Below are 52,459 nucleotides of genomic sequence, written 5' to 3' on the forward strand. Positions count from 1 at the left end.
ATGCGACGCTATGCCGCCCATGACTGGCGCTCCGATGCAACGAACCTGCTGATCATTTCGCCCACCGGAGGCGGGAAAACCTATCTCGCCTGCGCCCTGGCTATCGGCGCCTGCGAGAGCGAGCATTCGGTGCTCTACTTCCGGATGGACGACCTCGCCCGAAAGCTCGTCATTGCTCGCGGCGACGCCATCGCCCACCAGAAACTGTTGAACGAGCTGTCGAACGTCGACCTGCTCATCATCGATGACTTCCTCACCGTCGGCATCGACAGCGACGCTGGCAACGATTTGTTCGCGATCCTCGCCAACAGGGAGCACCGGCTCCCGACGATGATCGCCTCGCAGACCGGACCCGCGCACTGGGTCGCCGAGCTGCCGGACCGAGTTGCAGCGGACTCGATCGTGAACCGCCTGGCCAACAACGCCCGCATCATCAAACTCGGCCAGATCGACATGCGCCAGCAGCGCAACGACCAAGCCCGCGCCCAGAANAGCGCAACGACCAAGCCCGCGCCCAGAAGGACTACTGGGAATAACACCACGGCGGCCCGGGCACCAAGCCCGGGCCGCTACCACCTCGTCAGAACTTTGCTACCAACTGCGTGGACTGGCGCTACCATCAAGCGCTACTCGCCATCCAGAGCGATACGCGAACTTTGAGCCGGTTGCGGAGGCGATTCTGGTCGCTCTGACTCGCGTTTCGAGCGTTTCCGAATCGTCGCGGATCGTGTTCCCGCTTGCTGCCGGTACGTACACGAACACCGGCAGCTTCGGGTGGCGCATAGATCCGTTCACGGGCGAGCGGCGTTTTCACTCGGGCAGTGATCTCGCGGCCCCACTGGGCACGCCGATCCTCGCGGTCGCAGACGGCGTCGTGAGCTTCGCCGGGCAGCGCGGAACCTACGGCGGGCTGATCACCATCGATCACACTGTTGGTGGCGAGCGGGTCACCTCCTATAACGCGCACATGTACGACCAGGGCATGCACGTCGCGGTCGGCGACAGCGTCGTCGCCGGTCAGCACATCGGTGACGTCGGTTCCGCGGGCAAGTCAACCGGCCCGCACCTGCATCTCGAGATCCACCCTGCCGGGTCAACCCAACCGGCGATCAATGCCGTGGACTGGCTGGCGGCCCACGGTGCCACCGACATGACTTCAGCCACAAGCGGATGCCCGGTGGTGTGAAATGGATGTCTTTCCAGATTTCGGTGCCGTCGGCGGCGCTTCAGAGTTGAAAAGCATCGTCGGCGCCCTGCTGACGTTCGTGCTCATCATCGCGGTGCTCATGATGATCATCAGCGGGGTGACTTGGGCGCTCGCCTCGGCGTACGGCAACGTTCAAACAGCCACTCGGGCACGGATGGGTGTCTGGGTAGCCTGTGTCGCGGCGGCACTTGGTGGTGCTGGCCTGGCTTGGGTCAACTTTCTGTTGGATGTAGGCTCGACACTTTGAAAGGCATTTTCTGCGCCCTCCGCGAGTTGCGCGAGTCCGCACAATTTCACAATCTCGGGACTTCCATCACCAACGGTGAGCACGACCATTCGAGAAAAGCCGCCTGTGACGTAATTGTGAGCAGGGCTGCGTCGGCTTGAGGCATTCTTGTATCCGTCCAGTGGAGTGCGGGATCGTCGCCCGCCAGCGTGTAACGACTCAGCCTTTCAGACCAGAACCAATCATGTCGTCGGACAACTCGATGCCGACAAGTCTCAGCCGTCCCATGACCACTCGACGCTCACGCAGCTGTATTCTCATCGTCTCCGTGTATCTACATATTGAAGGCAGTTACAGCTGTCAGCTATGGGATTTGCTGTTCAATCAAGATAGCGAACGTTCGTTTGTTTCGATCGGTCTGATTCTGGAGGGTCCAAAGCAACAGATGCGTGCTCCGGATCTTCCGTCGGCAGCCTTCCTCTGGCGGTATTTGACGTGGCAACATGCTGCGCTTCCCACATTTTTGAGTAGAGCCCCCCCGCCAGCAGCAAGCTGTCGTGAGTCCCTTGCTCGACGATACGGCCCTGGTCGAGCACATAGATAAGGTCGCACTCCGTGACGGTGGCGAGTCTGTGAGCGATAAAGATTACAGTTGACTGCCGAAGATTCTCGAAAATCTCATCGACGATCACGTTTTCAGTGAGCGCATCGAGGTCGCTCGTCACCTCATCGAAAATGTAAACGTCGACCTCTTTGAGGAGGACACGGGCCAACCCGAGTCTCTTGCGCTCTCCCCCAGATAAGCCGGCTCCTGCTTCTTCAAGAACTGTTTCCATCTGATGGGGAAGTTGGCCAACAAAAGTGTCTGCGCTAGCCCGCCTGAGCGCTGCGCGCACGCTCGAATCACTCGCATCTGGCATGGACATACGCACGTTGTCTGCCACCGTTCTCGAATATAGAGCGATAGATTGAGGGACATATCCGACGGACCGGCGAACTTCTTGAGAGCCAATCTCGCGGAGATCGATTCCTCCGATTGCAATTTCTCCGCGCTCGGGCTTGTGCATCTTCAAAATCAACTTGGCGATCGTCGATTTCCCGCCACCGCTTGGTCCGACAAATGCAACTTTGGCACCGCGTTCTACATCGAACGTGACTTCATCGAGCGCAAGCTCGCGCATGCTGTAGCGGAACGAGACATTGTCAAAAGAAACGCGGCCCGCGTCTGGCGAGTCGCGGATCCTTTCCGGTCGCTCATCCGATTCACTCTGTAGGTCAAAAATTTCACCGACCCTGCGAAGTGCAAGGTTTGCCTCTTGCCATTGAAGCTGGAGTCCGATCAAACGGGTGACTGGGTCGATGAAGAACGCTGACAGCGCTACGAAGGCTGTCAGCGTACCCAATGTAAGGTCGCCGCCCATTATTCGAGAAGCGCCATAAAACAACAGAATGAGACTCACAAGCGCCTGAATCAGTGAGGTCAAAGTCGATTGTGCATTGCCAAGCATCCCCTCTCGGAATGAGTAGCGGAGGCTCCGGACGTATTCACGCTCCAGACCCTCCATCTCGCGATCTTCGTTCGCTTCGAGTTTGATCCCCTCCACCCCACGGAGCCCTTCGATGATCCGCCCGTTCAGAACGGACACCTGTTCCATCTGGCGTTGGTTGACTTTGCGAAATGGCCGACGGAAAGCGAATACCAGAACTGTTGAAACCAGCACGAAAAGGGCGATCACGATGAAGAGATCCGGTTCCATAATGTAGAGCACCACACCGGTAATGGCCGCCATCACGACATCCATGACGACAGTTAGCGCGGCGCTCGTAAGCACGTTCTTAATTGTCACAGCGTCGCCGAAACGGGTGAGGACGTCACCCACAGAGCGTGATGCGAAGAACGAGATCGGAAGACTGTACACATGCCGGAAATACCCGAGAATCAGAGGAATATCTATTCGTTGAGACAGGTGCAGCACGATCGATTGCCTGATAAAGAAAAGGGAATGCTGGACAAGATTAATGACGAGAAAGAATATAAACACCGGAACAAGCAGTTGCTCGAGGTTGAAGGGAAGTATCTCGTCGAACAGGACCTTCGTTACCATCGACCCCGAAATCCCAAGAACCGTTAGCACTAAAGAGCTGACAAGTGCCCACGCGAAGAGCCCCCGCTGAGGCGTCAAAAGCCGGACAAACCTCGTAAGGTTTGACGACGGCTTTCCCCGATCCTTGACAAATTTGGAAGCTGGGCCGAACAAGACGAGTACGCCCGTGAAGCGGTCAAGGAAATCGTCTGCTGCGACACGAGCAATACGCTCTTCGCCGGGGTCCCCGATTACAAGTTTGCCCCGGCGGGATCCATGAATCACAACGAAGTGGGAGTCACCAGCGGCATTCGTGACCTGAGCGATGGCCGGCACGCTGTAGTCCGAAAGTAGACCTTCCCTATCGACTCTCACCGCGGTCGACTCCAGGCCAAGTTCCTCGGCTGCTCGGAGCAACCCTCGAAGACTTGCGCCACGAACCCCCACACCCATCGCGTCGCGAAGTCCAGTGATTGTCACTCGCCTTCCGTGGGCAGCCGCCACTGAAGCGAGGCAGGCAGCGGCGCAGTCGGATTGGTCGTGCTGCTGGATGTGAACCTTGTGCATGCGTTCTCCTGTTGAGAAGTGGGTGCTTGATTGTGGCTGCGACGATTCTTGCTTCGGAAGGGCGCGTAGATAGAGGCCAGTTACAGTCGAGAAGTCACCCGAGTCCGAGCATCTCCCTGAAGTACTGCAAATATGTGACTTCGCTGTAAACCAGCTCTGCCTGGATTGCGGTGCCGTTCCCGAGCTCATGTTGCGCGCCATCACGATCGGCGGTGAAGAACTGTTCAAGTTTCAGCTCGACGACAAAGAAGCTCTGGTCGCCTGATGGCACCCCGCTGGTACCACCCGGCAGCAGCGTGATGTCGTTGTCGATTCCTGACACCACGCCGTCGATCTTGTCGTAGAGAAGCGACGGCAAACCAAGTACCGAGACTTTCACCCGGTCACCGACCCCAACAAACTGACGGTCGGGAACGGCGATCATTACACGAGTTGTCAGATCCCCATTGGCGGAGGCGATCGTTCCTAGAGTCTCTCCGGCTGCAATCACCGTTCCCGGTTTCACGCCGGGGTCGAGAAAAACCTCGCCAGATGCTGCAGCGAGAACAGAGTATGACGCGCCGCCTGTATCTATTGCAGATAGGCGAATCTGAACCTCTTCCATCTGCCGCCGTATTTCTGCTGCTTTTTCCAGCGATTCGCTCATGGCTGAGGTACTAAGCTCGTCGGCACTGAGTTGATTGGATTTAATGGCGTTCTGAATTTCTGTTTCCGAGTAGCCGATTTCTCGCATGCTGGCAGGATCAACACGAAGTTTGGCAATCTGCGTATTCAAAGTCTCATATTGGTAGTAGTACAAGGATTCAGAAGGGTTTTCCGGGTCAAATCCGTTGGCCCGCTCGTCGAGGGCGTTCGCGTAGCGATCCTGAAATGCGAGCGATGCTCTGAGCATGTCGGATTGGGCAACGAGGCTCTGCTTCTCAACAGACAGATCTGGACTGTCTAGTCGGATCATGGTTGCGCTCTGCTCGACAATAGAGCCATTTGGCGTCAATACCTCAAGCACTGATCCCGTGACAGTACTCATTACCTCCGTGCGATTTGCGCTCTGCACTACACCGCTACCCTGGACGACGCTCGGCTTTATCGTCGTCGCGGACCAGTAGAGACCAGCGACGAGGACGATCAGCGTCAACGCAATAATGAAAAATCCGAAGGCAGGCGGTCGTTTTTCGTAAAGAATCCGGCTGTCGGTCAATTCATCGAGTCGTATTGTTCGCAAGGCCAATCCTGCCTATTCCGTGACCGCGAACACATCTACTGAGATGACCGGTCCCTCATCTGCGACATGGACGACGTAGAAGGTTCCACTGAGATTCACGTCGTTTTCGTATGAATAGACGGCGAGTTTGCTATAGACGATAGACATATCTGCAGCTCGCCCGTGGAAACTGGCCATGACGCAAGACGAAACTTCTACGTGAGTTCGAAATTTGAAGACACCAGCGGTTTGAAGGGGTTCGCTCGACTGCCGAAGTAATTCACCGCGCATCGCCCCGCGGCCATCAGCAAGGCGCGGACCGGACTTCTGCACTAATGGGCCCCGCGCGCGAGCACCATTCGAACGAAGGAACCGAGCAAGGCTCGTGGCTGCGTTTCGGATACTTTCTTCATCAGCTGCGTTTATCTGGACCGAGACGACATTTTCGAGTATTAGGGAGCGTGGATATCGGATCTCAATTGGCGCGTTCATGTATTTCCTTGGCCGATGGGTATTGACGCACTCCGAGAGAACGAATGAGTCTCTTCTATCAAGAAGACTCGCGAGTTCGACGCCGAATAGGCACCGAACTCGCGAGCAACTCGAGATCTAGATCATCGAGTAGAACTTGTTCTCGAATCCGCTCATGAGAATTCCACCTGCAATGAGTCCCACCATTCCGATCACGCTGCCGCGAACGCCCCACTTCACCTGCTGATACTCGCTATTTCGCAAGCCTGCATAATATGCCCGCTCGCCCGCTACCTGTCCGATGGCGTAAATGCCACCGCCGACTGCGATAGCTCCAGCGATAATCGCCAAGACTGGTACGGCCCCGCCATCGATCTCATCGAACTCGTCCTCGAGAATTGTGTTGTATCGCACGGGCATGTCAAGTAGAGCTGTCATTTTTTCCTCCGCGTACCGAGCGAGGCGTTCCTCGCTTCGGCATCAGAGTATCGACAAACGTTACAGATGTCTATGTAATTACAACATTTGGAGTTACGACGTTTGCGTTTGCCTTTCGCCGATAAGTTCATTGCGTTTGGGAGTGAGCGGACAACTCCAGCAGTGCACCAAGGTGGCCATCGAATGCCCGCCTTCCGGAGCTAGTCAGCCACACAGTCGTCGTACGCCGGGAATCGGCCCGTTCAGGCGAGGTTTGCTTTGAGGTCGAGATGTACCCAATCTCCGCCAAACTACGGATCGTCTTGGAGAGATTGGCCTCACTCACTTGCAGCATTTCTGTCAACGCGCTGAATTCGACGGCCTGGATTGGGCGGAGCATCGCACACAGCCGCAGCCTGGTCGGCGCGTGGATCGCGTCGTCAAAATTGGACTCAGTGCCCACGTTCGATTTCCCGTCCCACAGTCCGATGCAAGAGCCAGAGCCCAAGCGGGAGCAAAATAGCCGCTCCGGCAGAGGTAACCAATATCAGTTCACTCAGACCGAAATTTACGAGCGCGACAGACGCAACAAAGAGCCCAAGGAAGACCGCACCGAGAGCGATCGAGATCGCCAGGCTCCGGGGTCCCACGGGCCGCGCTATCGTCAGCCCCGTTTGCCGACGAAGAACGTTCTCGAGGCCAGTGAGCGAAATAGTTCCCAAAGCCGCTATCATCGTTACGGCCAAGACACTAGCGGTTATTGGCGAAGCCACGATCACCACTCCCAGGAGGGTCGATACCGGGATGAACCACCACGGCGAGCCCACTGCACGCTGAGCGAGCCGTCGGCGGTCTTCAGCGATGGTCTCAAGTTGCGTGCTGGCGTCGCCTGGCTGGCTACTATTGGGGAAGTTACTTTCCATACAGTTGAACATAAGACTTTCCTTCGAGTTAAGCAATAGTTCGCGAGGGACGGCGCTCATAAACGGTTCAACGAAGCGTGAGATGGCAAGGGACTTTAGGCTTCGGAATTAGGCCTGAGCAGCAATGGATTCAGCGAACAGGACCCAACCCAAGGGACTGACCGACGTCCCACCTCCGCGAGCGGCCAAGCAATTCCGCTCCGACTATTATGCGACCCGCGCTAGAGGTATCGCGACGGCTCGGTTGGTCGCGCTTTGCTCTTCGGTGTGCGCACACGGACCGCGTGCACCGTTCACCGATCGGGCCCGCTTCAAGAATCGAGATCCACGCGGGTTGATTTGACCCTCCGATCAGGTCGATACGCGGCGTCGTCGACCGGCAGCAGAAATATGCGCGATCACTGACTCCGTAGTGCTTTGGGCAAGCCGATCATCTAATGGCGATCCCGCCGGGAGCACCGCGCGAGCCATGACGGGTCCAAGCAACATGTCACAGATGAAGTCGACGTCGATGTCGCCAACGACGATCTCACCCCGAGCGACGGCAGATTCAAGGACCCGTGCAACATTGGAGCGGCGAGGAATTATGAACAATGAGAGAAAAGTTGCAAGCATCGCAGGTTCAGACCGCGCTGCTTCGAGAAACCCTGGAAGGCTGTTGCGGAAGACCGGTGATGCGAACATCTCGACCTCTTTTCTCTGAAGCGCCAAGAGGTCCTCGTAGAGAGACCCGGTGTCGACACCAGCGCCTGTACCGAACCGAAGCCTGATCACTTCGAATGCGATGTGCGCGACGCTGGGAAAGCGACGATAGAAAGTCGGCCTTGTGGTTCCCGCCTCCTCGACTAGCCGGTCCACCGTCAGCCCGGTGAACCCTTCACTCACCATGGCCTTTTCGGCCGCTGCCAACAACGCTTGCGTGATGCCGGCGACGTGGGGTCGGCCGCTTCGGTTGCTCTCCATTTTCCAACAATACCAGCCGCCTTAATTCCAATGTAGAGTCGAAAAGATACAATTGGTTATGTAACGTCGTCACATGCGAGCGGGGGCCCGGCAATGGGCGAACAAGGCAAGAAACTTATCAAGTTGGACGAGATGCTCGGCTCCGCGGATGGTAGATACTTTGGGTCCGGGTACCGCGATGTGAGGTATGCCCTAGCAGCCTCAAATCTTGAAGTTGGTGCAAGAACAACCATCCACAACGTTGGTTCCGTCCGTTATCCCGACCGCTGGTCTGTGAGTGCGGGCGGAACAGGACGCGTGCCGCACCTGAGCTCTGTGGACGCAATTGTCTTTCCCATTATGGCGTTGGAGGCGCTTTCCCACGCTGCGGACCGTGAGGAGCTGTCCTCCCTGTTCGTCGAGTCCATAGAGCTTCGCGCTGGACGGATGGCGTGGTTAGACTTGGAGACGGTGCCAATCTCGATGGAGATCGACGACAGCGAGGAGCGCCGAACCCTCACGAGCACGGTCGGCAATATCCGCGCTCGCGTGACGCTAAAGCGTGCCTCTGTTGACGATCGCGGGCAATTAGGATCGTCCCGCACCGAGCCAGCCACGGTGTACGGAGGTCTCTTCCAATCCGCTTTTTCTCGCTCCACTTCGACTCAACTTGCGCTGTCCGGCCTCGTTCTGAACGCAAGACACGAGAATACCGTTGGCTCTAAACTTCGGTCTGCGCCCGGGGTGGAAGCCGCCTATTGGCCCGCTATGACAGTGATCGATTATTTGGTCACTATGGGTCAGCTCACACAGGGAATCGTCTATGCCGCGGGCGCTACCGATCGCGCGCACGTCGGAACGCTTTGGATGCGAACGATGAAAATGTCTGTCAAAGGGCCACCCGCGTCGGTGCCCGGCGCATTTGGTACCAGGACGCACCTGCTCCGAGACTGCGCCATCGAACACGGCAGTCGACGCATTCACGATGTACTCGTCGAGTCATCGTCGACTACGGGCGTTCAAGCCCGCTCATCACTCGCCTACACAGAGAATTCGGAAGAATGAGCCACACTCTATCCCACCGGATTCGTCCCGAAATACTATTCAATCGCTCAGTGAGCGGTCTCGAGCAACACCTCGCTGATGAGAATGCGGCCTGGATTCTTGGCATTGCGGCTCAACGTCTAGTTTTGGTTCCGTTCGCGGCCGTAACGCTCGACCAGATCTCCTCTGACGCTGGATTAGCGGCCGGAAGGGTCGAGCTGTCATTCCCGACAATGCGCTCGATTGGCTCCGGCATACTCGATCACGAACGAGAGAGCATGAGGATAGTGCGTGAGAACGCCTTCGCAGCCTCAAGCACTCCTCTGGCCAGATTGGTCCACGTTTTCCGGTCCGTGGGAGAGAATCTGGCCAACGATATCGTCGTCCGCGCCGGGGTGCGAATTGCCGGCGAGTCACGTCACTTCTTCCCTGAACGGCGCCTCGACCCCTTTCGCACCTGGGCGAGTTTTGTGACGACGCAGTTGACAGAAGCACGTAACCGAGGCGACTTGCGTGCCGGCGTGAATATCTCCGAGACAGTAGAGGCCGTTTTAGCGGCCGGTATGCGAGTCAAAGATCTCATCAGCTTCCACGACGCGTGGCACGAGGCACCCGAACGATTCGAAACCGTCGTAACCGAACTCCTGAGTCCCCTCACACAAGCCCAACAAAAACTTCGTGGGTTCAGCGGGAGAAAAGAATGAGCAAGCCCAACGTGAACTCCCTCGCTGTCGTAACCGGAGCATCCGGCGGAATTGGCCGAGCGACTGCGCTTCGTCTACACGCCGCTGGATACGCGATCGTAGCTCACTATTTCACCAACGAGGCAAGCGCGAAGTCACTTAAATCAGAAATCGATAGCGATGGCGGGCATTGCTTCCTGGCGCGGGCCGACCTCGCAACCGCACAAGGGCTCCAAGCCCTTGTGGAGGCCGTTAACACGGTCCTCGATTCCGCCCTGCAGCTCCAATTGCACGCATTGGTCAACAACGCAGCACGTCTACTCGGACCGTCTTTCGGTACTGCTACTATCGATCAATTCGATGAATATTTTGCCTTGAACGCGAGAGCGCCATTCTTCCTTACACAGACTCTCGCTCAGCGAATGGCTCCGGGCGGTAGCATCGTGAATATCTCGTCTGCTGGTGTGCATTTCTCCAGCCCGAGCGATATTGTGTACGCAATGAGTAAGGCAGCCGTCGAATCCCTCACTGCGAACGCAGCCGAGGCTCTTGCGGCTCATCGGATCCGTATCAACACGGTTATTCCGGGTTTTACGGACAATGGACATGACGCGTTTAACAATCCGGATGTTCTTGCCTATATGTCTGGTTTTTCCGTACTCGGCGGCGTATCGAGGCCTTCGTTGGTAGCAGAAGCCGTCCTTTTTCTCCTGTCAGAAAATGCAGGTCGCACAACCGGGACGACTTTGGACGTCAGCGGCGGCAGCACCCTCGGAGCGCGGCCTAAACCCTCGATCTCTCTCAAGGATGTGGCTACCTAGGTGGTGGATGGAGCGACTCTCCTTCTTTGACACTGCCTATCTCGCAGATCCTCATCTAGATCGGTGCCGACCCGTTCAGCCTTATCTGACCAAATCTTGAGTTGTGAAAGCTCATCACGGAGTATCCAGACGGCAAGTCCGACGCTCAGCACGTGGACATCAAAGCTTTCCCTTTCGACCTTGCGCCTGATCTTTCGATCATCTGACCTCGCTTGCGGCGGCGGCGGCAATCGTTACTTGTTGTGCCGTCAAACTCATCGCTGGGGTGTTGGGCAAGGCGCCCCAACAAGACCTACGGAGAAGACCACCCCCGTAGATTCCTACGGAGTGTCGGTGGTTGCCCCAACCGCAGTCCGCTGACCTGGGTCACGTCCCGCTGAGTGGTGTAATTCCTCGTCTGCGTGCAGGTCAGTGTTTTTGATTATGCCGCAGTCAGCTCAGGAATGTGAATCACCCCGGTCAGCGTGCTCGCGTCAGCGTCGGTGAGAGCCACGTTGAGGGCATCCAGCTGGCGCATGGAGGCCTCCGAAAGGTATCGGCGAGAGCCAGCTTCCCACTCGTCGTGCTGTTCGACGAGGACGGCGCCGGCGAGGCGGAGCAGAGCGGCCGGGTTGGGGAACACTCCGACGACGTCGGTGCGTCGTTTGATCTCTTTGTTCACTCGTTCGATCGGGTTGGTGGACCAGATCTGACGCCAGTGCTTGGGCGGGAACCCGCAGAACGCGAGGATGTCTTCCCGGGCGTCTTGGAGCATCTGGGCGACCTTGGGGTGGGAGGGTGTGAGCACCCGGACGACCTCATCAAACTGCGCCTGAACATGCTTCGCGTCGGGCTGGGCGAAGATAGTGCGGATCATCGACGCGACCACCTCCTGACTGGCGCGCGGCACGATCGAGAGCACGTTTCGCATGAAATGCACCCGGCAGCGTTGCCAGCTGGCGCCTTGGAAAACGGTGCTGATCGCCTTCTTCAAACCGGTGTGGGCGTCGGAGATGACGAGCTTCACCCCGTCCAAACCGCGAGCACGGAGCGAACGCAGGAAGCCCGTCCAGAAGACCTCGTTCTCACTGTCACCGACGTCGAAACCGAGGACCTCGCGGCGCCCGTCGGAGGCGACGCCGATGGCGACGACCATCGCTTGGGAGATGACGCGGTGGTTAACGCGGGCTTTGCAGTATGTGGCGTCGAGGAACACATACGGGTACCCGGTTTCGCCCAGGTCGCGGAACGCGGCCACTTCCCCGTCCAGATCCGCACAAATCCGGGACACTTCGGACTTGGAGATGCCAGTGTCGGCGCCGAGGGCCTTGACCAGGTCGTCGACTTTCCGGGTCGAGACGCCGTGGAGGTAGGCCTCCATCACGACGGCGAACAAGGCCTGGTCGACCCGCCGGCGCTGCTCGAGCAGCGCGGGGAAGAACGACCCCTGGCGGAGCTTGGGGATCTTGAGGTTGAGGTCGCCGGCCGTTGTCGAGAGGAGCCGGGACCGGGTGCCGTTTCGCTGGGTGGTGCGGTCGGTGTTGCGCTCGAATCGGTCGGCACCGATGTGTGCGGTGGCCTCCGCATCGATGAGTTCTTGATAGAGCGTTTCGGTCGCCAACCGGATTCGATCAGTGACGTGGGTGAGTTTGAGATCCGCGAGGAGAGCAAGCAGGGCAGACTGGTCTAGAGCCATCGTGTGTTTGTGTCTTTCTGTGAGGAACTTTGAACGGTTTTCACTGACCATCGCACGGTGGCTCACTACGTCGACAATCCGACGTTCAACGCCGAGAAATTACACCACTCGCGGGGACGCAACCCTGACCTGTCAATTCCCAGGTGTTGACAACAGGCTAGGGATACTCTCCGTCAGTCCAATCCGCTGCCGTCTTCGTCACCCATGAAATCGCGCCCTTGATGTCAAATATTCTGCCGGGCAACTACAGGGTCATGATTTCGGACTCGAACCGGCGCCGCCAAAACTCCAACTCAAACAAGTGGCCTAACTCGGGGAACGCGGTGTGCCCCGCGCTCCTCCCTGTCGTACGCATCAAACGACACAGGGAGCCTCCGATGATCGATATTAATCCGAACGGCACGGGTCTGCCCGGCATCGAGCAGCTGCGCGTCATCGTCGGCGCGGTCATGACCATCGGCCTCGTGCTGAGCGTGCTCGCCCTCATCGTCGCGGCGATCGTCTGGGGATTCGGCGCCAACTCGTCCAACCCACACCTCGCCTCCCGCGGCAAAACCGGCGTGATGGTGGCCTGCGGTGCCGCGATCATCTGCGGCGCCGCCGTCACCCTCGTCAACTTCTTCTGGAACGTCGGCCAGTGCGTCTGACCCCGTTAGCGAGCGGTGCCAGAAATGAGCGTTTGCGACGTGCCGGTCGTAGCGGAAGTCTGCACCGGCGTCGGCGACGTCGCATCCTCTGTCGTGGCGGCACCGTTCGACTGGCTGGCCGGCGCGATGGGCTCCACTGCTGCCTGGCTCTTCGAATCCGTCTGGGCCGCCTTCGATACGACCACCCTCGTCGACCTCACCGACCCGACCTACATCGACGTCTACAACGTGCTCTTCGGCCTCGCCGTCTTCGTCACCCTGATCTTCTTCTGCCTGCAACTCATCACCGGCCTCGTGCACCGCGACCCGTCAGCGCTGCCCCGCGCCGCGATCGGCGTCGTCAAATCGGTCCTCGGATCCCCTCGTCGCCTACCGCGCCACCGCCGAACGGGCGCTTAACCGACTCGCCAAAGGTGACAGCTTTGTCGCCGAAGGGTATGTGCGCATCTTCCAGGTCGAGCGCGACGGCGAATTCATTCAACGCGAAGAGTTCGTTGCCAAGAAGATCGGCCATGATCTCGCGCGCACTAACTATCAGGTTACTAGAACCAATCGCTCGGCTCAGGGCAGCGAACAGGACGCTGCGGCAACGCAGACGGCAATCGTCAGCGAGACGGAAGCTGCTCACGCCAGCTCGGGGTGGTGAAACAGCGATGGCAGAGTCCTTGGTCGAGTGGGCATCCGGTGAACACGACGACGCGTTCGGAGCAAGCTCGTTGGAATATCTCGACGGGCCGCTCACTGCGGAGCCGCCGCATCCGATCAATTGGAACCTCCTCAGCGCCGACGACGCCGAGGCCGAATGGATCGAACTCAACCGCTGGGTGAACTGGCTACGACGCACCTACGGGCTGCCAACATCCGTCGTACCGCCGTTCTGGCATCGACACCCCGAACTCGTCTGGGAACTCTCCGCACTGCACCTGCACTGGCTCGGCGCCTACGACCCCGACCAGCACGGCTCAGCCCCGCTCGGCTGGCACCGAGACTTCGCGGATGCCCGCCAGCGACTTCGCGACTGGGTCGCGATCTCGGGCACGCGGCTTGAGCGCGACCGGCCGACCCGGCAGACTGCATGGCCAGGCGAACCGCCCGCCGATGCTGTCGAAGACGTGGTCATCGGCGATCGCGACGAGGACTTCGTGCAGTTCGTCGTCGACGACGTGGCCAGGCGGCGTGAGGCCGAGGCCGCTATCTATACTCGCGCCGAGTCGTCTTGATCCAAAAACTTGGCGCCCGGAACAGAGCGAGACTTGCGATGTCCCCTTCGATGTACGGGCCATCGATCGCGCTCTTGAGAAGATGCGCGGAGCACTTTGGCGGCATCGATGCTGCGTGTGGGGCGTCGCTCGCAGTTCAAAGTCCTGCGAGCAGTGGTGTCTACGCCATAGGTACCGACCGAAAAGAATTCTGGACGGTACGTCACTCGAGGCACGAGTTCCCGGCTTTTTGCAGGGCCTTGGCGTTCGCACACAGCGCGTTTGCTTTCAGAGCTGCGTCTAATCCACTTTCAATTGCGCCGTCGATGAAACCGCCCCAACCACTCGCGATGTCACTTCCCGCCAGCACGACCACACCGTCAGGACGCTGCATTGCGGCGAGGGGGCCGCTAAGAAATCCAGCGCCTTGCATGGCCCAAGTTTCTCGCGCAAGTGGATCGTTGAGCCAATCGTGCGCCGCTACTTCACGAACGATGAGGTCAGGCCGCAGCCGCTGGAGTATTTCCTCTGCGGCTCTCACATCGGTGGGATCGATCTTGTCCTGGTCTGGACCAAAAGCGATCACCAGCCGGTCACCATCAGGCATCTCGACATCGGCCTGAAAAAAGTTGAGGGGCCAGCTCGCATCGCCGAATGCGACAAACGGCTCCACCGGTCCCGCGACCTTGAGCCAAATTTTCGTGCCACGGGAAACCTGCCCTCTAGCCACCGCAGCCTGCTTCGCAGGTTCCAACGGAGGTCGGAATACGATGCCGGAAAGGGCATGCAATCCCGCCGTGACGATCACCGCTGTTGTGTGGATGTTGCTGCCGTCCGCCAAACGAACGACAGCCCCGCACCCGTCGTCGTTCTGCTCAATTGCTGTCACGAGCGAGTTGAGTCGAATCGGTGCCTGCACATCATTAGCGATGGCCTCGATAAGCCGGCGAGTACCGCCTTCAAGCTTGTACGTTGCGCAGGCTTCAAAGTTGACTTTCCAGTCGCCATTCGTGAGGGCAACCCACCGCAAAGCCTGGGAAAAGCCCGCCGAAGCAAGCGGGCCGTTAAAGTTCAAGGTCCAAAACGCGTCCATCAGCATGCGGGTATCCGTGTCGAGGCCGAGCGCATCGATACGATCTTGGAGAAGTTCCGCGTCGACTCCTGCGACATTCGGACCCGCCAGTGGCGCGAACGGTTCAGGGAAATACGCACGCGACTCGGCCGTCAAACGCTGATTGGGATCGTCAAGGATGGCGAGCATCTCCGAGGGGTCGCCGTGTCGCACACCGGAAGTCGTCTGCCACGATGCGTGCACCGGCTCGGGGCTCGCAACGGTTCCGATTCCGTAACGCTTGAGCTCAGCCCAGACATAGGGCTGGGTCCAGTGCACCCAAGTCCCGCCAAGTTCAAGCGGTTTACCCAGGCGCTCGGCCAACCAGGTGCGCCCGCCGAGGCGGTCGCGGGCGTCAAGCACGACGACACGTTTTCCGGTCCTAGCCAATTCCCGCGCTGCCGTGATCCCGGCGAACCCTGCACCGACAACGACGACGTCCGCGGTCTCCAGATCGTTTGTGGCGCTCATGAATACACGAAGAATTCGATGGTGGGTTCAAGAACGGTCCACCGAGTAGGCGTTCCCTTATTGAACGATGCGGCGGAACCGGGGCCGAGATCGTGAACCTCACCGCCCAATTCTTCTATTCGGAGGCGACCGGAGACGATGTGAATGGATTCGTCAGCTTCGGAGACAAGGTCAAACGCCTCAGGCGCGTCGTCCGGCGTCACATGCCAGAAGCCGCAGGCGAGTCCCGGCCGGTCCCCCACATCGAATTTTCGAATCCATTGAACGACCCCAAGTTCAAATGGCTCATATCCGTCAGGGTTCAACGTGCCTGACGTGCTGAAAGATGTCTGCTCTGTCATGTTTTTCACTTCTCCATTGAATGAAACACTCGCCAACGCCACAATCCGGCTGACTCGACTGCCGCAATTCAAGCATTTGCTTAGTTTCGCGTCAAGGAAAACAAAGCATCTGCTGTATTCAGGTCCGGGGCTCGCGGCGAACGCCACTTCTGGGCGCGACAAAGTCCGTGAGTACCCGCTGTGCGCCCTGTCAGACCCGGCAGCGCTGGTAAGCGGACTCTCCTGGGACCGGATCTGCAAGCCCCCGTCTGGGGCAATCGGGAGGTTCACCAAGTCAGGAGAACGCCCCAACTTGCCTGACTCACCACTGGCTGGAACGCTGCGCGCCCCAAGTCTCCCGTCGGCCTGCTGAAGTCAGTCTGCGATGACCTCGGCAGTGCTCATTCTCACTGCTGCACCCAGAGAATCCACGGCATCGGCCAACTGCGCTGCCGTGATGGAGTGACTCAGGAATTGCAGCATAAGACCATCGAGAGCGGCGAACAGCGCAAGGTTGAGGCTTTCGCTTACAGGTTCGCCGAGCAAGGTGCGCCCCGCAGCGAGGGCGGACACATACCTTTGGTAGAGCCGACGGACTGCGGGCTGCAGCTCGGGACGCCTACTCGACTCGAGAATCATTTCGTATTGGAAAACCTCGTTTTCCGGTTCCGACAACACGTTCCGTACGAGCGCGGCACGAAACGCGGCTGCGTCGGTTGCATATTCGGACAGGTCGGCAGCTCCAATCGCCCGCTCTACGCTCCACTCAAGCGCAGCTGAAAGAAGATTGTCGCGTGAACCAAAGTGATGGGCGATCAGGGTATTGTTCACCCCGGCTTCCTCAGCGACGGCGCGGAAGGTGAGCCCACGCAACCCTTTTCGGGCGACGACTTGCACGGTTGCCTGGAGTAGGGCATCCCGACCCTCGCCGTAGCCAAGGCCTCTCGTTGATGGCTTCACCCTTCCAGCATAGGTCGTCGCTCCAGCCGAAGACTTGACTCTTGACAGGCAAGTAAGCAGATGCTTAGCTGCGTTCTAAGCAATTGCTTAGTGTCGGTCGGAGCCCATTCCGCCGCCGCCCAGAGACAACGACGTCGGGTGAGTCAATTCGCCGTTCACGCGGCGGCCGGACAGCCGGCTCGTCCAAAGGAGGACCCGTGACCAAGACAATTGGCCAGTCGGTACTGCCCCAACCGGCCACAGAATCCCGACTCAAACCTAACAGCCTCGGATTCATCGGCATCGCGTTCTTCGTCATCGCCGCTGCCGCGCCGATGGCGGCCTTTGTCGGCGCCGGGCCGGTGCTCTTTTCGATCATGGGGCCGGGGGTCCCGCTCGTGTATGTGCTCGTCGCGTTGGTGATCGGGCTATTCGCAGTCGGTTACCTGCGGATGAGTCGCCACATCGTGAGCGCCGGCGGATTCGTGGCCTACATTGCGCGAGGTCTCGGCCGTCATGCGGCGACCGGCGCTGCCGGCATCGTAATAGTTACCTACGTTGCTCTGCAGATCGGCTTCTGGGCGCAGTTCGGTGTCTTCGCCCAGCAACTTGGCGCCCGCTGGCTCGGCGTGGACATGCCCGTCTGGGCCTGGATTCTCATCTTCATCGCCATCACGACAGTGCTGACCATGCGCGGCGTTAACCTCAACCTCCGAGTTCTCGGCGTGCTCCTCGTGCTCGAGATCGTCGTGGTCGCAACACTCGTCATCGGCATCATCATCGGAGCCGCTGGCAACGATCTGTCCCTTGTCAGCTTCAGCCCATCGCAACTCATGAACCCCGGGTTCGGCGTCGCCGTCCTGTTTGTCTTCGCCTGTTTCACAACTTTCGAAGCGACAACGGTGTTCAGTGAGGAAGCACGCGAGCCGCGGCGTACGATTCCTCGGGCGCTGTACGCCGTGGTCCTCTTCGTGGGAATCTTCTACACGGTCGCCACGTGGGCCGTGAGCTACGCCATCGGACCCGACAAAGTGCAGCAGGCCGCCGCAGACGATCTGGCTGGTGTGATTTTCAGCCTCGCTGCCCAGTACGTCGGCCCCTGGCTCGACGTCGCAATGCAGGTGCTCGTCGTGTCGAGCTTCATCGCCATGCTCATAGGCATGCAGAACATGTTCGCTCGCTATTGCTTCGCTCTGGCCCGCGCTCGCGTACTGCCGAAACGACTCTCCCACGTGTCGAAGCGTACCCACGCACCATCCACTGCGGCTCTCGCTAATGGCATCGTCGTCGCCATCATCGCCATGGCATTTCTGTGGGCCGGGGCCGACCCAATCGAGATCGTCTATGCGTGGTTCGTCGCGCTCGGAACTGTCGGGTTCGTCGTGATGATGGCGCTTGCGTCCTTCGCGATCGTCGTCTTCTTCTTCCGCGAAAAGCTCGAGACCGGTTTCTGGACCACGAAAGCTGCGCCGATCTCGGCCTTCTTCCTCATGATCGGCGTTCTTTTCATCGCACTGCAGAACTACGACGCCATGCTCTTTAGCGACGGAGCAATCGCGAAATTGCTCCTCTGGCTCATCCCGGTCGCCTTCCTGTTTGGAGCGATGATGCCGCGGTTCCGCAAGAACATAGACTTCGAGACCGTTGTGACTGCCGCCAGCTAAACGCAGACAACCCACCGCATCAAGCATCTTGCTCGAAAGGAACAACCGTGAACACAGCAAACAACCGCTCCCTCATCCCTGCGGACCAGGACTACATACCCACCGAGGACTGGCCAGACGTGACGACCATGCTCGAAGGCTTTGGGCAGCCCGATCTCCCAGGCAGCACAGCACTCGAGGGCCCGGCCATCGCCATCCGCTTTGAAAACGGCTGGACGATCACACACCAGTTCGACAAGGGAAACGTCACGTGGACGATCACCGAAGGGGATAGAACCGGCGCGTCGGGAACGCATGAATACCGCGCGGTTGAGGTGCGTCCCAACATCTTCTTAGTCGACTTTGTCAAAGGAGAGGGCGCGCAGTCCTCCGACATCTCGATGGTGATTGACCGCAGCGATGGCAAAGTGACCATTGCCGACTCGTCCTTCGTTGATCGCAACGGCGCTATGCGAATGCGCACCGAAGTCATCAACGGTCGCATCACCGGAATGGGCGAGATCGAGCCCCGCAAGCGTTCGAGCGAACTTGTCGGAAAGCGCATCTACTACCGCTACAGCCCAACCGAGCACTACGAACACATTTACCTCAACGCCGGCACCTTTGTTTGGCACTGCGTAAAAGGTGGCGAGGCTGGGCTGGCCGATGCGGACCCGGTCCAGGTGTTTGAACTAGGAGACGGCATCGTCATTCTTCATTGGAGCGAGACGGTCATGCCCGTGGAGTCGATCCTGACGGTCGATCTCACAAACAAGCGATCGATCGGCCGCATGTTCTGCTGGGATGGGCCGACGCTGGCACCCGTGCATCTTCCCTTCGACAGCAAGTTCACGATCCTTGAGGACACGTCGTACCCCGAAGATTGACTTCCGATAGGACTACTCATTTGCTCAAGTGTTGCAGGTTCGCTTTCAGGGTGATGCCCATCATTTACCTACATGAATTAAACAGTACCGACCGCACCTGGAAGCGAAAACTCAGAATAAGTGAACCGTCCGGTTCCCAAACGAATCCGCGAGTTCTCGAGACATTCGGTCACGTTCAGAATCGCCTCAGATTCCGCACGGGGTCGCTGGTTCGAATCCTCTTGAGAGACACACCCAACGGCAGTCACTGACCGAGCACCTCATCCAGGATCTCCGCCGTCACCGGGTCGACCATGTCGGCCGTGACGACATAGCTATTCCTGGTGGTCTGCTCGTTGGCATGGCCGAGAAGTCGAGAGGCCAGCGTGATCCCCGCCGCCCGCTCGATCAAAGTCGCCGCCGTACGCCGGTAGATGTGCGTCGTGTACTCGTCGAAGTCGACGCCCAGCTTGACCAGCTGAGAGCGCTCGTCCTCGACGAATGCGCGTAGCAGCCGCTCGTAGTTACTGACGCTCAGCGAACGGCCCGTTCTAGTGGGGAACAGGAAAGCCTCCGGATCCTGCTCGGCAAGCGCCAGCCGACGCCGCACGGCCGCTGCTGCCATCGACGGCAGCGCGATGCTTCGCCGTTGCCGAGAGCGCTTGGGAGAGTTCTTGCGGTGCGTGCCTTGCGCTTTGGTGCTGACGATCGTGCCGTTCACGATGAGGGTCGGCGGTAGCGTCGTCATGTCCACGTCGCACCGGCGCAAGCCGAGGCACTCGCCGACGCGCAGCGAGGTGCCGACCATGATGTCCATGCCGTCGATCAGTGCCCGATAGTTGGGCCGTGGGCCATCGTCGCGGGTGAGCCGCCATACCTGCATGAGCCCACGGATGCCGGTGATCTGCGCCGGGGTGAGGGCCGACTCCTTTCGCGGTGACATCGGCAGGCGTTGCACGTCGCGCACGGGGTTCTGGGGCATGGCGTCGTCGCGCACGGCGTAGCCACAGAGCAGGCTCAACACCGCGCGGGCTCGTCGGGCTTTCGAGATCGTCTCCTCCTCAAGAATCCGCTGCAGGATGCGGTCGCAGCGACCAACTGTCAGGTGATCGAGCCGCACTCCCCCGCACCGCGGCACGATGATCACACGGGCCGTTGTCTCGTACGATTCGTAGGTTGAGTACGACAGACTGCCCGCTTTGGCACGAGTGAGCACCTGCGACAACCAGAGCTCAACCGCGTCAGCGACGGTGCTCGACGGCGAAAGCGCTCCGGCGCCGCCGGTGGCCATGGCTCTCGATTGCCGATGGATCTCGGCGATAGCTTCGTCGCGGGTATCGGCCGTCACGGCGTGGCGGTGCCGTGCCCCGCTGTCGTCACGGCTGGTGCCGCGGGCGCGGTATCGGCCGCTCGCCAACTGTTGCACGTCGATTGAGCCCACTTCGCCAGCCACGATCTGTGGCCTAACCATGGCGGTGTTCGTGAACCCAGGTGAGCACGTCCTGCACGTCGTAACGGACGAGTCGGCCGAGCTTGATATAGGGCGGTCCCGTCTGCATCAGACGCCAGTCCTCGAGCGTACGCTCGGGCATTCGGAGCAGCTCCGCGAGTTCGCGCTGGGTGAGAAACGTGGGTGTGATTTGCGTCGTCGCGTCCATACGCAATAGGTGCACCACGGAAGCCGTGAGCAGCCCGATCACGCCGGGACAGGCCCGTACGGGGCCGGGCACAATAACGCGCAAACAATCCCCGAGGGGGTTTGTGGTGTAGTTTGTGGTAATTCGGCCCGTTTTGGGCCTGTTCGACAGGGTGGGCGATAGTTGATTTCGCCGCGGAATCCTGCGCCTTTTAGTGCTGGGGTACCTGGACTCGAACCAAGAACAAATGAACCAGAATCATCCGTGTTGCCAATTACACCATACCCCAATGCCTAATCCGAAGATCGGGCCGAGTAGTAGCCTAGCTCACTCGGGCCGGAGAGGCCAAACCGGGGTATCCCCCGGCGAGTCGAAGCCCCTCCGGCCCGAGCGTCAGGCTGCCGAAATTGCAGCTAGGGCCCGATCCAGGCGGTCCAGGGTCTCGGCCCGACCGAGGATTTCCATGGATTCAAACAGCGGCGGCGAGATCTTGCGACCCGAGAGCGCGACGCGCAGGGGCCCAAAGGCAACGCGCGGCTTGAGGCCGAGGCCTTCAATGAGCGTCTCGGCAAGCAGGGCGTGTACGCGATCGGTAGTCCATTCCGCAGACGGAATACTTTCCAGTGCGGTGCGACTTGCGCCGAGAATGTCGGCGGCGTTCTGCGGGAGCGAGGCGAGGGCATCCGCTTCGAGAACCAGGTCGGCGCCGGTCACGAACAGAAATCCGAGCATGGAGGGGGCTTCGCCGAGCAGCGCGATGCGCTCCTGGATGAGCGGTGCTCCCTGGGCGAGCAGGGCCAGTTCGGCCTCGCTCGGATTCTCGCCGAACACGCCGGCGGTCACCAGGTAGGGAACCAGGCGGGCAGCGAAGTCGGCAGCATCGAGCTGGCGAATGTGGTCGCCGTTGATCGACTCGGCTTTCTTGAGGTCGAAGCGGGCCGGGTTCGGGTTGACATTCACGACGTCGAAGGCGGCCGTGAACTCATCGATCGAGAAAACGTCGCGGTCGTGCGAGAGCGACCAGCCCAGCAGGGCGAGGTAGTTGAGCAGGCCCTCGGGGATGAATCCACGGTCGCGGTGCAGAAACAGGTTCGCCTCGGCCTCACGCTTACTGAGCTTCTTGTTCTTGTCGCCCATGACGTAGGGGAGGTGGCCGAAACGCGGCACGAACGTGGTCACGCCGATGTCGATGAGCGCGTGGTACAACGCGATCTGGCGCGGCGTCGACGAGAGCAGGTCTTCGCCCCGCAGCACGTGAGTGACGCCCATGAGCGCATCGTCGACCGGGTTGACGAGGGGGTAGAGCGGATGCCCGTTCGGGCGCACCACCACAAAGTCGCTGAACGAGCCGGCCGGAAAGGTGATCTCACCGCGCACGAGGTCGTCGAAGGAGAGCTCGGTGTCCGGCACGCGCAGGCGGAGCGCCGGGGAGCGGCCCTCGGCCCGATAAGCGGCCTTCTGGTCTTCGGTTAGGTCGCGCTCGAAGTTGTCGTAGCCCATCTTGGGGTCGCGCCCGAGGTCGCGGTTGCGCTTTTCGATCTCTTCGCCGGTGACGAAGCTCTCGTAAATGTGGCCGCTGTCCTTGAGCTTCTCGATGACGCCGAGATAGATGTCGTAACGCTCGCTCTGGCGGTACGGCGCCTGGGGGCCGCCGACGTCGACGCCTTCGTCCCAGTCGAGCTGCAGCCAGCGCATGGCGTCGACGAGTTGCAGAAAGCTGTCTTCGCTGTCACGGGCGGCGTCGGTGTCCTCGATGCGGAAGATCATCTTGCCGCCGGTGTGCCGGGCATAGGCCCAGTTGAACATGGCGGTGCGAACGAGGCCCACGTGGGGCGTTCCGGTCGGCGAGGGGCAGAACCGCACGCGAACGTCGGTTCCGGTGGCGGTTGAGAACGGGTGTGCAGTGGTGTCAGACATTACTCATGATTCTAGTTGCGCGATTCCTGACCTACTTCTTTCCGGGCCCGGGCCCAGAGATGGGCCCGGGATCCGAACTAACGTCCAACCAGCGAGATCGCATCAAGCACGCGCAATGCCGCAGCCAGGGCGGGCACGCGCTCGGCCCGGGCCGCCGTCACGGCGTGCAGGGTGCGATGATCACGTCCGGTCGTGGCGCGAATCGAGACACCCGCGCGCCGGCCGACGGACTCGATCGCGAGGGCCGGCAGCAGCGCAACACCGATGCCCGCTTCAACGAGGCCGAAGACGGCGGCAACGTTGTCAGTCTCGTAGCTGATGCGCGGCGCGAATCCGCGCCGATCGCACAGGTCGAGCAGGTGTCCACGGCAGCGCGGGCAGCCGGCCACCCAGTTCTCGTCGGCGAGCTCGCCCAGGTCGATCGGGGTAACGCTGTCAAGCGGATGCCCGACCGGCAGCACGAGCATCATCTCATCTCGCCGCAGGGTCGCCACCCGCAACCCCTGAGCGCTATCCCGGTGCGGATCCACCCGGTCCCCCGGGTAACTGAACGTGATGGCCAGATCGGCACGGTTCTCACGCACGGCGGCGACTGCCTCCGGCGGCTCCGCCTCCAGATAGGTGACGCTGATCTGGGAATGCCGCGCCTTCATGCGGGCCAGCAGGCTCGGCACCAGGGTAGCGGATGCCGACGGAAACGCCACGAGACGCACGAGCCCGGCGCGCAGCCCCTGCAGCTCGGCGATCTCCCCGGCCGCCGCATCGAGCGCGGTGGCCACGGTCACGGCGTGCCGCGCCAGCACGAGGCCGGCTTCGGTGAGGCGAACGCCACGCCCGACCCGCTCAACCACGGAGAGTCCGAGCCGCTGCTCGAGCCGTTTGACCTGCTGACTCACGGCCGGCTGGCTGTAACCGAGGGCGACGGCCGCTGCGGTGATGGATCCGGTTTCGTGCACCGCCCGCACGACCCGCAGGGCCTTGGCGTCGAGGTCGGGGCTCTCGCCGGGCAGATGGATCATGCGCTCAATCATAATTGCTGGTTATGCATTGCATCGAATACTGACCGTTGTCGCATGAGTGCTGGGTGGTCACACTAGAAATATGAGCCCTGCAGCAACGAGCACGAGCAGCCCCACCGCCAATACGGCCACCCACCCGGGTACCGGCATGATCGCTTACACGAGCACGAGCACCGTGACCCTCGCCGAAGCCCGCACCCGCTACACTTCGGGCCGCGGCTACCTCGCGGCCTGCACCCTCGGACTGCCCACGATCGAAACGATCGCTGCGATGCGCGCCGATACCGAGGCCTGGGCTGGCGGCCAAGCCTGCGCCTCCCGTTACGGTGAGGTCGTCGAGCGGGTACGCGTCGGGTACGCCGATCTGGTGAACGTCACACCCCACAGCGTGGCGATCGGCTCGCAGACCTCGGTCATGGCCGGATTGGTCGCCACCAGCATCCCCGATGGCGCCGAAGTCGTGCTGCCGCGTGGCGACTTCAGCTCGATGGTGTTCCCGTTCCTCGCCCAGGCGCACCGCGGAGTGACCGTGCGGCAGGTGGATCTGGCCGACCTGGCCACGAGCCTCACCGCGAACACGTGGCTGGTCGCGTTTTCGCTCGTGCAGTCCGCCACCGGAACCCTCGCCGACAGCGACGCCATCCGGGCCGCCGCCCGCGTAACGGGCACCTTCACCCTCTGCGACACCACCCAGGCTACCGGGTGGATGCCGGTCGACGCCTCGCTGTTCGACGCCACCATCTGCCACAGCTACAAGTGGCTCGGCGCCCCGCGCGGCGTTGGGTTCTTCACGGTCGCCGAGACTTTCGCCGCACAACTGCACCCGATCAACGCCGGATGGTATGCGGGAGACGACCTGTGGGCCTCCTGTTACGGCCCTGCAATGGACCTCGCCCGCGATGCCCGCCGCTTCGACGTGTCCCCGGCCTGGCCCGCCTGGGTCGGCGCCGAGCCGGCCATCGACCTGTTCCGCCGCCTCGACCTGGCCGAGGTGGCCACCCACAACGTGGCCCTCGGCGACGCCCTGTGTGATGGACTCGACCTGCCCCGACTCGGCCAGGCCATCATCAGCTGGCCGGATGCCGGCGGCCGCGACCTCGCACGCCTCACCGCCGCCGGCCTCACAGCTTCGGGTCGGGCCGGCCGCGCCCGCGTGGCGTTCCACCTCTGGAACGATCGGGACGACGTGGACGCCGTGCTGGACGCGCTGCGCCGCGGCTAGACAACGCCGGGCGAACATTCGCTGTCGGCGACGTCGTGCCCCTGGGCCCGACGTCGCCCGCCGTTATGCCTTATCGGCGACGGCCGCGATGATCGCCTCGGCGAGGGCACCCGACGAAGCAGGGTTCTGGCCGGTGTACAGGTTGCGGTCGATCTCCATGTGCGGCGCGAATGATTCACCGGCGATGAAATCGGCTCCCAGTTCGACCAGGCGGCTCTGCACGAGCCACGGAGCCTTCGGAGCCAGTCCGCCGAGAACCTCTTCGGCGTCGGTGAAGCCGGTCATCCGGTAGCCGGTGAACGGCCAGCTGTCGTCGGCGCGCTTGGCGGCGAGCAGCGCGGCTGGAGCGTGGCATAGTACGCCGAGGATGCGACCGGTGTCGAGCGCTTCGGTGAGAATGCTCCCCGACACGGCGTCGACGGCAAGGTCTTCCATCGGGCCGTGACCGCCCGGGTAGAAGACCACGTCGTAATCGCCAACGTTGATGTCGTCGAGGCTGAGCGGTTCGTCGAGCTGAGCGGAAATTGTTCCGATGTAGTCGATGAGCTGCGCCACACGCTCCTCTCCGCCGGCCGCCTCCGCACGGAGGCTGACCGCATCGATTGTCGGAGCCACGCCGCCCGGTGTGGCGATGCTGATCTGCCAGCCGGCCGCAGTGAACAGGCGGTGCGGCTCAGCGAGCTCCTCTGCCCAGTATCCGGTGGGGTGCTGGCTGCCGTCAGTGAGGGTCCAGTGGTCAGCGGCGCTGACTACGAAAAGTACGTGAGTCATAGTGTCTCCATTTTCTGTGAAATCTTTCGTGGAATCGTGCGTGTTGATTCGGCTCAGAGCGCCGGAACAGTTTCGCCCGTGCGCACGACCATCTTTCCGGTGTTCTCGCCGCGCATGAGGCCGAGGAACGCCGCGACGGTGTTCTCGACGCCGTCGACGATGGTCTCGTCGAAGACGATCTCACCGGAAGCCAACCAGTTCGCCATCTCGGCGGAGAACGCCGGGAGGTGCGACCAGTAGTTGCCGATCGTGAAGCCCGTCAGAGTGAGGCCGCGGGTGACGATGTTGGACATATTGTTGGGGCCGGCCGGGGCATCCGTGCTGTTGTAGAGCGAGATCGCGCCGCACAGGGCAGCACGCCCGCCGTCGTTGAACGACGCGAGGGCTGCCTCGAGGTGTTCACCTCCGACATTGTCGTAATAAACGTCGATGCCGTCTGGCGCTGCGACGGCCAGCTGGTCTGTGATGGATCCGTCCTTGTAGTTGAACGCGGCGTCAAAGCCGTACTTGCTGGTGAGCAGGGCCACCTTCTCGGGCGATCCGGCCGAGCCGATGACGCGCTTGGCCCCCTTGAGCCGGGCGATCTGGCCGACCATACTGCCGACCGCGCCCGCTGCGCCGGAGACGAACACGGTGTCGCCTTCTTTGAGCTGTGCGATCTCGAGCAGGCCGACATAGGCAGTCAGTGCAGTCATGCCGAGCACGCCGAGGTAAGCGGAGGTCGGAACGCCGGGGAGCTCGGGAACGACCCTGAAGCCGGCGGCGTCCTCCTGCACCAGGTCACGCCAGCCGTACTGATGGGTGACGACGTCGCCGATGGCGAACGCCTCGTTTGCGGAGGCGATGACGCGGCCGACAGCCGCGCCGGTCATGGTCTCACCGAGCACGAACGGCGGTATGTAGCTCCTCACATCGTTCATCCGGCCACGCATGTACGGGTCGACGGAGATGAATTCATTCGCGACTCGAATCTGGCCGACTGCAAGCTCCGGCAGGTCGACGGTCACGGTGCGGAAGTCCGCATCCGTCGGCCAACCGACGGGACGATTTACGAGCTGGATTTGGGTACTGACGGTGCTTGACGCCATGGTCGGCTCCTCTGCTAGTTCTAGAACGATCGTTTTACTATATAGTGGACTCATCGGTACACAAAATTGTCCGATCGTCGGACAGGATTCAAGGAGCGAACATGGGGCGGATGCAGACCTTTGACAGCGGAGTGGTCGTGCAGGCTGCGCGAAACCTGTTCTGGGACAAGGGGTTCGACGGCGCATCCCTGGCCGAGCTGGAGGCGGCCACGGGCGTCGGGCGGTCCAGCCTGTACCACGCGTTCGGGAGCAAACGCGGGCTCTTCGACGCCGCGGTCACCGACTATCTGGAGACGGTGATCCGGCCACGGCTGGCCGGATTGCGAGCGAGCCCCCGCGATTCCTCAGCCCTGCTCGAGTACTTCGCCGGCCTCGCCCGCGCAACGGTCACGCAGGCCCCCGACTCAGCGCAGACCGGATGCCTTCTGGTCAATTGCGCCGCCGGCCTCGCTGCGCACGACGAGCCGACCCGCGCAGTCGTGGAGGGATATCGCATCGAACTGTCCGAGGCGTTAAGACACGCGCTCGAAAACGCCGCAGCCCCGTCGCCGTCAGCGGCGGAATCCGTCGACGAGCGCGTGCGCACCCTGACTTCCTTGTCGATCAGCGCGATGCTGATGGCCCGGGTCAACCGCGACGAGGCGATCGCCCTGCTGGCCACGGCGTCGAACCAGATCAGGGACTGGTTCCCGGACCCTGTGATCTGAGCCACAAGATCAAGTTATTTGTCCGGGCGCACCTTGTGTAGCCAGGCGCAGGTTATACGGTGCGCCCAGCTACCGAACCTGCGCCCGGAGCGACGGGGCGCACGAACTCAGGCCGGGCGAACGACCGCGTTCACCAGGGTTCCGATGCCTGCGATGGACATCGTGACCGTGTCGCCGTCCTCGACGGCGGCGGCGGTGTCCATCGGCCCGGCCAGAATCACGTCGCCCGGCAGCAGGGTGAACACGCTGGAGGCGTACGCGACGAGGGCCGCGACGGTCTCCTCCGTCGGGGTCGAATCGTCGTCGCCGAGCTCCACCGCCTGAAATTCCTCATCGTTGATCAGGCCGCGCAGCGGTGTGGCCGCGTCGTCGAAGTCGGTCTCAATGACGGGTCCGAGCGGGAGGAAGGTGTCGAAGGCGCCGGCCCGGGTCGTATCCCGCTCGGCGAGGTCGGTCGCGGTGACGACCGTGGCGACGGTGTAGCCGAAGACGAGGCCGGTGGCATCCGCTACCGAGACATTCTTGGCAATCTTGCCGATAATAATGGCGAGTTGGCCGTCGACCTCGACACGTTCGGAGGCTGCCGGCAGCACGATGGCGTCGCCCGGCCCGACGACGGCGGTGTTGGGCTTCAGTACAAACACCGGCTCGGCGCCCGCCTGCTGCACCGCCACGATCTTGGAGCGTGGAATCACCGGGGCGAGCAGTTTCACGTCAGCCAAAGCCACGCGGTCGCCGGTGGTGTCGAAGCCGGCGAACATCGGGTCACTCGTGAGCACGACCAGTTCGTGCTCGTCAACGATGCCGAACGCAATGGCGCCCTGGTAGCTGTAGCGTGCGATCTTCACGTTGTGCGCCTTCCGCGGCCCCGAGACAGGGCCAAAAGCTTCAGTTTAGTCGAGTGAGCCAGCCGTGACGATCGGGCACGCGTCCATACTGAATGTCGGTGAGTTCTTGCCGAAGCGACAGGGTGATCTGACCGGCGGGGGCATCCGGGTCGCCGATGGTGAAGTCCTTCGCCTTGACCTGACCGATCGGCGTGACCACGGCGGCGGTTCCGCAGGCGAAGACCTCGGTGATGGCGCCGGATGCGACACCCTCACGCCACTCCCCCAGGGTCACCTCGCGCTCCTCCACGGTCATTCCGCGGTCGCGTGCGAGTTGCATGATGCTGTCGCGGGTGACGCCCTCGAGGATGGATCCGGTCAGGCGCGGCGTGACAAGCGTGTCGGTGCCGTGCACGAAGAACACGTTCATGCCGCCCAACTCGTCGATGTGGCTGCCGGTTTCACCGTCGAGAAAGAGCACCTGGGCGCAGCCGTTCTCATAGGCTTCCATCTGCGGCAGCAGCGAGGCGGCGTAGTTTCCGCCGCATTTGGCGGCGCCGGTCCCGCCGCGGCCGGCGCGGGAGTACTCGGTCGAGAGCCAGATCTTCACCGGGGCGACACCGTCGGCGAAGTAGGCGCCGGCGGGGCTCGCGATCACGTAGAAACTCACCTTGTGGGCGGCACGCACCCCGAGAAAGCTCTCATTGGCGATCATGAACGGACGCAGGTACAGGCTGGTCTCGGGCGCCGAGGGCACCCAATCGCCGTCGATCGCGATCATCTGCTTGACCGACTCGATGAAGTCTGCCACCGACAGTTCGGGCAGCGCGAGGCGGTGGGCGGAACGCTGGAGACGCTGCGCATTTTTTTCGGGCCGGAAGGTCCAGATCGAATTGTCGGCGTGCCGGTAGGCCTTGAGGCCCTCGAAAATCTCCTGGCCGTAGTGCAGCACCGAGGAGGCGGGGTCGAGCAGCAAAGGGCCGTACGGGGTGACCCGCGCGTCGTGCCAGCCGGCTTCGACCGACCAGTCGATCGTGACCATGTGGTCGGTGAAGTGCTTGCCGAAGCCCGGGTCGGCCAGAATCTCTTCCCGTTCGGTCTCGGCGCGCGCGTCGGTCGACGGAGTGAGGGCAAAAGTCAGGGGGAAAGTCACGGTCATTTCAGTACCTTGTCTGTCAGAAGGGTCACGATGGCGTCTCCCACCTCAGCGGTGCTGCGTCGCACGAGAGCGGAGCGGCGAGCAAGGTCGTCGGCGACCGCCTCGTTGACGTGAGCCGCGGCATCCGTCAGCCCGAGATGATCGAGCAACAGTGCCACCGAGAGGATGGCCGCGGTCGGGTCGGCGAGTTGCTGGCCGGCGATATCGGGGGCCGAGCCGTGCACCGGCTCGAACATGCTGGGAAAGCGACCCGTCGGGTTGATATTGCCGGAGGCCGCCAAGCCGATGCCGCCGCTGATTGCCGCTGCCAGGTCGGTGAGAATATCGCCAAAAAGGTTATCGGTGACGAGTACATCGAATCTACTCGGATTCGTGACGAAGAAAATGGTCGCCGCGTCGACATGCAGGTAGTCAACCGCAACCTGGGGGTACTCGGCGGCTACCTCGTTCACGATGCGCTGCCACAGACCGCCGGCGAAAACGAGCACGTTGGTCTTGTGCACGAGGGTGAGGCGTTTGCGCTCGCGACCCTGGGCCACCTCGAAGGCGTACCGCACAACGCGTTCCACCCCGTAGGCGGTGTTCACCGACACCTCGTTGGCGACTTCCTGCGGCGTGCCGCGACGGATGGCGCCGCCGTTGCCCACGTAGGGGCCCTCTGTACCTTCGCGTACAACGACGAAGTCGACCACGCCGGGCGCGGCGAGCGGGCTCGTGACGCCGGGGTAGATCGTGCAGGGCCGCAGGTTCACATAGTGGTCGAGTGCGAAGCGCAGGCCGAGCAGCAGCCCACGCTCGATGTTGGCGTCTTTCAGGCGTGGGTCGCCGGGAACGCCGCCGACAGCACCGAGCAGAATCGCGTCGTGCTGCTGGATCGACGCGAGGTCGGCATCCGTGAGTACATCCCCGGTTTCGAGGAACCGCGCGGCACCCAGCTGAAAGGTGCTCGTCTCAATCGTGACGTCATCGCGGGCAGTGACGGCGCCGAGTACCTTCACGGCCTCGGCGACAACTTCCGGTCCAATCCCGTCTCCGGGAATGACAGCGAGTTTGATAGTACGAGACATGTGGCTCCGAAACAGTCAATGATCACCTGAATTGCGTATAGTCAAACCTTACCTTTCTCACCGAAGTGCCTAGGCTTGTCCCTAGCGCACCACCAACGGAAAGCAGGAAATCATGAGTATCGGACTAGGAATCTTTCTGCTCGTCGTCGGCGCCATTCTGGTCTGGGCCCTCGACGTGACCGTCACCGGCATTGATCTGACGCTCGTCGGCTACATTTTGCTCGCGGCCGGAGCACTGGTGACGATCCTCGGCATCGTGTTGATGACCCGCCGCCGCAATAGCGTAAGCACCACCCGCACGATCGCCGACCCGGCGAACGGCGAGCAGGTCACGCGTCGCGAGAACTCGATCGACGACCTGTAGCTCGGCCCCAGCACGCGAAAGCGGGTGAAGTGTTGCTTCAGCACTCGCGAAACAACGCTTCACTCGCTTTCGCGGGCTTTAGCGGGCTTTAGCGGGCCCGGCGCAGCGACAGCAGCGCCACGACGGCCGCTCCGAGCACCAGCGCGACGCCGATCCAGGCGGTCAGGCCCACACCGCTGTCGAAGGCGTGTCGGGCCGACTCGAGCAGCTGCTGCCCGGCCGCGGGCGAAAGATGGCCGGCCACGGACACCGCTCCGCCGAGAGTCTCCCCCGCCGCCAGCCGGTCGGCCGCGCTCAGGCCGTCCGGCAACAGTACCGCCGCCCGGTAGGACACGGTGAGGATGGTGCCGAGTACGGCCGTTCCGAGCACCGCTCCCAGTTCGTAGGCTGTTTCAGACACAGCGGATGCCGCCCCTGCCTTGTCGGCCGGCGCGGTCGCCACGATGAGCTCGTTCGAGACGGTTTCGGCCGCGCCAATTCCGATGCCGAGCAGCACGAAGGCGACGCCGATCCAGAACGCATCGATTGCACCGCCGCGCAGCGCGATCGACGCGAATCCAGCCACCGACACCAGCAGCGCCACGGGCACCACCCGCGACGGCCGTACCCGGCGTGCAATCGGCACGATCAGCAGTCCGGCCACGATCATCGCGGCCAGGCCGGGAACGAGCACCAGCCCGGCGTTCAACGGCGACAGCCCGAGCACGAGTTGCAGGTGCTGCGAGATGAAGAACAGGCAGCCGACCAGCGCCGTGACACTGAGCAGGTTGACGCCGACCGCGCCGCTGAAAGCGCCGCGTCGAAACAGCCCCATGTCGAGCATGGGGTTCGTCACATGCAGCTGTCGACGCACGAACCAGACGCCGAGCCCCAGTCCGAGCGCGACCGGGGCGACCGTGATCCAGGTCACGCCGTGCTCGGCGATGCTCTTGATGCCGTAGACGATCGGCAGCATGGTGCCGAGTGAGAGGGCAATACTGAGCAGGTCGATGCGCCCCGGGTGCGGATCCCGCGATTCGGTCACCAGAATTGGCGCCAGCACGAGCAGCGGCAGCAGAACGGGAACGGCGATCAGAAAGACCGAGCCCCAGGCGAAGTGCTCGAGCAGAATGCCGCCGACCACCGGGCCAAGGGCGCTGCCAGCCGCAAAGCCGGTGGCCCAAATCGCGATAGCGAGGCGACGCTGGTCGCGGTCGACGAAGGTGGAACGCAGCAGCGACAGAGTCGACGGCATGAGCATGGCGCCGAAGAATCCGAGGGCGGCGCGGGCGATGATGAGCCCCTCGATGCTCGGGGCGAAGGCCGCGAACACCGAGACCACACCGAAGCCGGCCGAACCGATCATCAGCAGGCGGCGACGTCCGATGCGGTCGCCCAGGCTGCCCATTGCCACGAGCAGTCCGGCCAGCACCAGAGGGTAGATGTCAACCATCCAGAGCAGCTGCACACCGCTCGGCAGGGTGGCCGTGGAGATCGCCGGCAGGGCGAAGTTGAGCACGGTGTTGTCGATCGACACGAGCAGTACCGGTAGCATGAGCACCGCGAGGGCCCACCAGCGCCTGCGGTCGTGCCGTACTGGCAAAGCGGATACCGCGGTGCTGGCCGATCCGGCTGCCCGCGTCGCGCTGCTTCGACTCTCTGCCGCACGGCTTTGGTCGGCGCGGTTCGAGGCGATACCGGGCAGGGTAATGGAATTGGTGGGAACAGCGGGGGCAGACACGATCTCGTTTACTTTCTGGGTTCTTTCTCGACCGCCACGGGCGGAGCAACAAATTCAACTGTACCGGCTAGACGGTATAGTTGTCTAGTTCGCCCGTGCCCGACCGAGAGTTTGCGTGTTCGTTACCATGGCCCATATGCCGAAAAATGCTGCCGCACCATCCGTTCCCACCCGGGATCGTCTGCTCGACGCCTTCGAAGACCTGCTGGTCGAGGGCGGCGAGCGGTCGGCGACGCTCGATGCCGTCGCGGCGGCCGCTGCAGTCTCCAAGGGCGGTCTGCTGTACCACTTCGCGTCGAAGGACGCCCTGGTCGACGGTGTTCTGGCACGGTTGGACGCGCTCGCCCTGCAGGACGCCGAAAATATTCGCACCGCCCCGGCCGGCCCGGTCGACTATCTCATTCGCACCTCGGTGCACACCGGCAGTCCCCTCGACCGCGCCTATATTGCCGGGTCGCGTTTGGCCCAGGGCCGGGATCCCCGTGCCATGCAGGTGCTCGCCGATATTCGTCGGCGCTGGCTGTCGGTGATCGAAGAGGCCGTGCACGACCCGGATACCGCCCAGGCGATCATGCTGATCAGCGACGGTCTCTACGTCAACAGTTCACTGGCCGAGAACGAGCTGGCACCGCAGGATCCCACGGATGCGGCGATGACGCGGCTGATTGCCCTGATCGGCCGGCTTCTGCCCGGCTCCTAGAGATACACGAGTGGGCGCCTACAGGGCAGGCGCCCACTCGCATCCGTTCTAAACAGGCCTATTCGGTGAGGTCGATCGCCACCATGATCTCGGCGTCGATCGCGGCGCGCACCGCGGTGAGCAGTCCGGCCGGAACCTCGGAGTCGACGGTCAGCACGCTGAGCGCCTTGCCGCCGGCCACGTGACGGGCGATCTGCATGCCGGCGATGTTGATGTTGGCCTCGCCGAATTCGCGACCGTACACGGCGACGATTCCCGGGCGGTCGGCGTAGAGCATGACGATGAGGTTCTTGGCGAAGGGAACCTCCACGTCGTAGCCGTTGATCTCGACGATCTTCTCGATCTGCTTGGTGCCCGTGAGGGTACCCGAGACGGAGACCTGCGAACCATCGGCGAGGGCACCGCGCAGCGTGATCACGTTGCGGTACTCGGGCGATTCGGCGTCGGTGAGCATGCGCACCGTGACACCGCGCTGCTCGGCCAGCAACGGTGCGTTGACGTACGAGACGGTTTCGCTGACCACGTTCGTGAAGATGCCCTTGAGCGCAGCGAGCTTGAGCACGCTGACGTCGTACTCGACGAGTTCGCCGCGCACCTCGATGTCGACGCTCGTGAGCGGGCTGTGCGCGGCGAGGCCGGAGAACACCTGGCCGAGCTTCTCGACCAGCGGGATGCCGGGGCGCACGTAGGGGTCGATGACGCCGCCGGCCACGTTGACCGCGTCGGGAACAAGTTCGCCGGAGAGCGCGAGGCGCACGGACTTGGCGACGGAGACGCCGGCCTTTTCCTGCGCTTCGTCGGTCGAAGCGCCGAGGTGCGGGGTGGTGATGATGTTGTCGAGTCCGAGCAGCGGCGAACCGGTCGGCGGTTCGTTGACAAACACGTCGAGGCCGGCGCCGGCGATGGTGCCGGCGACGAGGGCTTCGTGCAGGGCGTCTTCGTCGATGAGTCCGCCGCGGGCGACGTTGACGACGAACGCGGTGGGCTTCATCAGCCCCAGCTGGGCGGCACCGATCATGCCGGTGGTCTCGGGGGTCTTCGGCATGTGGATCGTGACGAAGTCGGACTGGGCGAGCAGTTCGTCGAGGGTGACCGGGGTCACGCCGAGCTGCTGGGCGCGGGCCGAGGTGATGTAGGGGTCGTAGGCGATGACGTTTGTACCGAACGCCTGCATGCGGGCGGTGATGAGCGCACCGATACGGCCGAGGCCGATGATGCCGATGGTCTTTTCGTAGAGCTCGACGCCGGTGTACTTGGAGCGCTTCCAGGCTCCGTCGGCGAGGGCGCCTGACGCGGCCGGAATGTGCCGGGCCAAGCTCAGGATGTGACCCACGGTCAGCTCGGCGGCCGAGATGATGTTGGAGGTTGGTGCGTTGACGACCATGACACCGGCTGCGGTGGCGGCCTTGATGTCAACGTTGTCCAGGCCGACGCCGGCGCGGGCGATGACCTTCAGAAAGGGCGACGCTTTGATGGCTTCGGCATCCATTTTGGTGGCTGAGCGCACCAAAACTGCCTGCGCGGTGGCAAGCTCGGCGAACAGCGCGGAGCGATCCGTGCCGTCGACGTGGTGAATGTCAAAGTCGGGCCCGAGGGCATCGACGGTGGCGGGGGAAAGTTCTTCGGCGATCAGGACGACGGGCTTCGACAATAAAATCGGATCCTTAGATTGCAAGTGTCGGCGGCGCGACAAAGGGCGCTACTCGATTTCCACCCTACCGGCTGCACAATAGACCAATGAGCAGCGACGTAATAGACGGACTCCAACTGATTCTGCGCGTGATTCTCGCCGTGGTACTCATCGGCGCCGGAGTCACCCATTTTCTACCGGCGGTCAAGCGCACCATGGCGGCGATGATTCCGCCGCGCCTACGCCGGGATGGTTTGGCCAGCCCGGTCAATCTCGTACTGTTCACCGGAGTGTGCGAGATTGTCGGCGGCATTGGCCTGCTCGTTCCCTCGACCAGGGTGCTCGCGGCCGGGGCGCTGGTGCTCTTTCTGGCTGCGGTCTTTCCGGCCAACGCCTACGCTGCGCGCCATCCGAAGCGCTTTGGGCGGGTGGCGATTCCGTTCGTCCCCCGGCTCATCGCCCAGCTGGTGCTGATGATCCTTATCGTTCTCGCGGTGCTCTGACTAGACGATCAATCGGGCCAGGCTGAATAGGGCACCGAGGTCCAGCGATACAGCGGCAACCGCGCAGATCCCGACCAACAGGGTCAGGGCCTGCACGCCGAAAGCCCGGTTACGTCCGAGCCAGTAGGCCAGCGCGTAGACCAGAATCGGCAGGATCACCGCGAAAATCAGCACGGTCCAGCCGAAAGCGCTCAGCTGGGTGTCGAGTGACTGCGCCAGCAGGTTGAGCAGGGCCAAGTTGCCGATGGCTTCCCACACGTCGTAGGCATAGAACAGCCCGAAGAAGATCGCGATGGCGAGCAGCAGCCAGCGCGGCGGTCGACGACGGATGGCTGTGGTCGCGTCGCCGGTGCGCCCGTCTGTGTCACTCATGAGCCCGGTCCTGATCCGATAATGAAGGGCAGTGGGGCGAGAACGACGACGCCGATCAGAAGCCAGACCAGTCGGGCCCGCGGACGGCTCGTGGTGAGCCAGAAGGTGACCCCGAACCAAACCAGCGGCGCTGCCACGGCGAGCCAAGCGCCGAGGGAGAACATGAATTCGGCGACCGGGTCGCTGATCGGCTTCTCGATGCGAGCGACTCCAATGAACCAGCCGATCGTGTACAGCAGGTACATGCCGGCGAGAATGCCCATGCCGACGAGGGCGACCGAACTGACCGCTGCGCTCTGCGGTTCGGCATCCGGTTCGGCATCCGATTCAGTGCCGTCATCGGCCGGCTCGGTTTCGACCGCTCGCTGGGCTGACACTGACTGCTCTGGGATAGTCCATCCCTCCGGCAGGCCGGTTGGTTCGGGCGCGGCCCGACCGCTTCCCGTCGGCACCAGGGTCGGGTCGTCGTCGCCGGCCCAGTTCAGCGCATCGTCGTCACGTCTCGGATTCATTTTTCCAGAGTATCCGGTTACGGGCAGAGGCTAGCCGAACAGCGGCTTGACAGCCGTGATCAGCTGCTGCACGCCCAGAATGATGAAGAGCAGGGCGCAGATGCTCAGGGCGATATTGGTGAACCAGCGATTGCGCCACTCGTGCGGGATGCGCTTGCCGTTCAGCAGGCCGAGCAGGGTGATGGCGAGGAACGGCATGAACAGCGAGCCGAGTACGCCGTAGGCGAGGATCAGCCCAATCGGCGAGCCGAGCAGGAACAGGATCATCGGCGGGAAGGTGAGCCACAACAGGTAGAACTTGAAGTACTTGCCGCCGACCATGGTGTCGGGGTGACCCGACTTCTTGCCGCGCATATTGCCCCAGAAATCGGCGAACATGAGGCTCACGCCGTTCCACACGCCGATGATCGACGAGAAGGAGGCCGCCCAGAAGCCCACCAGAAAGCCGGTGCCGACGACGGCGCCGTACTTCTCATTGAGCACAGTCGACAGGTCGAGCAGGCCCTTGTCGCCGGCGCTCAGGGTGATGCCAGCGGCACCGACCACTTCGGCGCCGACGATGAGCATGGCCACGACGAAGATGCCGGTCATGACGTAGGCCATGCGGTTGTCGATGCGCATGACCTTCATCCAGCGCGGCGTAGACCAGCCCTTTTCGCGCAGCCAGTAGCCATAGGCGGCCAGGGTGATCGTGCCGCCGACGCCGCCGGCCAGGGCGAGCGTGTAGAGAACGCCGCCCTCGGGGATGATCGGCACGAGACCGCGCAGCATGGCGGGAAAATCGGGGGCGGCGATGACGGCGAGGCCGACGACCGTCACGAACATGATGCCCACGAGTACCGCGGTGATCTTCTCGAAGATGGCATACCGGCCGAACCAGACCATGGTGAGTCCGGCGACACCCATCAAGACCGCCCAGACCGGCAGCGGGAGCAGCGGGAACAGTGCCGCGAGGGGCAGAGCGGCCGAGGACATGGCAGTGGCGCCATAGACGAAGCCCCACAGCATGATGTACGGACCGAAGTACCAGGTGGTCCATTTACCGAGGGACCGCCAGCCCTCGAAGATGGTTTTGCCGGTGGCGAGGGTGTAGCGTCCGGCGCCCTCGACCAGCACGATCTTGAGGATCACGCCGAGGATGACCGCCCAGAGCAGGGCGTAGCCGTAGCGCGAGCCGGCCACGAGGGTGGCGACCATGTCGGCCGCTCCCACGCCGGTGGCGGCCACGACGAGGCCGGGGCCGACAATCTTCCACTTGGGAAGTTTGCCATCCGGGTCGAGCGTCGCCGGTGCGACCAGCTTCGAATCGTCGAGATTTTTGCCTGAGGTCATGGTGCGGCCGGCCTTACGCGAGTGGAGCGGGCGGCCCCGCAGACATCCGTTTAAGGGTAGACCTGCAGCGAAGCTGTGCGTCGGTGCACAGGACCAGCTGAACCGGCCATGCGACCGGTGCATTCCTCGACTCTACCCATAATGGAGTAATCAACGGGTTGTCACGCGGAGGTGAAGGCCACCGCCCGGTCGACTCCGTCATAGCCACCGGCCGGCGCTGCCAGACCGAACAAGGCGGCCACCGTTGGTGCGACGTCCATCGTGCGCGCCGGGTCCGACAGGGTGATTCCGGGGCGCACGCGCGGGCTTCCACCGGAAATGAAGAACGGAATCGGCTCCGTCGTCGGATGCCCGTGATTGCCCGGAATCGGATTAGACAGCACGGCCGGATCGGAAAAGCGCCAGCCCGCCCGGCAGTAGGCCACGAGGTCACCGGCCTCGTCGCCCAGTCGCAGCTCTGCGGGTTCATACACCGCGAGCACCCCCTCGTGGGCCGCGACCAGAGCACGGACTTCGGCGAGTCCGGCAGCACGGCCCGCGTCGCTGCCCACCCAGTACATCAGGTCGGCGCCGCCGTTCTGGCCGATGACCACCTGCTCGCGCAGTTCCGGGTGATTCTGCAAAATCAGATCAACCGAGATCACGTTCGACGGGATCGACCAATCCATCGAATGGTCAGCGAGCACCATGATCACACTGCTCTCCCAGAGCCCGACAGCGACCAGGTGATCGATGAAACGACCAATCTGAGAGTCGCTCAAGGCCAGAGCCGCGGTGCGGGCGATCTTGACCGAAGAGCCGGTTTCGTCAGAATGCCCGACCCGGTCGATATCACCGAAGTTAGCGAAGACCAGGTCGGGGTCCGACGCCGTGACCAGGGAGATGAGGGCATCCATCGTGAACTGGTCCGGCGCGTGGCCGCTCACCGGGACGAGCGGCGCCGGCTCCCACCGGTAGGTGGCGCGTTCGCCGAATATTCCGAACAGGTATTCCTTGCTGAGCACCGATCCGGTGGTCAGCCCTCCGGTTCGCAGTCGCTCGAGGACGGTCGAAAAGCGCAAATCACCCGGTCGGTCCAGGGTGCGCACGACACCTTCAGCACGGTCGTAGACGGCATTCGCCGGAACACCGGACCGGTCCGGCCGGACGCCAGTCATCATCATGACGTGATTGGGGATGGTCTCCATGATGGGGAGCGACCGGGCCGCCGGAAAATTGACGCCCTGTGTCCGCAGGGCGTGCAGACGGGGCGTGAGCTCGGGCGTGATCTCATCGGGGCGGCATCCGTCAATGACCAGCACGTACACCCGGGTACGGTCGGCGGGGACTCCCGGGTCTGCAGAAGCGGATTCCGCGGCCCAGGCCGCTCCCGGCGCTGCGGAGAGCACGACGGCAGCTCCGGCGCCCACGGCAATCTTGAGAAATGTCCGACGGTTGGCCGTGCCTTCTGCTCCGCCCACCGCTGCCAGCGAATCGAGGGCGCTCACAACGCGGCCGTCACCGTCTGCGTGCCGGCCGCGACCCGGAACGACGTCGACAGCGAGCTCGTGGACGCCGGGCTGGTGCGCTCCGACAGTACGTACCAGTCCATCCGCACCGCTGCCGGTGTCACCTCGAGCACGGAGAAGCCGTGCGAGTCGAAGTCGAGGTACTTGACGTGCGGGTTCGCGGTCCGGAACGCGGTTTCAACGGCGACGGACGCGGTGCGCGGCGGCACCCCGAGAATGTCGTCCAGATTGTCGCTGGTCACCGAGGTGCAGACCAGTTCGGTGGCGACGGAGGTGCCGGTTGTCGGGTAGGTAAGCGGGTCGGCCGGAATGTCGCAGGCCCAGCCGGAGTGGATGTCCCCGGTGAGGAAGACGGTATCCGTGACGCCGTGGTCGCGCAGGTGACTGATCACACGACTGCGATCGGCGGTGTAGCCGTCCCACTGGTCGACGTTGTACGGCACGCCGTCGATCGTCGTTGTACCGAGGAGGGCCTGCACTCCCCCGATCTCGGCGGTGGACAACGTCGACGGAAAGCGCACAGGCGCGATCATGACCGGGTTCCCCACGAGTTTCCACTGCGTGTCGGTTTGCGTGAACCCGTCGAGTAGCCAGTCCATTTGTGCGGTGCCGGTGATGGTGCGGTCGGGGCTGGAGATGTCGGCGCTGACCATGTTCGCGGCCTGCGCGCTGCGGTAGCTGCGCAGGTCGAGCATCGACACACTCGCCAGGTCGCCGAAGCCGAAGCGACGATAGAGCTGGCCGCCCACGTCGTAGCGCACCGGCATCCACTCGGCATAAGCCTGCTGGGACGCCTCCCGCCGCGCCTTCCAGGTGCCCTCGGCGCCCTCGGTGTGGTTTTCGGCACCCTCCGACCAGGCATCGTTGGCGGATTCGTGGTCGTCCCAGGTGACGATGAAGGGCACCGCGGCGTGCAGCGCCTGCAGGTCGAGGTCGGTTTTGTACTGCGCGTGCCGACGACGGTAGTGCTCGAGGGTGATCATTTCGGTCGTGGGGTCGTGTGGCCGCACGACCACGTCACGGGCCTGGTACTCACCGACGCCGTATTCGTAGAGGTAGTCCCCGAGGTGCAGCACGACGTCGAGGTCGCCGCGATCGGCCAGGTGGCGGTACGCGGTGAAGAAACCCGCCTGCAGGTTGGCGCAGGACACGACACCGAGGCGCAGGCGATCGATGGCGACGCCGGCGGCCGGGGCTGTCTTGGTGCGACCGACCGGGGAGGCGACTCCGCCGGAGCGGAAGCGAAACCAGTAGCTGGTGGACGGCCGCAGCCCGGTGGGTATCACCTTCACCGTGTGATCCCGGGCTGCACCGGTTATGGTCTTGCCCCTCGCTGCGACCCGCAAAAAGCCCGAGTCCTCTGCCACCTCCCAGGTCACCGAGACGTCGGGGCCCAGGCCCGACCCGGGTGCGGCCTCGGTCGTCGGAGTGACCCGAGTCCAGAGCAGGATACCGTCGGGCAGCGGGTCTCCAGAGGCGACGCCGTGGTCGAATCGGGTGCCGGCGGACAGGACGGCGGCGTTCGAGCTGGCTGGCTGGCCGCCCACGGTCGCTGCTGCGGCGCCGGCAACAACGAAAACACCGGCCGAGAAAAGGTCACGTCGAGAGAGGGTAGGCATCGCCCCAGTTTGGGGGGTGACTGACGAATACTTCGCAGTGAGATCATTCTGTTCACCGAGTGTTCAGCGCGGGCCGGCTGGTGTACGTCAGGCCAGTCGACGGATTCCGGCGCTCACGCACCAGGTCCACCCCAGAATACCCACGAGGGCCAGGCGCTCCGCGAGGCCGACCACACCGGGCGCCCAGATACTGGCGGCGACGACTGCGAGCAGACCGGTCAGGGTGAGTGCGGCGAACGCGACCGCCCACGGTAATGCCTGCGGCAAGAAGCGGTTCACCCGCAGCCAGATCGTCAGCACCAGGATCGCGATGAGGGCGCTGACAAAGCCGGCTGTAGCGACCGCGAGGTGGATGGCCCCGACCGTCGTGGACGTCTCCAGGGTCGACGCGTGCGCCGCGCTGACATCGGTCGGGAAGAATGCGAGAACGGCCGAGCTGGCTCCCCCCACCAGAAACAGCCCGAGGCCGACGCCGAGCACCCCGTCGCGGCGCGGAGGCAGCAGAGCCCGGTAGGCCAGGGCGATCGCCGCGACGGCGGCGATGCAGAACAGCGCGCGGCCCAGAAAATTGACGTTCATGATCCACCCGTACGGGCCGACGGCGAGGTTGCTCTCGGCGTCACTGATCGGGCTGTAGTGCGGCGGCAGAAATTGCAGCACCACGTCGATGAGCACATACAGCACGACGCCGACCATGGCCACGGTCGCCAGGCTGTGCCGCAGCGAACTCATCCGGCGCGTGCCGGTGCCGGAAAGTGCCATATCGACCAGTCTGTCGTTGGGAACGCACGAAGGGACCCTCGCGAACGAGGGCCCCTTCACTGATTCAAGCGGATGCCGCTAGCGCGAGACCGATCCGTCGGTGTAGTCGTCGTCGGTCGACGCGTTCCACGCGAACAGCTTGCGCAGGCTGCGGCCGGTGGCCTCGATCGGGTGCTCTTCGCCCTTCTTGCGCAGGGCGAGGAATTCCACACCGCCGTTGTCCTGGTCGGCAATGAAACGTTCGGCGAACGCGCCGCTCTGAATGTCGGCGAGAACGGCCTTCATGTTCTCCTTGACGCTCGGGTCGATGACGCGCGGGCCGGAGACGTAGTCGCCGTACTCGGCAGTGTCGGAGACACTCCAACGCTGCTTGGCGATGCCGCCCTCCCACATGAGGTCGACGATGAGCTTGAGCTCGTGCAGCACCTCGAAGTAGGCGACCTGCGGCTGGTAGCCGGCTTCGGTGAGAACCTCGAAGCCGTACTGGATCAGCTGTGAGGTACCACCGCAGAGCACGGCCTGCTCGCCGAACAGGTCGGTTTCGGTTTCTTCGGTGAAGGTGGTCTTGATACCGGCGGCGCGCAGGCCACCGATCGCCTTGGCGTAGCTCAGGGTGAGCGGCCAGGCGTTACCAGAGGCATCCTTCTCGACGGCGACGATCACGGGAACGCCGCGACCGGCTTCGAATTCGCGGCGCACAGTGTGGCCGGGTCCTTTGGGGGCAACCATGACGACGTCGACGCCGTCGGGAGCGGTGATGTAGCCGAAACGGATGTTGAATCCGTGGCCGAAGACGAGTGCCTTGCCGGCGGTGAGGTTCGGCAGCACATCATCCTTGTACAGGTGACGCTGCACCTGGTCGGGTGCGAGGATGACGATGACGTCGGCCCAGGCTGCGGCATCCGCTGTGGAGAGCACGGTGAAGCCAGCTTCTTCGGCCTTGGCCTTGCTCTTGGAGCCGTCCTTCAGGCCGATCTTGACCTCAACGCCGGAGTCGCGCAGGTTCTGTGCGTGGGCGTGACCCTGCGAGCCGTAGCCGATGACGGCCACCTTCTTGCCCTGAATGATCGACAGGTCGGCGTCTTTGTCGTAGAAAATCTCAGACAATGTGTATCTCTCCTCGTGAATTGATTGTTAGAAAAAGCTGAAAACGTTAGTTTTTGAAGACGCGCTCGGTGATCGATTTGCTACCGCGGCCGATGGCGAGCAGGCCCGACTGCGCGAGCTCGCGAATGCCGAACGGCTCGAGAACGCGCAGCAACGCCTGCGTCTTTCCGCTGTCGCCGGTGACCTCGATCACGACGGCATCCGTTGACACGTCGACGACGCGGGCTCGAAACAGATTCACGGCTTCGAGTACCTGAGAACGGGTGGTGTTGTCGACCTTGACCTTGATCAGGAGGTGTTCGCGCTGCACCGACTGGGCCGGGTCGAGCTCGACAATCTTGATGACGTTGATCAGCTTGTTCAGCTGCTTGGTCACCTGCTCGAGCGGTATGTCTTCGACGTCGACCAGAATCGTGATGCGGGACAGGCCGGGGATCTCGCTGTGGCCCACGGCGAGGCTTTCAATGTTGAAGCCGCGGCGCGCGAACAGGCCGGCGACGCGCGTGAGCAGGCCGGGCTTGTCCTCGACGAGCAGACTCAGAACGTGGCTCGTCACGGTTATTCTTCTCCCCAGGTCGGTGCGTGATCTTTGGCGTACTGCACGAAGCTGTTGCTGACTCCCTGCGGAACCATCGGCCAGACCATGGCGCCGGGGCTCACGATGAAGTCGATCACGACCGGGCGGTCGTTGGTGGCGAGGGCCAGTTTGATGGCGTCATCAACCTGGTCCTTGCTGGTGACACGAATGCCGAGCGCGCCATAGGCATCCGCCATTTTGACGAAGTCCGGCACCATGGCGGTGCCGTGACCGGTGTTGAGGTCGGTGAATGAGTGACGTCCGTCGTAGAACAGCGACTGCCACTGGCGCACCATGCCGAGCGAGGAGTTGTTGATGATCGCGACCTTGATCGGAATCTTGTTGATGGTGCAGGTCGCGAGCTCCTGGTTCGTCATCTGGAAGCAGCCGTCACCGTCGATCGACCAGACCACACGGTCGGGTTCGGCGACCTTGGCACCCATCGCCGCGGGCACGGAATAGCCCATGGTGCCAGCGCCACCGGAGTTGAGCCAGGAGTTGGGGCGCTCGTACTTGATGTACTGCGCCGCCCACATCTGGTGCTGGCCGACGCCGGCCGCATAGACGGCTTCGGGGCCGGTGAGCTCACCGATGCGCTGGATCACATACTGCGGGGCCAGCAGTCCGTCGGTCGGTTCGGTGAAACCGAGCGGGAACTCCTCCTTCAGGCCATGCAGATAAGTCCACCACTCGGTCGTGTCGGGGGCAGTCCCCTGGGCGGCCTCGGCCCAGGCCAAAGTCAGGTCAGCAATGACGTCCTTGGCATCACCGACGATGGGTACATCGGCCAGGCGGATCTTGGAGATCTCCGCCGGGTCGACGTCAACGTGCACGATCTTCGCGTTGGGCGCGAATTCGCTGATTTTTCCGGTCACCCGGTCGTCGAAGCGTGCTCCGAGCGAAATGATGAGGTCACTTTCCTGCAGCGAGAGCACGGCCGGAACCGTGCCGTGCATGCCCGGCATGCCGAGGTGCTGCGGGTGCGAGTCGGGGAAGGCACCACGGGCCATGAGGGTGGTTACGACGGGTGCACCGGTCGCCTCAGCCAGCGCGAGCAGTTCAGCGGATGCGTGGGCGCGAATGACACCGCCGCCCACGTACAGCACGGGCTTCTTCGCGGCGAGCAGCAGCTGGGCTGCCGCCTGCACCTGCTTGCCGTGGGCCTTCACGATCGGCCGGTATCCGGGCAGGTCGAGTTTGGGCGGCCAGATGAACGGCGCGAGGTTTTGCTGCGCGTCCTTGGTGATGTCCACGAGCACCGGGCCGGGGCGGCCGGTCGATGCGATGTGATAGGCCGAAGCGATCGCGGCCGGAATCTCTTCCGCGGTACGGGCCAAGAAGGAGTGCTTCGTGATCGGCATGGTGATGCCGATGATGTCGGCCTCCTGGAAGGCGTCCGTTCCCATCGAGGTGGAGAAGACCTGGCCGGTGATCGCGAGCAGCGGAACCGAGTCCATGTAGGCATCCGCTATGGCGGTGACGAGGTTGGTGGCGCCCGGACCGCTCGTGGCGATGGCGACGCCGACGCGACCGGTGGCGGATGCATAGCCCTCGGCGGCGTGGCCGGCACCCTGTTCGTGGCGCACCAGAATGTGGCGGATCTTGTCTTGCGTCATGAGCTCGTCGTAGAGCGGAATGACAGCGCCGCCGGGAATACCGAAGACGTCGGTCACGCCGAGCAGTTCGAGGGTGCGAATAATGGCGCCCGAGCCGGTGAGCATTTCCGGCTCCGCAGATGCGGGAGCTGAGGGCACGGGAGTGGTTTCCGTGGTCATGATCGTTGAATCCCTACTTCGAATCGATTGGTTGGGGGTGCCGCTGAGCGAGGTCGGCCGGTGCGTTCAGCCGGTAATGTCGGCCGGTACGTGCTGTTAGCCGGTAATGGCGCCTTCAGCGGCTGAGTGCACGAGCTTGGCGTACTTGGCGAGGACGCCGCGGGTGTAGCGCGGGGGAAGAGGCGCCCAGCCTTCTCGGCGGGCGGCCAGCTCAGCAGGTGCGACCAGTAGGTCAAGCGTGCGAGCTGCGATATCGACCCGTATCAGATCCCCATCGCGCACGAAGGCGATTGGACCTGCGTCCACCGCTTCGGGTGCTATGTGGCCGATACACAGTCCGGTTGTGCCGCCTGAGAATCGACCGTCCGTTAATAGTAGTACATCGGAGCCGAGGCCCGCGCCCTTGATGGCGGCCGTGATCGACAGCATCTCGCGCATTCCCGGCCCACCCTTGGGTCCTTCATAGCGGATGATGACGACGTCACCCTTGTAGATTTTGCCGTCGGTAAGCGCGTCCATCGCGCCGCGTTCCCGCTCGAACACCCGAGCCGGTCCTTCGAACACGGTCGCGTCAAATCCGGCGGTCTTCACCACAGCCCCCTCGGGGGCGAAGGTGCCCTTGAGGATGGTGATGCCACCGCTCTTGTGAATGGGGTTGTCAAGGGTGCGCAGCACCTCGCCGTCGAGGTCGGGCGGGTCGATCTCGGCCAGGTTCTCGGCCACGGTCTTGCCGGTGACGGTGAGCGCGTCGCCGTGAATCAGGCCAGCTTCAAGGAGCGCGCGCATGACGACGGGAACGCCGCCCTGACGGTCGACGTCGTTCATGACGTACTTGCCGAAGGGCTTGAGGTCGCCGATGTGCGGCACCTTGTCGCCGATGCGGTTGAAGTCGTCCAGGGTGAGCTCGACCTCGGCCTCGCGGGCGATGGCGAGCAGGTGCAGCACGACGTTAGTGGATCCGCCGAAGGCCATGGCCACGGCGATGGCGTTCTCGAACGCCTTGCGGGTAAGAATGTCGCGGGCGGTGATGCCGAGGCGCAGCATGTTGACGACGGCTTCGCCGGAGCGGCGGGCGAAGTAGTCGCGGCGACGATCAGCGGATGCCGGGCTCGCCGACCCCGGCAGGCTCATTCCGAGGGCCTCAGCCACGCTGGCCATGGTGTTGGCCGTGTACATACCGCCGCAGGCACCCTCGCCGGGAGCGAATGCACACTCGATGCGCTTGGCGTCCGCTTCGCTCATGCGGCCGGCCTTGACCGCTCCGACGGCTTCGAACGAGTCGATGATGGTGATGTCTTTTTCGGTGCCGTCGCTGAGCTTGACCCACCCCGGGGCGATCGATCCGGCGTAGAGGAACACGCTCGCGAGGTCGAGGCGGGCGGCGGCCATGAGCATGCCGGGCAGGGACTTGTCGCAGCCAGCCAGCAGTACACTGCCGTCGAGGCGTTCGGCCTGCATGACGACCTCGACCGAGTCGGCGATGACCTCGCGGGAGACCAGGGAGAAGTGCATGCCCTCGTGCCCCATCGAGATGCCGTCGGAGACGGAAATGGTGCCGAACTGCAGCGGGTAACCGCCACCGGAATGCACGCCCTCTTTAGCGGCCTGCGCTAGGCGGTCCAGCGAGAGATTGCAGGGTGTGATCTCGTTCCAGGAGCTCGCAATACCGATCTGGGGCTTGTCCCAGTCAGCGTCGCCCATGCCGACTGCACGGAGCATGCCACGGGAGGTGGTGGCCTCGATCCCATCGGTGACGTCGCGGCTACGGGGTTTCACATCGATCTCAGACATGCTTCCGAGTCTAGAACCTTGGCGGGCCCGGTCAGAGCGAACGGCCAGAGCGCAATGCGGCGATGCGCACCAGAACCTGGGTGACCTCCTGCGGGCTGCGCACCCGGTAGCCGGCGAGGGTTGCGCCCTGACCGATTTTGAGACCGACGTCATCCTCGTCGAGGGCGGCGAAGGCATCCTCGTCGGTCACGTCGTCGCCGGCGTAGAACACTCGGTCGGCGCCGGTGTAATCGCGCAGTTTCGCGAGGGCATCACCCTTGGTGCTGGAGCGCACCGAGAATTCCAGCACGTTCTTGCCTTCTCGAATGGTCAGCCCTGGCAGCTGGTCACCGAGTTGGTCGCGCGCCTGACCCTGCGCGGTCTGGCCGTCTTTCTCGGTGGCCAGGCGGGTGTGCAGGGCCAGGCCGGCGGGCTTGCGTTCAATCGTGGTGCCGGCAATGGACCCGGAGATGGTTTCGAGCACCCGGGCGAGGGTGTCGAGTTGCTCGAGCTCGGTGGAGAGCAGGTTGAGCTCGATCTCGGGGGTGTCCAGCTGCACCTCGATGCCGTGCGAGCCGGTGAGCAGCACCGCGCTCTGCGGCTGGGCGACGTGTTGCAGGCTGACCAGTGCCCGGCCGGAAACGAACGCGACGCGCACGCCCGGCAGGTCGAGCAGGGCCTGCACTGCTTCCCGGGTGCCGGCGATGGCGCGGGCATCTTCGGGGTGGTCGACGTGGGGGGCGAGGGTGCCGTCGAAGTCGAGGGCGATCAGCAGATTTTCGGCGCCCGCAATGCTCTGCAGCGCCTGATCGAGGTCGTCCGGGATTCCGGCCGGTACTGCCGCTCCCCCGGTGAGCGCGCGCAGGAACGAGGCCGACCAGGCGGCGACGTCGTTCTCGGCGACCTTGCGGCGGAGCGCGCGCATACGTCTGGTGCGCTCACGTTTGGGCATCTCGACCGCGCGCACGATCGCATCCTTGGTGCCGTCGATGTCGTGCGGGTTGATCAGGATGGCCTGTTTGAGTTCGTCAGCGGCGCCGGCGAACTCGCTTAGAACGAGAACGCCGTCCACGTCGAAGCGCACGGCCACGTATTCCTTGGCGACGAGGTTCATTCCGTCGCGCAGGGCTGTGACCAGCATCACGTCGGCGGCGAGGTACATCGCGACCATTTCTTCGCGCGGGTAACTGTGGTGGTGGTAGCTGATGGCGGTGTGGCTGATGGTGGAGAAATCACCGTTGAGGCGGCCGACTGCGAGTTCGATCTCGTCGCGCAGGGCCATGTAGGTGCTGACGCGTTCACGGGACGGGCTGGCGACCTGCACCAGGGTGACATCTTCGACGCTCAGTCGTCCGTCGGCGAGCAGTTCTCCGAAGGCCTTGATGCGGTGCCCGATACCCTTGGTGTAGTCGAGCCGGTCGACGCCGAGCATGAGGGTTTTCGGGTTGCCGAGGTCTTCACGAATCTGCCGTGCGCGGGCCTGGATCTCGGGGCGCCGGGCGAGTTCTTCGTAGGCGGCCGCGTCGATCGAGATCGGAAAGTGTTTGGCGATGACGCGTCGGCTGTCGCCGTTCTCGCCGGTCGGCACGTCGATGACGACGCCGCGGGTGGGATAGCCGTAGAGGCGACGCACCGCTTGGGAGAAGTTGCCGGCATCCGCTGCCCGTTGAAAGCCGATGACGTCGGCGCCGAGCAGGCCGTGCAGGATCTGTTTGCGCCAGGGCAGCTGCGCGTATATGCCATATGGCGGAAATGGAATGTGATTGAAGAATCCGATGACCAGGTCGGGGCGGGCTTCGCGCAGCATGCGGGGCACGAGCTGCAGCTGGTAGTCGTGCACCCAGACCGTGGAACCCGGGGCGGCCACCGCTGCGGCGGCGGCAGCGAATCGGCGGTTGACCGCGACGTAGGCATCCCAGGTCTCGCGGTGAAAGCTCGGCGGCGCGATGACGTCGTGGTACAGCGGCCACAGGGTGTCGTTGGAGAAGCCCTCGTAGTAGTCCTCAATGTCGGCTTCATTCAGCCGCACCGGAACCAGGGAGATGCCGTCGTTCTCGAACGGTTCGAAGTCGCGGTCGGCGACGCCCGGCCAGCCGACCCAGGCTCCGTGCGAAGAGCGCATCAGCGGTTCGAGCGCGGTGACCAGCCCGCCGGGCGACGTACGCCAGGTGACGGCGCCGTCGGCACCCTCCTCATAATCCACCGGAAGGCGGTTCGAGACGACGACGAGCGTGTAGGTGCCGGCCGGAGTATCGACGGGCACGATGGGCGCTCCTGGGTCAGTCTGGGACCGTGTGGATTCGGCTGAAGAAGTAATGGATCATCCGTTCCGGGCACACCCGAGGTGCACACCTGTGTTGCCCTACCAAGGTTACCAGCCGTCCAGCGCCCATTCCCGGGTAACCTGATGCCGGAGGTTCACATGCGAAAGTTCGTATTCAATAGTGCGATGATCGGCGTGATTGCCGGCGGCTGGAACACCGTGCAGGCTACGCGGCACGGCCCCCGGGATTGGCGCCTGGTAATGCTGTGGCTCGGCTGGGCTCTGAGCGCCGCTGTCGCCGTCGGCACCGTCATCGAAGATGCCAATAAACGCAAGATTGCGAGCTGACTTCCGCGCTTTTGCGGCGTGTCCACCGTCCCACAGGCATTGTGTCACCGAAAATGGACGAAGAAGTTTGTTGCTGGTTGCAACAGAGTGATCGTGTGTTTGGAAGGGGCTTGTCATGTTTGGTCGTCGACGCCGACGTTTGGCCGCGAGCGCAGCGATGAGTATCGCTCCGGCTCCGGTATTGCGCGACGAGCAAATCTTCGAGCTGCTGCACGACAAGCTCAGTGCGCTGGTCGGCGAGCACGGCGCCTGGACCCTGGTGGCCCGCAGCTCGGACGACACCGAGGTCATCTTTCACGGGTTGAAAGCCAGGGAGATCGCGACCGAGCTCACCGAGGCCATTACGACCGAGCAAGCCGCACTGCGCGGTGAGACCAGCGGTGAGCCGACCGCGCTGTCCTGGACTCCGGCGCCGATCACCACCTGGAGCGAACCGGCCGCAGCGTTGCCGGTGCCGGCCCCGACGAGCGATGCCGAGGTGGCCGCGGCATCCGCTGCCTGGATCGACAAGGCGTCAGCAACGCTCGCCTCGGCTCGTTTGGTCGCCTGATCCGGCTGCCCGCCGCGCCGATCCGGAGCGAATTCTCACCCTGCTGCTGACAGGATGGCCTGATGGCACTCAATATCGAGGACTACGCGCTCATCAGTGACTGCCACTCGGCGGCCCTCGTCGGACGCGACGGGAGCATCGATTGGCTCTGCCTGCCGCGCTACGACTCCGCCTCGCTGTTCGGCGCGTTGCTCGGTGACGAGAACCACGGCCGCTGGCTACTGGCCCCCGCCGATACGACAGCCACGGCCGTGCGCAGCTACCAGGGCGACACCTTCGTGCTCTCGACGGTGTGGACCACTTCTACCGGCCAGGTCGAGGTGCTCGATTTCATGCCGCACGGCGATGGTCGGGCCGACCTGGTGCGGCGCGTGCGCGGCATCAGCGGCACGGTGCAGATGGTCCAGGACCTGCGATTTCGCTTCGGCTACGCCACGACCGTGCCCTGGGTGCGGCAGCTGAAGGGCGAGAAGGTGCGCGGCCTCGTGGCGATCGCCGGCCCCGACGCCATCGTGGTGCGCGGCCCCAAGCTACGCGCCTCGGATCATCGCCACGTGTCACACTTCGAGCTCACCGCCGACGAGACGGTCGACGCGCAGATGACCTGGTATCCCTCGCATCGCGAGGTTCCGCCGGCCATCGACATTGACGCTGTCCACGCCTCGACCTGCGCCTGGTGGCAGAACTGGGCGTCGAGTTGCAGTCACGAGGGGCCGCTGCGCGCCGAGGTCGTGCGCTCGCTGCTCGTGCTGCGCGCCCTGACCCACGAGCAGACCGGCGGCATCGTGGCGGCGGCGACGACGTCGCTGCCCGAGCAGGCCGGCGGCACTCGTAACTGGGACTACCGCTACGTCTGGCTCCGCGACGCCTCACTCACGCTCGAAGTACTGCTCAGCCACGGCTACGAGGTGGAAGCCGACGGCTGGCGGGCCTGGCTGCTGCGCGCCATTGCCGGCGATCCGTGCGATGTTCAGATCATGTACGGACTCTCCGGCGAGCGCTATCTGCCCGAGCGTGAACTGACCAGCCTGCCCGGCTACGATGGCGCCTCCCCCGTGCGGGTCGGCAACGGCGCAGTCGACCAGTTTCAGTCCGATGTGATCGGCGAGGTTATGGTGGCCCTGCACGCTGCCCGCGCGGCCGGGGTGCAGGAGAACGAGTTCTCTTGGCCGCTGCAGCGTGCCCTTATGGGCTTTCTCGAGAAAAACTGGCGCCGTGCCGACCAGGGAATCTGGGAGGTGCGCGGTCAAGCCCGCGAGTTCACCCACTCGCGGGTGATGGTCTGGGCCGCCTTCGACCGTGCGGTGCGCGGCATCGAGGAGTACGGCCTCGACGGTCCGCTCGACCGGTGGAAGACCCTGCGTGACGAGGTGCGCGCCGACATCGAGAGCAGCGGCTTTGACGTAATTCGAAACAGCTACGTGCAGTACTACGGCAGCACCGAAGTGGATGCCTCCCTCCTCGTGCTCCCGCAGGTCGGCTTCTGCGCGCCCACTGATCCGCGCATGCTCGGCACCGTGGCCGCGATCGAGGCGGATCTCAGCCACAATGGCCTGCTCCTGCGGTATCGCACGCGCGCCGCCGTGGATGGCCTGCCGCCGGGTGAGCATCCGTTTCTGGCCTGCTCGTTCTGGTTGGTCGAGCAATACGCCGCCTCGGGACGCCTCGACGACGCCACCGCGCTCATGGACACCCTGCTCGGCTTCGTGAACGATGTGGGGCTGCTCTCGGAAGAATACGACGTGACCAACGGACACCAGATGGGCAACACTCCGCAGGCGCTCTCACACCTGGCGCTGGTGCGGGCAGCGGATGCGATCATGGCCGGCCGCGCCGCCTCGGTGCTCGCCGACTCGGCGGCGAGCACGCCGAACGGCACGTAGGTCGCAAAGCCTGATCGTCGGGTAGAGCCCCTCGATCGTCCCGCCCCGTCGGGACCCAAGGTGTGGAGCCCAACCATCTCGTCGGTCGAGCTTGTCGACCGCAATCGTCCAACGCGACCGGTCTGAGCTGGCCGCCGCGTAACGCTACTGCGGCGCTTCGAGCAGCGTCGGCTCCTGCATGAGCGGGTTCTTGCTGGGCAGCGCAATCAGGGTTTGCTCGGGATCAGTCTCGACCGGAGGTTGCAGCCAGTATGTTTCGTCGAGGAATAGGACCCGCCAGTGCCGATTGTGGA

Annotated in this window: 50 protein-coding genes, 1 tRNA gene and 1 pseudogene; 20 read left to right on the top strand and 32 right to left on the bottom strand. The window is 63.1% G+C overall.

Features of this window, described 5'->3' with window-relative positions; all coding sequences use genetic code 11:
• From E3T35_RS09065 to E3T35_RS09075, 3 genes are all read left to right on the top strand, one after another.
• A partial coding sequence (locus E3T35_RS09065; RefSeq protein ID WP_166789892.1) for an ATP-binding protein occupies positions 1–660 on the top strand: 660 nt, incomplete at its 5' end.
• Positions 661–727: 67 nt separating this feature from the next.
• Positions 728–1,186: a M23 family metallopeptidase gene (locus E3T35_RS09070; protein WP_166789893.1), complete on the top strand. Its 459-nt coding sequence runs from the start codon at positions 728–730 to the stop codon at positions 1,184–1,186.
• 1 nt (position 1,187) lies between these two features.
• Positions 1,188–1,454 carry a DUF6112 family protein gene (locus E3T35_RS09075; protein ID WP_134378641.1) on the top strand — a complete coding sequence of 89 codons (267 nt, stop codon included), beginning with the start codon at positions 1,188–1,190 and terminating at the stop codon, positions 1,452–1,454.
• Between the two features lie 359 nt (positions 1,455–1,813).
• On the opposite strand, the gene E3T35_RS09080 is transcribed toward E3T35_RS09075, so the two are convergent.
• The 5 genes from E3T35_RS09080 to E3T35_RS09100 all read right to left on the bottom strand — a co-directional run bounded on the left by E3T35_RS09080 (position 1,814) and on the right by E3T35_RS09100 (position 8,059).
• Complete coding sequence (locus E3T35_RS09080; RefSeq protein ID WP_166789894.1) at positions 1,814–4,084, bottom strand: peptidase domain-containing ABC transporter; 2,271 nt, start codon at positions 4,082–4,084, stop codon at positions 1,814–1,816.
• A 94-nt stretch (positions 4,085–4,178) separates the two neighbouring features.
• The gene (locus E3T35_RS09085; RefSeq protein WP_134378645.1) at positions 4,179–5,306 is read right to left on the bottom strand and encodes an HlyD family efflux transporter periplasmic adaptor subunit; all 1,128 of its coding nucleotides are present in this window, start codon (positions 5,304–5,306) and stop codon (positions 4,179–4,181) included.
• 588 nt (positions 5,307–5,894) lie between these two features.
• Positions 5,895–6,194: a hypothetical protein gene (locus tag E3T35_RS09090; RefSeq protein WP_198421016.1), complete on the bottom strand. Its 300-nt coding sequence runs from the start codon at positions 6,192–6,194 to the stop codon at positions 5,895–5,897.
• A 127-nt stretch (positions 6,195–6,321) separates the two neighbouring features.
• Positions 6,322–6,636, bottom strand: a complete 315-nt coding sequence (locus E3T35_RS09095) for a transcriptional regulator (RefSeq protein ID WP_255577980.1) — start codon at positions 6,634–6,636, stop codon at positions 6,322–6,324.
• 811 nt (positions 6,637–7,447) lie between these two features.
• On the bottom strand, positions 7,448–8,059 hold the full coding sequence (locus E3T35_RS09100) for a TetR/AcrR family transcriptional regulator (RefSeq protein WP_134378647.1): 612 nt from the start codon (positions 8,057–8,059) through the stop codon (positions 7,448–7,450).
• Between the two features lie 93 nt (positions 8,060–8,152).
• Here E3T35_RS09100 and E3T35_RS09105 point away from each other — a divergent pair, with 93 nt between their 5' ends.
• From E3T35_RS09105 to E3T35_RS09115, 3 genes are read left to right on the top strand one after another with little or no spacing between them, the layout of a single operon-like run.
• Positions 8,153–9,103, top strand: coding sequence for an AvrD family protein (locus tag E3T35_RS09105; RefSeq protein WP_134378649.1), 951 nt, complete (start codon positions 8,153–8,155; stop codon positions 9,101–9,103).
• 50 nt (positions 9,104–9,153) lie between these two features.
• A complete protein-coding gene (locus E3T35_RS09110) occupies positions 9,154–9,786 on the top strand; it encodes a hypothetical protein (protein ID WP_134378651.1) in 633 nt (210 codons plus the stop codon).
• Positions 9,783–10,586, top strand: a complete 804-nt coding sequence (locus tag E3T35_RS09115) for an SDR family NAD(P)-dependent oxidoreductase (protein WP_134378653.1) — start codon at positions 9,783–9,785, stop codon at positions 10,584–10,586. The genes E3T35_RS09110 and E3T35_RS09115 overlap by 4 nt, the downstream gene beginning before the upstream one ends.
• 421 nt (positions 10,587–11,007) lie before the next feature.
• Here E3T35_RS09115 and E3T35_RS09120 read toward each other — a convergent pair whose 3' ends face one another.
• Positions 11,008–12,261 carry an IS256 family transposase gene (locus tag E3T35_RS09120; RefSeq protein WP_134378655.1) on the bottom strand — a complete coding sequence of 418 codons (1,254 nt, stop codon included), beginning with the start codon at positions 12,259–12,261 and terminating at the stop codon, positions 11,008–11,010.
• Between the two features lie 377 nt (positions 12,262–12,638).
• Here E3T35_RS09120 and E3T35_RS09125 point away from each other — a divergent pair, with 377 nt between their 5' ends.
• The 4 genes and pseudogenes from E3T35_RS09125 to E3T35_RS09140 all read left to right on the top strand — a co-directional run bounded on the left by E3T35_RS09125 (position 12,639) and on the right by E3T35_RS09140 (position 14,128).
• A complete protein-coding gene (locus tag E3T35_RS09125) occupies positions 12,639–12,908 on the top strand; it encodes a DUF6112 family protein (protein ID WP_134378657.1) in 270 nt (89 codons plus the stop codon).
• A 24-nt stretch (positions 12,909–12,932) separates the two neighbouring features.
• A pseudogene (locus tag E3T35_RS09130) lies at positions 12,933–13,268 on the top strand (conjugal transfer protein TrbL); the annotation flags it as partial.
• Positions 13,269–13,347: 79 nt separating this feature from the next.
• Complete coding sequence (locus E3T35_RS19460) at positions 13,348–13,554, top strand: hypothetical protein (protein ID WP_174777092.1); 207 nt, start codon at positions 13,348–13,350, stop codon at positions 13,552–13,554.
• 7 nt (positions 13,555–13,561) lie between these two features.
• Positions 13,562–14,128 (top strand): DUF4913 domain-containing protein, encoded by a 567-nt coding sequence (locus tag E3T35_RS09140; protein ID WP_241988792.1) that lies wholly within the window; start codon positions 13,562–13,564, stop codon positions 14,126–14,128.
• A gap of 202 nt (positions 14,129–14,330) precedes the next feature.
• Here E3T35_RS09140 and E3T35_RS09145 read toward each other — a convergent pair whose 3' ends face one another.
• The 3 genes from E3T35_RS09145 to E3T35_RS09155 all read right to left on the bottom strand — a co-directional run bounded on the left by E3T35_RS09145 (position 14,331) and on the right by E3T35_RS09155 (position 16,969).
• Positions 14,331–15,689 carry an NAD(P)/FAD-dependent oxidoreductase gene (locus E3T35_RS09145; protein ID WP_134378659.1) on the bottom strand — a complete coding sequence of 453 codons (1,359 nt, stop codon included), beginning with the start codon at positions 15,687–15,689 and terminating at the stop codon, positions 14,331–14,333.
• Positions 15,686–16,030, bottom strand: a complete 345-nt coding sequence (locus tag E3T35_RS09150) for a cupin domain-containing protein (protein WP_134378707.1) — start codon at positions 16,028–16,030, stop codon at positions 15,686–15,688. The genes E3T35_RS09145 and E3T35_RS09150 overlap by 4 nt, the downstream gene beginning before the upstream one ends.
• Before the next feature lie 354 nt (positions 16,031–16,384).
• A complete protein-coding gene (locus tag E3T35_RS09155; protein ID WP_255577984.1) occupies positions 16,385–16,969 on the bottom strand; it encodes a TetR/AcrR family transcriptional regulator in 585 nt (194 codons plus the stop codon).
• Positions 16,970–17,166: 197 nt separating this feature from the next.
• Between E3T35_RS09155 and E3T35_RS09160 the strand changes: the two genes are divergently transcribed.
• Both E3T35_RS09160 and E3T35_RS09165 read left to right on the top strand, forming a co-directional pair.
• The gene (locus tag E3T35_RS09160) at positions 17,167–18,612 is read left to right on the top strand and encodes an APC family permease (protein WP_241988793.1); all 1,446 of its coding nucleotides are present in this window, start codon (positions 17,167–17,169) and stop codon (positions 18,610–18,612) included.
• Positions 18,613–18,659: 47 nt separating this feature from the next.
• The gene (locus tag E3T35_RS09165; protein WP_241988794.1) at positions 18,660–19,478 is read left to right on the top strand and encodes a MoaF C-terminal domain-containing protein; all 819 of its coding nucleotides are present in this window, start codon (positions 18,660–18,662) and stop codon (positions 19,476–19,478) included.
• A 244-nt stretch (positions 19,479–19,722) separates the two neighbouring features.
• Here E3T35_RS09165 and E3T35_RS09170 read toward each other — a convergent pair whose 3' ends face one another.
• The 5 genes from E3T35_RS09170 to E3T35_RS09190 form a co-directional block, all read right to left on the bottom strand.
• Entirely contained in the window at positions 19,723–20,928 is a 1,206-nt protein-coding gene (locus E3T35_RS09170; protein ID WP_134378663.1) for a site-specific integrase, read from the bottom strand.
• A complete protein-coding gene (locus tag E3T35_RS09175; protein WP_241988795.1) occupies positions 20,921–21,157 on the bottom strand; it encodes an AlpA family transcriptional regulator in 237 nt (78 codons plus the stop codon). Before E3T35_RS09175 ends, E3T35_RS09170 begins: the two co-directional genes overlap by 8 nt.
• 154 nt (positions 21,158–21,311) lie before the next feature.
• A tRNA-Gln gene (locus tag E3T35_RS09180) sits at positions 21,312–21,383 on the bottom strand.
• 104 nt (positions 21,384–21,487) lie between these two features.
• On the bottom strand, positions 21,488–23,011 hold the full coding sequence (gene gltX / locus E3T35_RS09185) for a glutamate--tRNA ligase (protein WP_134378665.1): 1,524 nt from the start codon (positions 23,009–23,011) through the stop codon (positions 21,488–21,490).
• A gap of 77 nt (positions 23,012–23,088) precedes the next feature.
• A complete protein-coding gene (locus tag E3T35_RS09190) occupies positions 23,089–24,030 on the bottom strand; it encodes a LysR family transcriptional regulator (RefSeq protein ID WP_166789895.1) in 942 nt (313 codons plus the stop codon).
• A 148-nt stretch (positions 24,031–24,178) separates the two neighbouring features.
• Between E3T35_RS09190 and E3T35_RS09195 the strand changes: the two genes are divergently transcribed.
• Positions 24,179–25,252, top strand: coding sequence for an aminotransferase class V-fold PLP-dependent enzyme (locus E3T35_RS09195; protein ID WP_134378713.1), 1,074 nt, complete (start codon positions 24,179–24,181; stop codon positions 25,250–25,252).
• A gap of 63 nt (positions 25,253–25,315) precedes the next feature.
• On the opposite strand, the gene E3T35_RS09200 is transcribed toward E3T35_RS09195, so the two are convergent.
• Both E3T35_RS09200 and E3T35_RS09205 read right to left on the bottom strand, forming a co-directional pair.
• Complete coding sequence (locus E3T35_RS09200; RefSeq protein WP_134378669.1) at positions 25,316–26,023, bottom strand: type 1 glutamine amidotransferase domain-containing protein; 708 nt, start codon at positions 26,021–26,023, stop codon at positions 25,316–25,318.
• A 53-nt stretch (positions 26,024–26,076) separates the two neighbouring features.
• Positions 26,077–27,111: an NADP-dependent oxidoreductase gene (locus tag E3T35_RS09205; RefSeq protein ID WP_134378671.1), complete on the bottom strand. Its 1,035-nt coding sequence runs from the start codon at positions 27,109–27,111 to the stop codon at positions 26,077–26,079.
• A 110-nt stretch (positions 27,112–27,221) separates the two neighbouring features.
• Here E3T35_RS09205 and E3T35_RS09210 point away from each other — a divergent pair, with 110 nt between their 5' ends.
• Positions 27,222–27,818: a TetR/AcrR family transcriptional regulator gene (locus E3T35_RS09210; protein WP_241988797.1), complete on the top strand. Its 597-nt coding sequence runs from the start codon at positions 27,222–27,224 to the stop codon at positions 27,816–27,818.
• Positions 27,819–27,925: 107 nt separating this feature from the next.
• Here E3T35_RS09210 and E3T35_RS09215 read toward each other — a convergent pair whose 3' ends face one another.
• The 3 genes from E3T35_RS09215 to E3T35_RS09225 are packed head-to-tail and all read right to left on the bottom strand — an operon-like array spanning position 27,926 to position 30,871.
• Entirely contained in the window at positions 27,926–28,666 is a 741-nt protein-coding gene (locus tag E3T35_RS09215) for a fumarylacetoacetate hydrolase family protein (RefSeq protein ID WP_134378675.1), read from the bottom strand.
• Between the two features lie 40 nt (positions 28,667–28,706).
• Positions 28,707–29,804 (bottom strand): branched-chain amino acid aminotransferase, encoded by a 1,098-nt coding sequence (locus E3T35_RS09220; RefSeq protein ID WP_134344615.1) that lies wholly within the window; start codon positions 29,802–29,804, stop codon positions 28,707–28,709.
• Positions 29,801–30,871, bottom strand: a complete 1,071-nt coding sequence (locus tag E3T35_RS09225) for a 3-isopropylmalate dehydrogenase (protein WP_134378677.1) — start codon at positions 30,869–30,871, stop codon at positions 29,801–29,803. Before E3T35_RS09225 ends, E3T35_RS09220 begins: the two co-directional genes overlap by 4 nt.
• Positions 30,872–30,983: 112 nt before the next feature.
• Between E3T35_RS09225 and E3T35_RS09230 the strand changes: the two genes are divergently transcribed.
• Complete coding sequence (locus tag E3T35_RS09230) at positions 30,984–31,235, top strand: DUF6458 family protein (RefSeq protein WP_092341415.1); 252 nt, start codon at positions 30,984–30,986, stop codon at positions 31,233–31,235.
• An 88-nt stretch (positions 31,236–31,323) separates the two neighbouring features.
• Here E3T35_RS09230 and E3T35_RS09235 read toward each other — a convergent pair whose 3' ends face one another.
• Entirely contained in the window at positions 31,324–32,817 is a 1,494-nt protein-coding gene (locus E3T35_RS09235; RefSeq protein ID WP_241988800.1) for an MFS transporter, read from the bottom strand.
• Positions 32,818–33,091: 274 nt separating this feature from the next.
• Here E3T35_RS09235 and E3T35_RS20030 point away from each other — a divergent pair, with 274 nt between their 5' ends.
• Positions 33,092–33,655 (top strand): TetR/AcrR family transcriptional regulator, encoded by a 564-nt coding sequence (locus E3T35_RS20030; protein ID WP_134344617.1) that lies wholly within the window; start codon positions 33,092–33,094, stop codon positions 33,653–33,655.
• Between the two features lie 58 nt (positions 33,656–33,713).
• Here E3T35_RS20030 and serA read toward each other — a convergent pair whose 3' ends face one another.
• A complete protein-coding gene (serA, locus tag E3T35_RS09245) occupies positions 33,714–35,306 on the bottom strand; it encodes a phosphoglycerate dehydrogenase (RefSeq protein WP_092341414.1) in 1,593 nt (530 codons plus the stop codon).
• Between the two features lie 86 nt (positions 35,307–35,392).
• Between serA and E3T35_RS09250 the strand changes: the two genes are divergently transcribed.
• Complete coding sequence (locus E3T35_RS09250; RefSeq protein ID WP_134378679.1) at positions 35,393–35,788, top strand: DoxX family membrane protein; 396 nt, start codon at positions 35,393–35,395, stop codon at positions 35,786–35,788.
• On the opposite strand, the gene E3T35_RS09255 is transcribed toward E3T35_RS09250, so the two are convergent.
• From E3T35_RS09255 to E3T35_RS09305, 11 genes are all read right to left on the bottom strand, one after another.
• The gene (locus tag E3T35_RS09255; RefSeq protein WP_134378681.1) at positions 35,789–36,160 is read right to left on the bottom strand and encodes a hypothetical protein; all 372 of its coding nucleotides are present in this window, start codon (positions 36,158–36,160) and stop codon (positions 35,789–35,791) included. It lies immediately after the preceding gene.
• The gene (locus tag E3T35_RS09260) at positions 36,157–36,672 is read right to left on the bottom strand and encodes a DNA polymerase III subunit gamma/tau (protein ID WP_134378683.1); all 516 of its coding nucleotides are present in this window, start codon (positions 36,670–36,672) and stop codon (positions 36,157–36,159) included. Before E3T35_RS09260 ends, E3T35_RS09255 begins: the two co-directional genes overlap by 4 nt.
• A 30-nt stretch (positions 36,673–36,702) precedes the next feature.
• Positions 36,703–38,004 carry an Nramp family divalent metal transporter gene (locus tag E3T35_RS09265; protein ID WP_134378685.1) on the bottom strand — a complete coding sequence of 434 codons (1,302 nt, stop codon included), beginning with the start codon at positions 38,002–38,004 and terminating at the stop codon, positions 36,703–36,705.
• Between the two features lie 161 nt (positions 38,005–38,165).
• On the bottom strand, positions 38,166–39,491 hold the full coding sequence (locus tag E3T35_RS09270) for an alkaline phosphatase family protein (RefSeq protein ID WP_241988798.1): 1,326 nt from the start codon (positions 39,489–39,491) through the stop codon (positions 38,166–38,168).
• Entirely contained in the window at positions 39,488–41,131 is a 1,644-nt protein-coding gene (locus E3T35_RS09275; protein ID WP_134378687.1) for an alkaline phosphatase, read from the bottom strand. Before E3T35_RS09275 ends, E3T35_RS09270 begins: the two co-directional genes overlap by 4 nt.
• Before the next feature lie 87 nt (positions 41,132–41,218).
• On the bottom strand, positions 41,219–41,893 hold the full coding sequence (locus tag E3T35_RS09280; protein WP_134378689.1) for a DUF998 domain-containing protein: 675 nt from the start codon (positions 41,891–41,893) through the stop codon (positions 41,219–41,221).
• A 78-nt stretch (positions 41,894–41,971) separates the two neighbouring features.
• Positions 41,972–43,000 carry a ketol-acid reductoisomerase gene (gene ilvC, locus E3T35_RS09285; protein WP_134344625.1) on the bottom strand — a complete coding sequence of 343 codons (1,029 nt, stop codon included), beginning with the start codon at positions 42,998–43,000 and terminating at the stop codon, positions 41,972–41,974.
• Positions 43,001–43,046: 46 nt separating this feature from the next.
• Complete coding sequence (ilvN, locus tag E3T35_RS09290; protein WP_166789896.1) at positions 43,047–43,556, bottom strand: acetolactate synthase small subunit; 510 nt, start codon at positions 43,554–43,556, stop codon at positions 43,047–43,049.
• 2 nt (positions 43,557–43,558) lie between these two features.
• Positions 43,559–45,352: an acetolactate synthase large subunit gene (locus E3T35_RS09295; RefSeq protein ID WP_134344626.1), complete on the bottom strand. Its 1,794-nt coding sequence runs from the start codon at positions 45,350–45,352 to the stop codon at positions 43,559–43,561.
• Between the two features lie 96 nt (positions 45,353–45,448).
• Positions 45,449–47,143, bottom strand: coding sequence for a dihydroxy-acid dehydratase (ilvD, locus tag E3T35_RS09300; RefSeq protein ID WP_134378693.1), 1,695 nt, complete (start codon positions 47,141–47,143; stop codon positions 45,449–45,451).
• A 31-nt stretch (positions 47,144–47,174) separates the two neighbouring features.
• On the bottom strand, positions 47,175–49,385 hold the full coding sequence (locus E3T35_RS09305; RefSeq protein WP_241988799.1) for a bifunctional alpha,alpha-trehalose-phosphate synthase (UDP-forming)/trehalose-phosphatase: 2,211 nt from the start codon (positions 49,383–49,385) through the stop codon (positions 47,175–47,177).
• Positions 49,386–49,544: 159 nt separating this feature from the next.
• Here E3T35_RS09305 and E3T35_RS09310 point away from each other — a divergent pair, with 159 nt between their 5' ends.
• The 3 genes from E3T35_RS09310 to E3T35_RS09320 all read left to right on the top strand — a co-directional run bounded on the left by E3T35_RS09310 (position 49,545) and on the right by E3T35_RS09320 (position 52,166).
• Complete coding sequence (locus tag E3T35_RS09310) at positions 49,545–49,733, top strand: hypothetical protein (protein WP_092341404.1); 189 nt, start codon at positions 49,545–49,547, stop codon at positions 49,731–49,733.
• Positions 49,734–49,848: 115 nt separating this feature from the next.
• Positions 49,849–50,283, top strand: coding sequence for a hypothetical protein (locus E3T35_RS09315; RefSeq protein ID WP_134378697.1), 435 nt, complete (start codon positions 49,849–49,851; stop codon positions 50,281–50,283).
• A 62-nt stretch (positions 50,284–50,345) separates the two neighbouring features.
• A complete protein-coding gene (locus E3T35_RS09320) occupies positions 50,346–52,166 on the top strand; it encodes a glycoside hydrolase family 15 protein (RefSeq protein WP_134378699.1) in 1,821 nt (606 codons plus the stop codon).
• The last annotated feature ends 293 nt before the right edge of the window (positions 52,167–52,459 follow it).

The organism is Cryobacterium sp. TMT1-2-2 (assembly GCF_004403505.1).
Classification (GTDB): domain Bacteria; phylum Actinomycetota; class Actinomycetes; order Actinomycetales; family Microbacteriaceae; genus Cryobacterium; species Cryobacterium flavum.

Bases quoted from the DNA above. Each gene is read 5' to 3' on its own strand.
- gltX (WP_134378665.1), bottom strand. From the start codon at position 23,011: ATGTCTGACACCACTGCACACCCGTTCTCAACCGCCACCGGAACCGAC.
- E3T35_RS09150 (WP_134378707.1), bottom strand. From the start codon at position 16,030: ATGACAGAGCAGACATCTTTCAGCACGTCAGGCACGTTGAACCCTGAC.
- E3T35_RS09170 (WP_134378663.1), bottom strand. From the start codon at position 20,928: ATGGTTAGGCCACAGATCGTGGCTGGCGAAGTGGGCTCAATCGACGTG.
- E3T35_RS09260 (WP_134378683.1), bottom strand. From the start codon at position 36,672: ATGAATCCGAGACGTGACGACGATGCGCTGAACTGGGCCGGCGACGAC.
- E3T35_RS09100 (WP_134378647.1), bottom strand. From the start codon at position 8,059: ATGGAGAGCAACCGAAGCGGCCGACCCCACGTCGCCGGCATCACGCAA.
- E3T35_RS09280 (WP_134378689.1), bottom strand. From the start codon at position 41,893: ATGGCACTTTCCGGCACCGGCACGCGCCGGATGAGTTCGCTGCGGCAC.
- E3T35_RS09090 (WP_198421016.1), bottom strand. From the start codon at position 6,194: ATGACAGCTCTACTTGACATGCCCGTGCGATACAACACAATTCTCGAG.
- E3T35_RS09230 (WP_092341415.1), top strand. From the start codon at position 30,984: ATGAGTATCGGACTAGGAATCTTTCTGCTCGTCGTCGGCGCCATTCTG.
- E3T35_RS09320 (WP_134378699.1), top strand. From the start codon at position 50,346: ATGGCACTCAATATCGAGGACTACGCGCTCATCAGTGACTGCCACTCG.
- ilvD (WP_134378693.1), bottom strand. From the start codon at position 47,143: ATGTCTGAGATCGATGTGAAACCCCGTAGCCGCGACGTCACCGATGGG.
- E3T35_RS09210 (WP_241988797.1), top strand. From the start codon at position 27,222: ATGCAGACCTTTGACAGCGGAGTGGTCGTGCAGGCTGCGCGAAACCTG.
- E3T35_RS09310 (WP_092341404.1), top strand. From the start codon at position 49,545: ATGCGAAAGTTCGTATTCAATAGTGCGATGATCGGCGTGATTGCCGGC.
- E3T35_RS09250 (WP_134378679.1), top strand. From the start codon at position 35,393: ATGAGCAGCGACGTAATAGACGGACTCCAACTGATTCTGCGCGTGATT.
- E3T35_RS09275 (WP_134378687.1), bottom strand. From the start codon at position 41,131: ATGCCTACCCTCTCTCGACGTGACCTTTTCTCGGCCGGTGTTTTCGTT.
- E3T35_RS09315 (WP_134378697.1), top strand. From the start codon at position 49,849: ATGTTTGGTCGTCGACGCCGACGTTTGGCCGCGAGCGCAGCGATGAGT.
- E3T35_RS09295 (WP_134344626.1), bottom strand. From the start codon at position 45,352: ATGACCACGGAAACCACTCCCGTGCCCTCAGCTCCCGCATCTGCGGAG.
- E3T35_RS09140 (WP_241988792.1), top strand. From the start codon at position 13,562: ATGGCAGAGTCCTTGGTCGAGTGGGCATCCGGTGAACACGACGACGCG.
- E3T35_RS09145 (WP_134378659.1), bottom strand. From the start codon at position 15,689: ATGAGCGCCACAAACGATCTGGAGACCGCGGACGTCGTCGTTGTCGGT.
- E3T35_RS09075 (WP_134378641.1), top strand. From the start codon at position 1,188: ATGGATGTCTTTCCAGATTTCGGTGCCGTCGGCGGCGCTTCAGAGTTG.
- E3T35_RS09125 (WP_134378657.1), top strand. From the start codon at position 12,639: ATGATCGATATTAATCCGAACGGCACGGGTCTGCCCGGCATCGAGCAG.
- E3T35_RS09190 (WP_166789895.1), bottom strand. From the start codon at position 24,030: ATGATCCATCTGCCCGGCGAGAGCCCCGACCTCGACGCCAAGGCCCTG.
- E3T35_RS09105 (WP_134378649.1), top strand. From the start codon at position 8,153: ATGGGCGAACAAGGCAAGAAACTTATCAAGTTGGACGAGATGCTCGGC.
- E3T35_RS09255 (WP_134378681.1), bottom strand. From the start codon at position 36,160: ATGAGTGACACAGACGGGCGCACCGGCGACGCGACCACAGCCATCCGT.
- E3T35_RS09205 (WP_134378671.1), bottom strand. From the start codon at position 27,111: ATGGCGTCAAGCACCGTCAGTACCCAAATCCAGCTCGTAAATCGTCCC.
- E3T35_RS09225 (WP_134378677.1), bottom strand. From the start codon at position 30,871: ATGTCTCGTACTATCAAACTCGCTGTCATTCCCGGAGACGGGATTGGA.
- E3T35_RS09195 (WP_134378713.1), top strand. From the start codon at position 24,179: ATGATCGCTTACACGAGCACGAGCACCGTGACCCTCGCCGAAGCCCGC.
- E3T35_RS09080 (WP_166789894.1), bottom strand. From the start codon at position 4,084: ATGCACAAGGTTCACATCCAGCAGCACGACCAATCCGACTGCGCCGCT.
- E3T35_RS09265 (WP_134378685.1), bottom strand. From the start codon at position 38,004: ATGACCTCAGGCAAAAATCTCGACGATTCGAAGCTGGTCGCACCGGCG.
- E3T35_RS09200 (WP_134378669.1), bottom strand. From the start codon at position 26,023: ATGACTCACGTACTTTTCGTAGTCAGCGCCGCTGACCACTGGACCCTC.
- E3T35_RS09120 (WP_134378655.1), bottom strand. From the start codon at position 12,261: ATGGCTCTAGACCAGTCTGCCCTGCTTGCTCTCCTCGCGGATCTCAAA.
- E3T35_RS09115 (WP_134378653.1), top strand. From the start codon at position 9,783: ATGAGCAAGCCCAACGTGAACTCCCTCGCTGTCGTAACCGGAGCATCC.
- E3T35_RS09220 (WP_134344615.1), bottom strand. From the start codon at position 29,804: ATGACCGTGACTTTCCCCCTGACTTTTGCCCTCACTCCGTCGACCGAC.
- E3T35_RS20030 (WP_134344617.1), top strand. From the start codon at position 33,092: ATGCCGAAAAATGCTGCCGCACCATCCGTTCCCACCCGGGATCGTCTG.